34 protein-coding genes and 2 pseudogenes are annotated in these 56329 nt (G+C 73.4%); 10 read left to right on the top strand and 26 right to left on the bottom strand.

Annotated features, from left to right (window positions below; all coding sequences use genetic code 11):
• Positions 1-135: 135 nt before the first annotated feature.
• Positions 136-966 carry a maleylpyruvate isomerase family mycothiol-dependent enzyme gene (locus ABTY15_RS31180; protein ID WP_350602515.1) on the top strand — a complete coding sequence of 277 codons (831 nt, stop codon included), beginning with the start codon at positions 136-138 and terminating at the stop codon, positions 964-966.
• 14 nt (positions 967-980) lie between these two features.
• On the opposite strand, the gene ABTY15_RS31175 is transcribed toward ABTY15_RS31180, so the two are convergent.
• Positions 981-1688, bottom strand: a complete 708-nt coding sequence (locus ABTY15_RS31175) for a hypothetical protein (RefSeq protein ID WP_350602512.1) — start codon at positions 1686-1688, stop codon at positions 981-983.
• A 72-nt stretch (positions 1689-1760) separates the two neighbouring features.
• Positions 1761-2534 (bottom strand): DUF3152 domain-containing protein, encoded by a 774-nt coding sequence (locus tag ABTY15_RS31170; protein WP_350602511.1) that lies wholly within the window; start codon positions 2532-2534, stop codon positions 1761-1763.
• Positions 2535-2764: 230 nt separating this feature from the next.
• Between ABTY15_RS31170 and ABTY15_RS31165 the strand changes: the two genes are divergently transcribed.
• The gene (locus ABTY15_RS31165) at positions 2765-3184 is read left to right on the top strand and encodes a DUF3151 domain-containing protein (protein WP_350602510.1); all 420 of its coding nucleotides are present in this window, start codon (positions 2765-2767) and stop codon (positions 3182-3184) included.
• 108 nt (positions 3185-3292) lie between these two features.
• Here ABTY15_RS31165 and fbaA read toward each other — a convergent pair whose 3' ends face one another.
• Complete coding sequence (gene fbaA, locus ABTY15_RS31160) at positions 3293-4315, bottom strand: class II fructose-bisphosphate aldolase (protein WP_350602507.1); 1023 nt, start codon at positions 4313-4315, stop codon at positions 3293-3295.
• Positions 4316-4671: 356 nt separating this feature from the next.
• Here fbaA and ABTY15_RS31155 point away from each other — a divergent pair, with 356 nt between their 5' ends.
• Positions 4672-5391: a DedA family protein gene (locus ABTY15_RS31155; protein WP_350602506.1), complete on the top strand. Its 720-nt coding sequence runs from the start codon at positions 4672-4674 to the stop codon at positions 5389-5391.
• Between the two features lie 85 nt (positions 5392-5476).
• On the opposite strand, the gene pyrE is transcribed toward ABTY15_RS31155, so the two are convergent.
• From pyrE to ABTY15_RS31130, 5 genes are all read right to left on the bottom strand, one after another.
• The gene (gene pyrE / locus ABTY15_RS31150; RefSeq protein WP_280673778.1) at positions 5477-6013 is read right to left on the bottom strand and encodes an orotate phosphoribosyltransferase; all 537 of its coding nucleotides are present in this window, start codon (positions 6011-6013) and stop codon (positions 5477-5479) included.
• 55 nt (positions 6014-6068) lie between these two features.
• On the bottom strand, positions 6069-7070 hold the full coding sequence (locus tag ABTY15_RS31145; protein WP_350602503.1) for an SRPBCC family protein: 1002 nt from the start codon (positions 7068-7070) through the stop codon (positions 6069-6071).
• 212 nt (positions 7071-7282) lie between these two features.
• A complete protein-coding gene (locus tag ABTY15_RS31140; RefSeq protein ID WP_502893633.1) occupies positions 7283-8917 on the bottom strand; it encodes a polyamine aminopropyltransferase in 1635 nt (544 codons plus the stop codon).
• A gap of 139 nt (positions 8918-9056) precedes the next feature.
• A complete protein-coding gene (locus tag ABTY15_RS31135; protein ID WP_350602501.1) occupies positions 9057-9587 on the bottom strand; it encodes a DUF2617 family protein in 531 nt (176 codons plus the stop codon).
• Positions 9588-10098: 511 nt separating this feature from the next.
• Positions 10099-11259 (bottom strand): pyridoxal phosphate-dependent aminotransferase, encoded by a 1161-nt coding sequence (locus ABTY15_RS31130; protein ID WP_350602500.1) that lies wholly within the window; start codon positions 11257-11259, stop codon positions 10099-10101.
• Positions 11260-11451: 192 nt separating this feature from the next.
• On the opposite strand from ABTY15_RS31130, the gene dpgD reads away from it, so the two are divergent.
• Positions 11452-12261 (top strand): enoyl-CoA-hydratase DpgD, encoded by an 810-nt coding sequence (gene dpgD / locus ABTY15_RS31125; RefSeq protein ID WP_350602497.1) that lies wholly within the window; start codon positions 11452-11454, stop codon positions 12259-12261.
• Positions 12262-12298: 37 nt separating this feature from the next.
• Here dpgD and ABTY15_RS31120 read toward each other — a convergent pair whose 3' ends face one another.
• The 9 genes and pseudogenes from ABTY15_RS31120 to ABTY15_RS31080 all read right to left on the bottom strand — a co-directional run bounded on the left by ABTY15_RS31120 (position 12299) and on the right by ABTY15_RS31080 (position 38583).
• Positions 12299-13618: an aminotransferase-like domain-containing protein gene (locus tag ABTY15_RS31120; RefSeq protein ID WP_350602496.1), complete on the bottom strand. Its 1320-nt coding sequence runs from the start codon at positions 13616-13618 to the stop codon at positions 12299-12301.
• Positions 13611-14984 (bottom strand): enoyl-CoA hydratase/isomerase family protein, encoded by a 1374-nt coding sequence (locus ABTY15_RS31115; RefSeq protein ID WP_350602494.1) that lies wholly within the window; start codon positions 14982-14984, stop codon positions 13611-13613. The genes ABTY15_RS31120 and ABTY15_RS31115 overlap by 8 nt, the downstream gene beginning before the upstream one ends.
• 31 nt (positions 14985-15015) lie before the next feature.
• Positions 15016-15696, bottom strand: a complete 681-nt coding sequence (dpgB, locus tag ABTY15_RS31110; protein WP_350602492.1) for an enoyl-CoA-hydratase DpgB — start codon at positions 15694-15696, stop codon at positions 15016-15018.
• A 38-nt stretch (positions 15697-15734) separates the two neighbouring features.
• A complete protein-coding gene (gene dpgA / locus ABTY15_RS31105; protein WP_350602491.1) occupies positions 15735-16805 on the bottom strand; it encodes a 3,5-dihydroxyphenylacetyl-CoA synthase DpgA in 1071 nt (356 codons plus the stop codon).
• Positions 16806-16854: 49 nt separating this feature from the next.
• Entirely contained in the window at positions 16855-17973 is a 1119-nt protein-coding gene (locus tag ABTY15_RS31100; protein ID WP_350602490.1) for a TauD/TfdA family dioxygenase, read from the bottom strand.
• A 40-nt stretch (positions 17974-18013) separates the two neighbouring features.
• Complete coding sequence (locus ABTY15_RS31095; RefSeq protein WP_350602489.1) at positions 18014-23545, bottom strand: non-ribosomal peptide synthetase/MFS transporter; 5532 nt, start codon at positions 23543-23545, stop codon at positions 18014-18016.
• Between the two features lie 141 nt (positions 23546-23686).
• Positions 23687-33136: pseudogene (locus ABTY15_RS31090) on the bottom strand (non-ribosomal peptide synthetase); the annotation flags it as partial.
• A gap of 74 nt (positions 33137-33210) precedes the next feature.
• Positions 33211-38271: pseudogene (locus ABTY15_RS31085) on the bottom strand (amino acid adenylation domain-containing protein); the annotation flags it as partial.
• A 99-nt stretch (positions 38272-38370) separates the two neighbouring features.
• Positions 38371-38583, bottom strand: coding sequence for an MbtH family protein (locus ABTY15_RS31080; protein WP_350602485.1), 213 nt, complete (start codon positions 38581-38583; stop codon positions 38371-38373).
• A gap of 308 nt (positions 38584-38891) precedes the next feature.
• On the opposite strand from ABTY15_RS31080, the gene ABTY15_RS31075 reads away from it, so the two are divergent.
• On the top strand, positions 38892-40853 hold the full coding sequence (locus ABTY15_RS31075) for an AfsR/SARP family transcriptional regulator (RefSeq protein WP_350602516.1): 1962 nt from the start codon (positions 38892-38894) through the stop codon (positions 40851-40853).
• A gap of 157 nt (positions 40854-41010) precedes the next feature.
• Here ABTY15_RS31075 and ABTY15_RS31070 read toward each other — a convergent pair whose 3' ends face one another.
• A complete protein-coding gene (locus ABTY15_RS31070; protein ID WP_350602484.1) occupies positions 41011-41583 on the bottom strand; it encodes a type III secretion system chaperone family protein in 573 nt (190 codons plus the stop codon).
• Between the two features lie 381 nt (positions 41584-41964).
• Here ABTY15_RS31070 and ABTY15_RS31065 point away from each other — a divergent pair, with 381 nt between their 5' ends.
• Together ABTY15_RS31065 and ABTY15_RS31060 are read left to right on the top strand one after the other, a co-directional pair.
• The gene (locus ABTY15_RS31065) at positions 41965-42249 is read left to right on the top strand and encodes a helix-turn-helix domain-containing protein (RefSeq protein WP_350602483.1); all 285 of its coding nucleotides are present in this window, start codon (positions 41965-41967) and stop codon (positions 42247-42249) included.
• Positions 42246-43154 carry a hypothetical protein gene (locus tag ABTY15_RS31060; protein ID WP_350602481.1) on the top strand — a complete coding sequence of 303 codons (909 nt, stop codon included), beginning with the start codon at positions 42246-42248 and terminating at the stop codon, positions 43152-43154. The genes ABTY15_RS31065 and ABTY15_RS31060 overlap by 4 nt, the downstream gene beginning before the upstream one ends.
• 96 nt (positions 43155-43250) lie before the next feature.
• Here ABTY15_RS31060 and clpB read toward each other — a convergent pair whose 3' ends face one another.
• Both clpB and ABTY15_RS31050 read right to left on the bottom strand, forming a co-directional pair.
• A complete protein-coding gene (clpB, locus tag ABTY15_RS31055) occupies positions 43251-45872 on the bottom strand; it encodes an ATP-dependent chaperone ClpB (RefSeq protein WP_350602479.1) in 2622 nt (873 codons plus the stop codon).
• 70 nt (positions 45873-45942) lie between these two features.
• The gene (locus tag ABTY15_RS31050; protein WP_350602478.1) at positions 45943-46920 is read right to left on the bottom strand and encodes a LysR family transcriptional regulator; all 978 of its coding nucleotides are present in this window, start codon (positions 46918-46920) and stop codon (positions 45943-45945) included.
• A 70-nt stretch (positions 46921-46990) separates the two neighbouring features.
• On the opposite strand from ABTY15_RS31050, the gene ABTY15_RS31045 reads away from it, so the two are divergent.
• The 3 genes from ABTY15_RS31045 to ABTY15_RS31035 all read left to right on the top strand — a co-directional run bounded on the left by ABTY15_RS31045 (position 46991) and on the right by ABTY15_RS31035 (position 50638).
• Positions 46991-48103, top strand: a complete 1113-nt coding sequence (locus ABTY15_RS31045; protein WP_350602476.1) for an SLAC1 family transporter — start codon at positions 46991-46993, stop codon at positions 48101-48103.
• 575 nt (positions 48104-48678) lie between these two features.
• A complete protein-coding gene (locus ABTY15_RS31040; RefSeq protein ID WP_350602475.1) occupies positions 48679-49674 on the top strand; it encodes a LuxR C-terminal-related transcriptional regulator in 996 nt (331 codons plus the stop codon).
• Positions 49664-50638 carry a helix-turn-helix transcriptional regulator gene (locus ABTY15_RS31035; RefSeq protein WP_350602474.1) on the top strand — a complete coding sequence of 325 codons (975 nt, stop codon included), beginning with the start codon at positions 49664-49666 and terminating at the stop codon, positions 50636-50638. Before ABTY15_RS31040 ends, ABTY15_RS31035 begins: the two co-directional genes overlap by 11 nt.
• A 289-nt stretch (positions 50639-50927) precedes the next feature.
• Here ABTY15_RS31035 and ABTY15_RS31030 read toward each other — a convergent pair whose 3' ends face one another.
• From ABTY15_RS31030 to ABTY15_RS31005, 6 genes are all read right to left on the bottom strand, one after another.
• Entirely contained in the window at positions 50928-51554 is a 627-nt protein-coding gene (locus tag ABTY15_RS31030; RefSeq protein ID WP_350602473.1) for a hypothetical protein, read from the bottom strand.
• Between the two features lie 568 nt (positions 51555-52122).
• Complete coding sequence (locus tag ABTY15_RS31025; RefSeq protein WP_350602472.1) at positions 52123-53112, bottom strand: helix-turn-helix domain-containing protein; 990 nt, start codon at positions 53110-53112, stop codon at positions 52123-52125.
• Positions 53113-53301: 189 nt separating this feature from the next.
• Positions 53302-53826, bottom strand: a complete 525-nt coding sequence (locus ABTY15_RS31020; RefSeq protein ID WP_502893634.1) for a heat shock protein transcriptional repressor HspR — start codon at positions 53824-53826, stop codon at positions 53302-53304.
• 25 nt (positions 53827-53851) lie between these two features.
• On the bottom strand, positions 53852-55006 hold the full coding sequence (gene dnaJ / locus ABTY15_RS31015; protein WP_350602469.1) for a molecular chaperone DnaJ: 1155 nt from the start codon (positions 55004-55006) through the stop codon (positions 53852-53854).
• A gap of 146 nt (positions 55007-55152) precedes the next feature.
• Entirely contained in the window at positions 55153-55785 is a 633-nt protein-coding gene (gene grpE, locus ABTY15_RS31010) for a nucleotide exchange factor GrpE (RefSeq protein WP_350602467.1), read from the bottom strand.
• On the bottom strand, positions 55782-56329 hold a 548-nt coding region (locus ABTY15_RS31005), incomplete at its 5' end, for an Hsp70 family protein (RefSeq protein WP_350602466.1). The genes ABTY15_RS31005 and grpE, both read right to left, overlap by 4 nt.

The following is a 56329-nucleotide window of genomic DNA, read 5'->3' as shown; positions in this document are numbered from 1 at the left end:
ACATTTTTCCCCACCCGCCCCCACTCCCTATCTCCCACCGGGGTTTCTCCTTCGTTCTCTGCCCCACACCCGCACGCGCGGGCGGGGGGGACGGGTTCGATCGAACCCGTCCGCCCCTCGGCGTATGTTGGGCCCATGCCTCCCAAGCCCCGTACCTACCAGCCGGCCAAGGTGCGCGCCGCGCTGGCGGCGCAGACCGGCGCGCTGCGCGAGACCGTCCGCCGGCTCTGCGAACGACCCGACGCCGAGCAGCAGTTGGCCCGGCCGACCCGGCTGGGGGAGTGGACGGTCCGCGAGCTGGTCGCCCACCTCGCCGTCCAGCTGGAGTGGGTCCCGGCGCACCTCGACGACCCGCTGGAGGGCCGCCCGCCGCTGGACCTGCCCGGCTGGGTGGCCGCGGTCGGGACGGTCGCGCCGCTGCTCGACGAGCAGGCGCGGGAGCGGGCCGCCTCGGTCGGGTTCGCCGGTGATCCGGCCGCCGTGGCGGAGGCCTTCGACCGGTCCGCCCAGGCGCTGCTCGCCCTCCTCGACCGGCCCGAAGCCGCCGACCCCGCACGGCGGTTCGAGATCCGCCTGGGGTCGATGGCGCTCTCCGACCTGCTGGTGACCCGGCTGGTCGAGACCGTCGTGCACGCCGACGACCTGGCCGACGCGCTCGGCCTCGACGCCTTCCCGCACGACAAGCAGGCCGTCGCCGCCGTCACCCGGCTGCTCGCCGACGCCTTCGCCGACCGGGCCCCGGGCGGCGCGGTGGAGCTGCGGATCCCGCCGTACGCCGTCGTGCAGGCCGTCGAGGGCCCGAAGCACACCCGGGGCACCCCGCCGAACGTGGTCGAGACCGACCCGCTGACCTGGATCCGGCTGGCCACCGGGCGCACCGACTGGGCGGCCGCGGTGGACGCCGCCGCGGTGTCGGCCTCCGGCGAGCGCAGCGACCTGCGCGGGTACCTGCCGGTGCTCGGCTGATCCGTCCGGCGGGGCTACTTCAGCTGGGCGGCCAGGGCTTCCGCGGCCTTGCGCAGCGGTTCACCGGTGAGGGTGGGCCGCGGTGCGCCGCCGTCGGGCTCCTGGGAGAGCACCAGGACGATGTCGCCGGCGCCCCGGGGCGCGATCCGGGCGACGGCCGCGGTGCCCTTGCCGCCGGGCACGAGCTTGGTCCGGCCGGCCCCGGGCTGCTCGGCGGCGGCCTGTTGGATCTGGTCGCTCCCGATCCCCGCGACCCGCTGGATGCGCGGCAGCATCAGGTTGAACGCCGTCCCGTTCTGCGGCACCGCCAGCAGGTCGATGTCCACATGGGTGTCGTCGACCTTGTACCCGCAGCTGATCTCCGCGGTCGGCGGCGTGGCCGGGATCGACGGCATGGCCGGCGGGTGGCTCACGCTCGGCGGCCAGGGCTCGGGCGGCCGGCCCTCGCCGACGTCACCGGTGAGGGAGGTCCCATCCTTGGGGTCGGGGCCGACCGATCCGGGGATGCCGGCCGAGCGCAGCGCCTTGTCCAGGTCGAGTCCGAACGGGCAGGCGCCCGCCTTGCCCGTGCCGATCTCCTGGGCGGTCGACCGGACCTGGTCGTAGCTGAGCGAGCCGGCGCCCGGGAGGCTGCCGCCTGACGACGTGCAGGCGGCCGCGCCGAGCAGGATTCCGGCGGAGGCCAGAACCAGGGTGAACCTGGGAAGTCGGGCAGCTGTCATGACCGCAGGTTACGGCGGAGGCGTCGTGCCCGGTTGCCGATTGGATTCAACTCTGTTCCGAAATGGCCGGGTTCACGGCACCGACGGCCCGCGCAGGTACGTCCCGTCCGCCGAGTACGGCCAGGCGTTGGGCGCGCAGCCCTTGAGCCCGTAGATCTGCTGCATCATCGCGGGCGCCGGCTTGCCCGGGCCGGGGCAGGTCTCGTGCCCGTGGCCGATCCGGTGGCCGACCTCGTGGTTGACGATCAGCGCCCGGTACTCCTCGATCGGGCCGCTGAACTGCGGCGAACCGGTGTTCCAGCGCTTGGCGTTGACGAGCACCTGGCTGCCGACGTTGCAGTTCACCTCGCCGTGGGTGTCCAGGCCGGACGCGCCGCAGATCTTGTCCACGGTGGCCGGGGAGGCGATCTTCACGGTGAAGTCGTACGGCCCGCCGGCGACCAGCTGGAAGCCGTTCTTGTGGTCGTTGGTCCAGCCGCGCCGGTCGCCGAGGATGCCGTGGATCTGGGTGGCGGCGGCCGAGGCGTCGATCCCGATGCCGTCCTCGACCTCCACCCGGTAGCGGCGCACCGTGCCGCGGCCGACGGCCTGGGCGACGGCGGGGGCGACGGTGAAGGTGCCCGCGCCCTGGCTGGGGCCCGGGTCGGGCGCGGTGGGCGTCGGCGTCGGGGCGGGCGTCGGGGTGGCGGCCGGGGCCGTGGTGGTGGCGGGCGCGCGGGTCTCCTCGGCCGGCGGGGCGACCCGGGCCTGGGTGGTCGGCGCGGGGGCCGGCCGGTCCGCGGGGCTGATCAGCATGACCGCCGTTCCGCCCAGGACGGCCACCGCCGCGACGAGCGCGGTGAGCATGCCCGGCCCGAGCCCGCGGCGCGACCGACGGCGTCGGCGGCCGCCACGGGCACTCCGGCGCTGGGCTGATCGGGCTGCGGGCACGGTCGACACCTTGGCACGGCGAACGGGTGAGTGTCCACATACCGGGTATGCAGGAGCGGGCCCCGGCAGGTCGGGGAGCGCACCGCGGTCGACCCTCCCGCGCAAGCGGGGGTACCCCCGGCGGCTGCGGATGGCAGACTGCCTGCATGGCGATTCACAGGAATCTTCTCGACGGCCCCGAACCGACCCTCCTGCCGGAGGACGAGCAGCCGTACCGGATGCTGGCCGAGGAGTCGGCCTCCCCGACCCAGGTGGCCGCAGACTTCCCGGCGTTCTGCCTCGCCTGGGCCATGCTCGCCGACGACTCCTACGCGGCCGGCCGGTACGTCGAGTCGTACGCCTACGCCCGTACCGGCTACCACCGCGGCCTGGACGCGCTGCGCCGCGCCGGCTGGAAGGGGCACGGGCCGGTGCCGTGGGAGCACCGCGGCAACCGCGGCTTCCTGCGCTGCCTGGCGGCCCTGGCCCGGGCGGCCGGCGCGATCAAGGACACCGAGGAGGAGACCCGCTGCTGGCAGTTCCTGAAGGACAGCAGCGAAGAGGCGTACGCGGAGCTGAAGCAGTAGCCGCCAGCAGTAGTCCGTCCAGCAGCCGAGACGGGTGCGCCCCCGGTGGAAGTCCACCGGGGGCACACCCGCGTCCGGGCCGGGTGTCGGTCCACCCGGCCGCCGGGCTCACTTCAGGCGGTTGCCGGCCGAACGCAGCTGCTGTGCGGCCTCCAGCACGCGGGCGGCCATGCTCGCCTCGGCGAGCTTGCCCCAGGTGCGCGGGTCGTAGGTGTTCTTCTTGCCGACCTCGCCGTCGACCTTCAGCACGCCGTCGTAGTTGCGGAACATGTGGTCCGCGACCGGGCGGGTGAAGGCGTACTGGGTGTCGGTGTCCAAGTTCATCTTCACGACGCCGTTCTCCAGCGCGGTGGCGATCTCCTGGGCGGTCGAGCCCGAGCCGCCGTGGAAGACGAAGTCGAACGGGTCGGTCTTGCCGTACTGCTTGCCGATCGCGTCCTGGAGCTCGCGCAGCAGCTCCGGCTTCAGGACGACGTTGCCCGGCTTGTAGACGCCGTGCACGTTGCCGAACGAGGCGGCCAGCAGGTAGCGGCCCTTCTCGCCCAGGCCCAGCGCCTCGGCGGTGCGCACGGCGTCGTTGACGGTGGTGTACAGCTCGTCGTTGATCTCGTGCGTGACGCCGTCCTCCTCGCCACCGGTCGGGGTGATCTCGACCTCGAGGATGATCTTGGCGGCGGCGGCCTGGGCCAGCAGCTCCTGGGCGATCTCCAGGTTGTCGGCCAGGGTCTCGGCCGAGCCGTCCCACATGTGCGACTGGAACAGCGGGTTCTGGCCCTTGGCCACGCGCTCGGCGGAGACCGCCAGCAGCGGGCGGACGTAGCCGTCCAGCTTGTCCTTCGGGCAGTGGTCGGTGTGCAGGGCGACGGTGATGTCGTACTTGGCGGCGACGATGTGCGCGAACTCGGCCAGCGCCACGGCGCCGGTCACCATGTCCTTCTTGTGCTGGCCGCCCAGGAACTCCGCGCCACCGGTCGAGATCTGGATGATGCCGTCGCTCTCGGCCTCGGCGAAACCGCGCAGCGCGGCGTGCAGGGTCTGCGACGAGGTCACGTTGATGGCCGGGTAGGCGAACTTGCCCGCCTTGGCCCGGTCCAGCATCTCGTTGTAGACCTCGGGAGTTGCGATGGGCATGCGATCCGCTCCTGTCGGGTTGCGGCGTACGGACGGTGCTGTCCGACGCTGTGTACGCCTTCGTGACGACTCCGGGTGCCGGCCGCCGACGCGGCGCTGCGGTGGGGCTCCACCGGCACCAAGGTTCGAGGCGACCTCCGCGGCACGACAATGAGGGTGGTGTGCCACCGCGGGCCGGGCGCCGGTGTCATCTTCCCAGACTCGTGCCCGCAGGTCAGCAGGAGCCCGCCAGTCGAAACGGTCGTCCGGCGCGGGCGCCGGTGCCCGGCGGGCGGCCTCCGGTGCGACCAAGGAATGACATCCGCTCCACCCGGAGGGCGAAGCCGCCGTTCAGACGGGCCCGATATTCTGCGCCCGTGGACTACAACCAGCTGGCCGTCAACCTGCTCGACGCCAAATCCCTGATCTCGTCCCTCGGCGCCATCGGCCTGATCGCGATCATCTTCGCGGAAACCGGTCTGCTGGTGGGATTCTTCTTCCCGGGCGACTCGCTCCTGATCCTCGCCGGCGTCGCCGCCTCGAACGCCGCCTCCTCGGTGCTCGGCGAGGGCACCAAGCTGCCGATCGGGGTCCTGCTCGTCGGCACCCCGATCGCGGCGATCGCCGGCGCCCAGCTCGGGCACCTGATCGGGGTGAAGGTCGGCCCGAAGATGTTCGACAAGCCCGAGTCGAAGATCTTCCGCCGCGAGTACGTGGTGAAGGCGGAGGAGTACTTCAACAAGTTCGGGCCCGGCAAGGCGGTGGTGCTGGCCCGCTTCATGCCGATCGTCCGCACCTTCCTCAACCCGGTGGCGGGCACCCTGGAGATGCCCGCCCGGACGTTCTTCGTGTGGAACGTGGTCGGCGGTGTGCTGTGGACCGAGTCCATGCTGCTGATCGGCTACTTCTTCGGCGACGCGCTCGCCCCGGTGATCGACAAGTACCTGATCCCGGCCGTGTTCCTGATCGCCCTGCTGTCGGTCACGCCGATCCTGGCCGAGGTCCTGCGGGAGCGTAAGAAGAAGAAGGCCGGCGTCGTGGACGCCATCGGCGGCGAGTCCGTGCAGAGCGCCAGCGGGCGACACCGTCGGGGCTGAGCACAGCGGGACGAACGGGGAGGGGCCGGGCTCCTGTTTCACGTGAAACAGGAGCCCGGCCCCTTTCGGTGTCCGGGTGTCGGGCTCAGAGGCCCAGGTCGTCCAGGGTGTACGCGGTCACGTACGGCAGGCCCTGCGCCTCGACGGCGGCGGCGCCACCGCGCTCCACGATCACCGCGACGCCGACCACCTCGGCGCCCGCCTCGCGCAGCGCCTCGACGGCGGTCAGCACCGAGCCGCCGGTGGTGGAGGTGTCCTCGACGGCCAGCACCCGGCGGCCCTTGACCTCCGGGCCCTCGATCCGGCGCTGAAGGCCGTGCGCCTTGCCGGCCTTGCGGACCACGAACGCGTCCAGCTCACGCCCGCGCGCGGCGGCGGCGTGCAGCATCGCGGCCGCCACCGGGTCGGCGCCCAGGGTCAGACCGCCGACGGCGTCGTACTCCAGGTGGGAGGTCGCGTCCAGCATCACCCGGCCGACCAGCGGGGCGGCCTGGCCGTCCAGCGTGATCCGGCGCAGGTCGACGTAGTAGTCGGCCTCCTTGCCGGAGGAAAGGGTGACCTTGCCGTGCACGACGGCCTTGTCCTTGATCTGTGCCAGCAGGGCGTCGCGGTCGTTGCTCATGAGCGTCCAGTCTAGGGCCTGGCTGCGAACGCCCGCCTGCCGGGCGTGCCGGGCCCTAGCGGCGGCGCAGGGCCCTGACCAGGACGACGGCGCCGCCCAGCAGGGCCACCCCGCCGCCGATCACCCACGGCATCGTGCTGCGGCCACCGGTACCCGGCACCACGATCCCGCCGACCTCGCCGCCCCAGCGGGACGCCGCCCGGGCCCGGGCGCTGCGGGCCGGCAGCGCCGGGGCGTAGCGGCCGCGCGGCGGGGCGTGGTCCACCTCCTCGGCCGACCGGCCGACGATGCTGCGGCGGACCGGGCCGCTGAGCACCGGCTCGTCCTCGTACTCGAAGAGCGGCTCGGCGGGCAGCTCCTCGGCGACGCCCTCCGGGTGGTCGTCCTCGTCGGCGGAGCCGGTCGGCAGGCCGAAGCGCTCGGCGTCGGCGTCGGAGAAGGCGATCAGGTCGGAGAGGTCGTCGTCGAGGTCGTCGCCGGGCTGGTCCTGGTGCTCCTCGATGAAGAGCACGTTGGGCTCGGGGGCGGTGCTGCTCTCCGCCTCCGCCTCCGCGTCGGTGTCGGACTCCGTGTCGGCGTCCGTGTCGGCCTCGGCGTCGGTGTCCGGCTCGGCGTCCGGGGAGACCAGGGCGAGCGCGAAGCGGTCCAGCAGGCGGCGGCCGGTGGAGCCGAGGGTGTCCTCGTCGAACTCGGTGAGGCGGCCGGTGGCGCTCAGGTCGCCGGTGAAGCGGATCACCGCGGTGTCGCCCTCGGCCCCGTCCGTGACGCTGACCCGGACGGTGGCCGTCGCCTCGCCGCTGCCGCGGGCCTCCTGGCCCTCGGCGAGCACGGTCAGCACGCCCTCGCGTCCCTCGATCAGGGACAGCACGCCCCGGTAGGTGATGGTGGAGCCGCCGATCCGCAGCTTCAGCCGTCCGCCGATCTCCTCGGCCGGCCCGCCACCGACCGCGGCCGGCTCGGTGCTCAGCCCCGGCACGCTCCGGGCCAGCAGAGCCGGATCCTGCAAGGCCTGCCGCACGAGCTCGGCGGACATCGGGACGACAACCTCATGCTCCATGCCACGGAGCCTACCGACCCAACCCCGCCCGGTCCCTACCCACCACCACCCGACTTCCGCCACCCCACCCGGACGCCGACCGTCGCCCGCCACCGGGGGTGGCCGGGGGGTGGCGGGGAGTGGGGTTCGGGGGTTCGGCCGGGGGTGGTTGGCAGGGGTGGCCGGGTTCCGCCGGGCGCGGGTCCGGGGGGCCCGCTGTGGCGGGGCCGGGGTCAGCGGGGGCTGAGGAGGGTGAGGGCGGCCGGGGGGTGGGTGGGGCGGAGGGTGGTGAGGCGGGTGGTGGAGGTGCGGAGCGCGTCGGGGGTGAGGGCGCGGGGTGGTGGGGCGTCGGGGGCGAGGGTGAGCGGGGGCTGGGCGGCGGCGGCGAGGAGGAAGTTCTGGGCGGCGTCGGGCGGGGTGGGGCGGCAGCCGGCGGCGGCGCCGCCCGGGACGGCGTACGGGACGGTCTGGAGGCCGGCCGCCCGCAGGCCGGACTCGATCCGCCAGACGCCGTCCGGGTCGCCGCCGGCCCGGACGGCGATCCGGCCGCCGGGGGAGAGCAGCCGGGTGGCGAGGCCGTAGAACTCCTGGGTGTGGAAGGTGGCCGGTCCGCCCTCGGCGGGGGCGGGCAGGTCGGCGAGGACGACGTCGTAGGTCCGGTCGGCGGGGGCGCCGCGCAGCCAGGCCATCGGGTTGGCGGCGGTGGTGCGGACCCGGGGGTCGTCGAGGGAGTGGCCGGCGAGGGCGGCGAGGCCGGGGTCGGTGCGGGCGAGCCGGGTGACGGCGGGGTCGGTGTCGACGAGCTGGACGGAGCGGACCCCGCGGTGCCGGAGGACCTCCCGCAGGGCGAGGCCGTCGCCGCCGCCGAGGAGCAGGATCCGGGCGTCCGGTCCGGCCGCCATGGCGGGGTGCACCAGGGCCTCGTTGCCGCGGTACTCGTCGGGGCCGCAGACCGCGAGCCGTCCGTCGAGGTAGAGCCGGAGCGGGCCCTCGGCGGGGCCGGTGAGCACGATCTCCTGGTGGCGGCTGCGGGTGGCGTAGCGGACCTGGGCGCCGTAGAGGGCGTGCCGGGCGGCGCGTTCGACGGCGTCGGAGCCGGCGGCGGCCGCGCCGAGCACGGCGAGGACGAGGGTGCAGCCGCCCCAGAGCAGCAGTCGTATCCGGGGGGCGGGTTCCTCGCGGAAGAGCCAGAGCACGACGGCGGCTCCGGCGACGGCGTTGACGGCGCCGGTGACCAGGGCGCCGGTGCCGGGCCCGAGGCCGGGGAGGATGAGGAAGGGGAAGGCGAGGCCGCCGATGAGCGCGCCCACGTAGTCGGCGGCGAAGAGGTCGGCGGCGGCGCGGCCGGCGTCCTCGCGGCGGATCCGCTGGATGAGGGTCATCAGCAGCGGGATCTCGGCGCCGATGAGGATGCCGATGAGGCAGGTGAGGCCGACCATGGCGGCCTGGTAGCGGCCGATCCAGGCCCAGCAGGAGTAGAGCGCGAGGACGGAGAGGCCGCCGGTGAGCGCGAGGGCGCACTCGACCAGGGCGAAGGCGGTGGCTGGTCGGCGGGTGAGGCGTTTGGCGAGCAGCGAGCCGAGGCCCATCGCGAACACCATGACGGAGAGCACCACGGAGGTCTGGGTGACCGAGTCCCCGAGCAGGTAGTCGCCCAGTGCCACGAGTTCGAGCTCGTAGACGAGCCCGCAGGCCGCGCAGACGAACGCGGCCAGCAGGACGACCAGCCGGGCCAGCCGGGGGTGGGAGCGCAGCCGGGATCGACGGCGGGCGGGCAGCGTGCTGAGGCCGCGCGCGAGCCGGGGTGGGGTGCCGTCGCCGAGGTCCGCTCGCGGGTGCGCGGGCGGACGGGCCGGATGGTTGATCACGAACAAACGCTAGGCGACGTTCGGGACGGATAGCTGCGCCCATTCGACGGACAGTGCGAGACGTCGGGTTGACGAATCGTTCCTGCGTACGATTCAGCGGCTGTGGGTGGAGGGGTGCACCCGTTCGGGTCGGTGGCGCTCATGCCCCCGACACCACCAGCGAGGAGCGCGTACAGACCAGCTGGCCCTCCTGCGGGTAGGCGTGCCAGGTGCGCCAGAGCAGCCGGTCCACGCCGCCCTGGGTGACCAGCGCGGTGAAGGCGCTCGGGTCGCCCGGGAAGATTCCGGCCAGGCCGCGCGGGTGCCCCTCGACCAGGGCCAGCAACTCCTGGGCGCGGGCCGCGAAGTCGTGCGGGGGCAGCGCCTCGATCCGGGCCGCGAACTCGTACTCCCAGCCGCCGACCTGCTTGGCCACCCGGGCCGGCAGCGGGGTGCGGCGGCCGGGCAGGCAGGCGACGGTCTCCAGGCACTCGCCCGGGCCGGCCGCGATCAGCACCTGGTGCGACGCGCCCAGCAGCCGCAGCTGGAGGGTGCCGGACGCTCCGGGGCGGCCGCCCCCGTGGAGTCTCAGGTCGCGTACCGCGAGAGCGGGCAGCGGTTCGCCGCCCAGGCACCAGGCCAGGTCACCGGCCCGGGAGTCCGTGTAGGAGGTCTGCAGTGTGGTGAGCATGCTCGGCTCCGCGTTTCAGCTCCGTGCGCGCCCGCCGAGCAGCAGCGAGTAGGCCTAGGCGATGGCGAGGCTGTTCGTGGCTGTGCGGCCCTGGGCGCGGCCGACCGTGGAAGGAAGGATTCCGGCTGGAGATTCAGCAGCAGAGAAGCATGAATACGCCGGGTCCGCCGGTGATTTACCCAACTTTGTCAAGCATTCACCGTTTCGGGCATACCTGCTTCCCGGCTCTGATCGACCCGGTGTGCGACTCTGCACAGCGCGCGCCCGTCCCACCGGTTCGCGCGCCGTGCGCGCCGGTTGTGCGCCGTCTGCGCGCCTCGCGCGCCGCCACCCCTCACGCGCCGGGCGTGAGAGGCGGCGGGATTCGCCAGGGAGGTCGGTGGAATTGCCTCGGTGGCAGCAGAAAAGCGCCGCGGGAAAGGGAGTTGACGGAGGGTCAGCCAAATCCGCGGGCCATCATTGGTCCCCTCCCGGACGGGCGCGCTCAGGGCGCCCGGCGCGCTCGGGCGGCTCAGAGGCGTTGCAGGCGGGCGACCGCCTCGGTCAGCACCTCGTCCTTCTTGCAGAAGGTGAACCGGACCAGCGGGCGGCCGGCGTCGGCGTCGTCGTAGAAGACGGCGTTGGGGATGGCGACCACGCCGCAGCGCTCGGGGAGGGCGCGGCAGAACTCGACGCCGTCCTTCTCGCCGAGCGGGGTGATGTCGGTGGTGACGAAGTAGGTGCCCTCGGGGGTGAAGACCCGGAACCCGGCCGAGGTCAGGCCGTCGACCAGCAGGTCGCGCTTGCGCAGCAGGTCGGCGCGGAAGCCCGCGAAGTACTCGTCGGGCAGCCGCAGCGCCTCGGCGACCGCGTACTGGAAGGGGCCGGCGCTGACGTAGGTGAGGTACTGCTTGGCGGTGCGCACCGCCGAGACCAGGGCCGGGCTCGCGGTGACCCAGCCGACCTTCCAGCCGGTGAAGGAGAAGGTCTTGCCGGCCGAGGAGATCGAGACGGTGCGCTCGCGCATGCCGGGCAGGGCGGCGATCGGGTGGTGGGTGACGCCGAAGACCAGGTGCTCGTAGACCTCGTCGGTGACCACCAGCAGGTCGTGCTCGACCGCGAGGGCGGCGATGGCGGCCAGCTCCTCGGCGGTCAGCACGGTGCCGGTGGGGTTGTGCGGGGTGTTGATCAGCAGCAGCCGGGTGCGCGGGGTGATCAGCGCGCGCAGCTCGTCCAGGTCGGGGCGGAAGTCCGGGGCGCGCAGGGTGAGCGGGCGGCGGACGGCGCCGGCCATCGCGATGCAGGCGGCGTAGGAGTCGTAGAAGGGTTCGAGGGCGATCACCTCGTCGCCGGGCTCCAGCAGGGCGAGCAGGGCGGCGGCGATCGCCTCGGTGGCGCCGGCGGTGACCAGCACCTCGGTGTCCGGGTCGTACTCCAGGCCGTGGAAGTGCTGCTGGTGCTCGGCGATGGCGGTGCGCAGTTCGGGGATGCCGGGGCCGGGCGGGTACTGGTTGCCGCGCCCCTCGCGCAGGGCCCGGACGGCCGCCTCGCGGACCTCCTCGGGCCCGTCGGTGTCGGGGAAGCCCTGGCCGAGGTTGATCGAACCGGTGGCCGTGGCCAGGGCCGACATCTCGGCGAAGATCGTCGTCCCCATGCCCGCCAGCCGGCGGTTCAGAAACGGCCTCGTACCCATCAACGGCTCCTCACGGCTCGTAGTCAGGGCCATCCTCCGGGTCGGGGCGGGCCGCGACAAGCCCGTCCCGGCGCGCGTCGTCCGGCGGGCGGCGGGACGGCGTCGACAGTCCGTGGGCGCCGGGGCTAACGTGTCCGCCCGGAAGATCGTCTTCGGTGGAACGCCCGCCCGGCGGGCGGGTTCGGGGGTTTCGTGAACGGTCGGGACGTCGAGTCGGTGGTGCGCTACGAGAAGCGCGGCCGGGTCGCCTGGATCACCCTGGACCGGCCGGCCGTGCTGAACGCCATGAACCTGCGGATGCACGAGCAACTGGCCGAGGTCTGGGACGACTTCGAACAGGACGACGACATCTGGGTCGGCGTGCTGACCGGGGCCGGGGAGCGCTCGTTCTCGGTCGGGCAGGACCTGAAGGAGCTGGCGGAGCGCAACCGGCACGGCATCCGGCCGTCGACCTTCGGCAGCCGCGGGGCGCCGGGCTGGCCGCGGCTGACCGAGCGGTTCTCGATGGCGAAGCCGCTGCTGGCCCGGGTGAACGGCTACGCGCTCGGCGGCGGCTTCGAACTGGCGCTGGCCTGCGACATCGTGGTGGCCGCCGAGCACGCCGTGTTCGCGCTGCCCGAGGTGCGCCGGGGCCTGGTGGCGGGTGCCGGGGGCGTGTTCCGGCTGAGCTCCCAACTGCCGTTCAAGGCCGCCCTCGGGTACCTGCTGACCGGCCGGGAGATCTCCGCGCAGCGCGGGTACGAACTCGGGCTGGTGAGCGAGGTCGCCCCGGCCGGGGAGCTGGACGCCTGCGTGGACCGCTGGGTGGCGGACCTGGTCGCGGCCGCCCCGCTGGCGGTGCGGGCCACCAAGGAGGCCGCGATGCGGTCCGCGAGCCTGCCGGTCGAGCAGGCCTTCGCCACCCGGTACCGGTGGGAGGAGCAGCGGATGCACAGCGAGGACGCCCTGGAGGGCCCGCGGGCCTTCGCCGAGAAGCGGGAGCCGCGCTGGCAGGGCCGCTGAGCGCGGCTCCCCCTCCCGTCGAAGGCCCGACGGTCCGTCAGAGGAGGCTCTCGACCAGCCGGGCCAGCCGCTCGACCCCCTCGTCGATCTGCTCGGGCACCAGGTAGCTGCACGAGAGCCGCAGCTGCCGGGTGCCCCCGCCGCCGAGGTGGAAGTGGCGCATCGGCGTCCAGATCACCCCGAACTCCCGGGCCGAGCGCTCCAGCAGCGCCTCGTCGGCCTCGAACGGCAGGGTCATCACCAGGAAGAAGCCGCCCTCGGGACGGTTCCAGGACAGGCCGTGGCGTTCGCGCAGCTCCACCGGGAAGCGCCGCTCCAGGGCGGCCAGCAGGTGGTCCAGGTTGCGCCGGTAGAACTCCGCCTTCTCCTTGGCGACGGCGCCGAGGGTGCCGCCGTGCTCCAGGATCATCCCGCCGACGACGGCCTGGCTGATCGGCGAGGTGTTCACCGTGATCATGCTCTTGATGGCCGTCAGATGGGCGGCCAGGTAGCGGAGTTCGCCGTCCGGCTCGCGGACCGGCTGGTCGGCGACGACGAAGCCGACCCGCGCGCCGGGCACGTGCACCTTGGCGAAGGTCCCCAGGTAGACCACCCGGCGCCGCTCGTCCATCGACTTGAGCGTGGGCAGGGCGGTGCCGGGCTCGGCGGTGAAGCCGTACGGGTTGTCCTCCAGGACCAGCAGGTCCTCCTGCTCGGCCAGGTCGAGCAGTTCGCGCCGGGCCTGCGGGCCGAGCCGTTCGCCGGTCGGGTTGGCGAAGTCCGGCACCACGTAGAAGGCCCGGGGGTTCAGGCCCTCGGCGCGGGCGGCCCGGCAGGCCCGGCGCAGGTCGTCGAGGTCGAAGCCGCCCGGGGCGTGCTCCACGGCGCGGATCCGGATGCCCAGCAGCCGGGCCGCGCCGACGATGCCCGCGTAGCAGGGGTCGACGACCAGCAGGACGTCCTCGGGGCGGGCGCAGACGGCGCGCAGGGTGATGAACATCGCCTCCTGGCAGCCCACGGTGATCACCAGGGCCTCGGGCGGCACGTCGATGCCCTCGTCGGTGCGCAGGGCGTCCGCGACCAGGCCGTTGATGTGGCCCGCGGTCGCCCCGTACTGGAGCAGCAGGCGCTGGGCCTGCTGTTCGGTCAGCCCGCGGTCCTCGCGCAGGTGCCGGACGTAGCGGTCGAGGCAGCGGGCGACGTCCACCTCCTCGAAGAACCCGGCGAAGGGCGCGCCGGGGGCGAAGGAGACGGCCTGCGGGAAGCGGCTCATCACCTCGTTGAGGAAGTTCATCGAGCCCAGGACGGGGTCGCCGACGGAGGCGTGCAGGCGGGAGCGGTCCAGGACGGCCGCCGCGCCGGTGGTCGGCTCAGCCACGGCCGCCCCGCTTGATCCAGGTGCGCTCCAGGATCTCCATCACGTCCTCGGCGTACAGGCGTTCGGACTGCTCCAGGGCGAACCGGGCCAGGTATTCGCGGAACTGCCCCAGGGGCTCGTCGACCAGGTTGAGCATCCGGCGGTTGCTGACCACCGACGGGGCCTGGAGCCAGTCGGCGGCGGCGTCGACGGCGGCGTCGATCCGCTCGGTCTCGACCACCTCGTCGCAGAGCAGCCGGGCCTCCGGGTCGGTGGCGTGGATCTTCCGGCCGCCGAGGATGACCTGCCGGGCCAGCCGGGGCCCCAGGATCCGGCTCAGCCGGAAGTTGGCGGCGCCCGGGATGATGCCCTCCTGGACGGCGGGCAGGCTGAAGTAGGCCGCCGGGTCGGCCACGACGTGGTCGAAGGCGAGGGCCAGCTGCATGCCGCCGCCGATGGCGAAGGTGTCGACGGCGGCGATCCACGGCTTCTCCCGGACCTCCGGGACGGCCGGGTCGGGGCCCTCGGCGGGGTCGGTGACGTCCAGGCCGTGGATGATCTTGCTGATGTACCCGAGCTCCCGGCGCAGCAGGAAGTCCACCAGGGAGATCCGTCCGTGGTACAGGTCGGTCAGGTTGATGCCGGCGTTGAACACCCGGCGGTCCAGGTAGCGCGGGTGCGTCATCGGCGCGCCGCGGACCACGCCGACCTTGAGGTCGTCGTCGAGGAGCACCAGGTCGACCGCGGTCTCCAGGTCCTCGGCCAGGGTGTTGTCCTCGGCGTTCAGGCAGGACAGGTTCCGGACGGTGATGTGGCCGGCGGTGCCCCGGCGGTCGAGCGTGACCACGCCGAGGTCGGCCGTGCCCGAGCGGCGGAAGCCGGGCAGCAGCCGCTGCGCCCGGCTGGTCGGGCGCAGCATCGCGCGCTGGATCCGGCCGCCCGAGCGGGCCGAGCGCAGCAGGCCCCAGAACAGCACGCCCTGGTCGGCCTCCCAGCCCTCCTTGGCGGGCTGGCTGTGGGTCAGCTCGGCCGCGACGGTCTCCCGGCCGGGGGTCAGGCCGGGCACCAGTTCGGCGGCGCCGTAGGCCAGTTCCGGGAGCCGGGCGAGGGCCCGGCCGCCGTCGGTGAGTTCGTCGTGCAGCCGGTCGCCGTGCCGGTGGACGAAGCCCCGGCGCAGCCGCCGGCCGGCGGTGTGGACGGCCCGGGCGAGCGCCTGCTGCTCGGGCGTGCGCTCCGGCCGGTCGGGGAGGTCCGCGAGCAGCTCGGTGCCGCGCCCCCAGTACGCCGTGGCCGCGGTGGAGTCGGCCGTGAAGTCGCCGCCGAGCTCCGGGGCCGTCGCGGCCCAGCGCTCGACGGTGGCGACGGCGGTCGCCAGTTGTGCCGGCATGACACCCTTCCTGTGCTGTGCGGGGTTCGGATCAGGCGTGGAGCGCGCGGCGCTGGGCGCGGTCGGCGGCGGCCAGGTGGGAGCCCAGCGCGTCGTCGAAGCCGGTGGCGGCGGCGTCCATCAGCAGCCGGCGGCGGACGGCCAGGTCGCCGTGGCGGGCGCCGGCGAACAGGGTGCGCCGGGCCGCCAGGGCCTCGGCCGGGTCGGCCGCGACCTCGTCGACCAGACCGGCGCGCAGCGCGGTCGGAGCGTCGACCTCGGCGCCGAACAGGGCGAGCCGACGGGCGCCGGCGACGCCGAGCTGGGTGGCGAGGCGGTACAGCGCCATGCCCGGCCAGGTGGCGCCGCCGGCGCTGGGCAGCCGCAGCCGCAGGCCCTCGCCGGCGATCCGGTAGTCGGTGGCCAGCAGCAGCTCGGCGGCGGCGCCGGTGCAGACCCCGTCGGCGAGCACGACGGTGGCGACGGGCAGCCGCTCGACCCGGCGCAGGGCGCGCTCCCACTTGTTGATCAGGTGGACGCCCTCGGCGTGGGTCTCGGCCTCGCCGTCGGCGGCGCCCGCGGCCCCGGCGGTGAGGTGCAGCACCAGCAGGTCGCCGTCCGCGGCGTCCTCGACCCGGTCGCAGACGGCGTTGAGCTCGCCGATCAGGGCGGCCGAGACCGGGGCGGTGCCGGCGGCGGTGAGCGTGAAGTCGGTCTCAAGCAGGGTGTTCATGGCTGTTCCTGTCGTGTGTGCGGTGGGCGGCCGGCTCGTCACGGCCAGCGCAGCAGGGCGGTCTCGATCTGCGAGCCGGGGCCCATGGTCATGAGGACGGCGTGGTCGCCGGGGCGGACCGACTCCTCGCGCAGCAGCCGCTGGTAGGAGAAGAGGAAGGACCCGCTGGAGAGGTTCCCGTAGTCGCGGAGCACCGAGACGGTGTGCCGCAGGTCGTGCCCCTCCAGGCCGAGGTTGACCTTTACCGCGTCGATGACCTTCTTGCCGCCGGAGTGCACGATCCAGTGGGCGATGTCGCTGCGGCGCAGGCCGGTGCCGTCGAGCAGGGTGTTGACGGCCTCCTCGGCGTGCGCCCCGACCACGTACGGGACGTCGCGGTCGATGAAGAAGCTGAACTTGCCCTGGGCGTCGTCCCAGTCGTAGCGCATCGCCTCGACGGCCTCCGGAATGATCCGGCTGGCGAACTTCAACACCCGCGGCCCGGCGGTCTGTTCGGCACCGGCCAGTACCCCGACGGCGGCCGCGCCGTCACCGAACAGGCCGTTGACCACGGCGGTGCGCATCGAGCCGTCGAAGACGTACGCGGCCGAGCACACCTCGACGCAGATCATCACGGCGAGCTTGCCGGGGTGCGCCGCGGCCCACGAGGCGGTCGCGGTCAGGCCGTTGAGGCCCGCGTTGCACCCCATGCCGACGACGTCGAGCCGGCCGCAGTCGACCCGCAGGCCCAGCTCCTTGACCAGCCGGGCGCTGAACCCGGGGGTCATCGCGCCGGTGGAGGTGACGCAGCACAGGTAGCGCACGTCGCTGAGGTCGGCGCCGGACTCCTTGAGGAAGGAGGTCAGCGCGCGGGAGGCGAGTTCGATGCCGTCGGTCCGGTGCTTGGCCAGCAGTTCGCCCTGGCTCTCCATCACCGGGACGCCGTCCGGGCCCGGTTCGGGGATGTGCAGGTACCGCTGGTCGATGTGGCCGTTGAGGAAGAGCGAGCGGATCCGCTCGTCCTCGATCCGGTACAGGTCCAGGACGTCCTGCTGGGTGTAGGCGGTCGGGGGGTTCGCCGTGGCGACCCCCACGAGCCCCGGTGCCGTCGCCGGCGCCAGAGTGGTCATGCTGTTCCTTTCAGCCTGGGGTGAGCGGGGGAGAGGCTCTGCCGCCCGACTACGGCCTGCGCTTGAGGCGCGAGATCCAGGAGCCCTTCGCCTTCGGCTCCGACGGGGTGGACGCCGACGCGGTGGCGTCCGGCGCCGCGGGGGCCTTCGGCCCGAAGCCGGCCAGCGGCGGGGTGCTCGGGGCGCAGTCCGCCAGCTCGACCGGGTCGCCCATGGCCACCAGGATCTTGCGGTCGCCGCGGAAGGAGTCCCGGGCGTGCGCCATCAGCAGGTTGTCGACGATCATGACGTCGCCCGGTTGCCAGGTCTCCCGGAGGGTCGCCTCGCGGTAGGCGCGGTCGATCATCTCGACGTCCTCGCGGGCGACCGGGTCGCCGTTGCCGAAGGCGGTCCGGAACGGCAGGTTCTCCACGCCGAGGTCGCCGACCAGCACCTCGCGGGTGTCCTCGTCCAGCGACCACTCGTTCCAGAACACCATGTGGTTGAACCAGACCTCGTCGCCGGTGCGCGGGTGCCGGATGGTCGCCGGGCGGCGCTGCACGGTGCGCAGGTTGCCGTTGTCCAGCCACTCGTGGGCGATCAGGTTCTCCCGGCAGTACCGCTCGACCTCGGCCCGGTCCTCGGTGTTGAAGGCGGTCCGCCAGCCGAGGCTGATGTGCTCGCCGTAGTTGCGCACCAGGCCCCAGCCCTGCGCGCGGAAGCGGTCGGCGAGCGGGGCCGGGACGTCCCGCAGCACCTTGCGCACGTCGGTGACCGGTGTGGCGCCGCCCTGGTGCGGGGCGATCAGGCAGCCGAACAGCAGCAGGCCCGGGAACTCGAGCGCGTAGCTGTTCTCGTTGTGCGGGCGGATCGACTGCTGCGGCGGCAGGTCGGTCGAGGAGTAGACGTCGTTCCCGAAGTGGCTGCGCGGGGTGGCCTTCTCCCGGTAGCCGGCGCGCTCCACGATCAGCGCGTCCCGGACCAGGCCGAAGTCCTCGGTGCTGCGGACCGGCAGGCCGCGCAGGAACACCGCGCCGTGCTCGTCGAGCCCGGCGCGCAGTGCCTGCCGGTGCTCCCGGAGCCAGGCGCAGGCGTCCGCGAGGTCCAGCTCCGGCACGGTGGTGCGGGCGGGGCGGCCGGGCTCCACGACCCAGTCGATCGAGTCGGTGGCGGCGGTCGTCGTTTCCATCAGCTGTGGTTCCCTTCTGCGTGCAACGACTGTGGGCGGGTCAGGACTTGCGCTGGACCTCGGCGAGGCCGACGACGTCGTCGGGCAGTGCGTCCTGGACCTCGGTGTCGAACTTCGCGACCGGCCGGACCAGGCTCACGGCGGCGACCAGCGCCACCACCGCCAGGCCGCACACCAGGTACAGCAGGCCGATGCCGCGCCCCGGGCCCGTCCCGATCAGCGCGCCGACACTGCCGGCCAGCGCGCCGTCCGGGGCGACCAGCGGCGCCAGCAGCTGCGTCCCGTACGGGGCGAGCAGGCCGAAGCCGATCGGCACGGTGGCGCCGGCGATCATGGTGTTGATGGCGAAGACCCGGCCCTGGTAGCGCTGGGGCACCTTGACCTGGACGATCGTGCTGATGACGGCGTTCACCAGGGAGACGCCGAAGATCATTCCGAAGGCGCCGACGCCCACCAGCCAGACGTTCGGCCGCAGACCGGCGATCAGCACCGAAACGCCCAGCACCAGCGCGGCGACCCGGACACCGTCCATCCGGCGTCGCGCCGGACCGCCCCACAGGCTCATCAGCAGACCGCCGCAGATCGCGCCGGCCCCGGCCGCCACGGACACCCCGGCGACCGAGGAGAGCGTCGAGAAGGACAGCACCAGCGGGGCGAGCATCACGAACAGCGGCGAGATGAACAGGTTGAGCGCCGCGAAGAACACCAGCATGCTGCGGAAGTTGCGGTTGCCCAGCGAGAACCGGAAGCCGTTCGCGATCTCCGAGGCCATCGACTCCCGGCGGGTGAAGGCCAGCGCCGCCGGGAAGCGGACCAGCAGGACCACCGCCGCCGCGAAGGCGTAGCTCAGCACGTCGAACACCAGGATCCCGCGCAGCCCGATCCCCGCGAGCACCGCCACCGCCACCAGCGGCACCAGGAACTGGGCCACACCGGTGGCCAGTTGGACCACGCCGGCGGCGTGCCCGAGGTAGCGCTTGGGCGCCAGCTGGGGCACCGCGGAGGCGTAGGCCAGCCGTTGGAACACCACCGCCACCGACAGCAGCGCGACCAGGACGTAGATGTGCCAGACCTGGAGCGCGTCGGCCAGGACGAGCGCGAGCATCACCGCCTGGATGCCGCCGGACACCAGGTCGCCGGCGATCATCACCCGGCGCCGGTCGCAGCGGTCGACCACCGCGCCGGCCAGCGGCGCCACGAACACGCCGGGCGCCACCGCGAGCAGGGCCATCAGGCCGAACCGGGCGAGCGAGCCGGTGTTCAGGAAGATCCAGACCGGGAGCGCGAACTCGGTCAGCGCGGAGCCGGCCATCGAGACCAGCTGGCCCGCGGCGACCGTCAGGAACCGGCCCATGCTGGGCTCCGGCGCGGCCTTGGGCGCGGCCGGGGCCGCGGCCTCCTCCGCCGGGGCGGCGCTGCGCTCCCGGTGTGCCTGGAGCCACCAGGTGGCGCCGTCCGGCCGGTTGGCGGGCGTCAGCTCCGCCGTCCGGCCGTCCAGCACGGACCGGTGGACGGTCGTCACGATCTCGGCCAGCTCCGCCGGACGGTACTTCGGGAAGAAGTGCCCGGCCTCGGTCAGCACCACCAGCGAGGTCCGGTCGCTGAGGAAGCCCCACTCGGTGTAGCGCTCCTGCGAGAACTCGGTGGTCGGGTCCTGCTCGCCGATCACCGAGATCACCGGCGCGTCGAGCTTCAGCGCCCCGCCCGCCAGCACCTCGGTGAAGTAGTCCTCGGCCATCCGGCCGTCGTTGCGCATCGCCTGGACCATGAAGCGCACCTGCTCCTCGTCCAGGCCGGCGACGTCCGCGCCCAGGCCCTGAAGCGCGGTCGCGTGCACCCGGTCGCTGCGCAGCCGGTCCAGCGCGGCGAACCGGCTGAGCGGCCCGAGGATCCGGCCGGTGGGCCGGGCGAACGGGAAGACCCCGCCCAGGTACAGCGCCTCGATGTCCCGGCCGGCGGCCTTCAGCCGCTGCGAGACGGCCACCGCCAGCGCGCTGCCCGGGCCGCAGTGCCCGTACAGCACCAGCGGTCCCTTGACCCGCGCCAGGATCTCCGCCACGCAGAGGTCGGCGGTCTCATCCAGCGGCAGCAGCTCCTCGATCACCCCGACCTCGTGGCCGGGCACGGCCACCGAGTAGAGCGAGTAGCCCTCCGGCAGGGCGTCGGCCAGCGGCTGGTAGACCACCGCGTCCGCGCCGCCCTGCGGCATGCAGACGTAGCTGGCGATCCGGCGGTCGTCGGCGACCGGCGGGGTCAGCTCCTGGAGCAGCTGGCGGGCCTGCGGCTCGGTCGCCGCGCTGCGCTCGGCCAGCAGGTCGGCCAGCTTGGCGACGGTCGGGTGCTGGAAGAGGTCCACCACCCGGATCTGGTAGTCGGAGCCGGCCAGCGCCCGGCGGGTGCGCGCGACCACCTGGGTGGCGAGCAGCGAGTGGCCGCCGAGGCTGAAGAAGTCGTCGTGGATGCCGACCCGGTCCAGGTCCAGCACCTCCGCCCAGATGCCCGCGAGGGTGCGGTGCATCTCGGTGACGGGCTCCTGGTAGCCGGTCGTCTGCTCCGGCCGCTCGGCGTCCGGGTCGGGCAGCGCCTTGCGGTCCACCTTGCCGTGCGCCTGGAGCGGGAAGCGGTCGTACCAGGCGAACCGGGCCGGGACCATGTACTCCGGCAGCCGGTCCAGCAGGTGGGTGCGCAGCTCGGCGGCGGACGCCTCGTGGGCGCCGTCGGTCTTCTCCAGGTACGCCACCAGGCGTTCCTGGCCGTCCGAGCCGCGCAGGTCCACCAGGGCCTGGCCGACGCCGGGGAAGTCGGTCAGCGCCGCCTCGATCTCGGCCAGCTCGACCCGGTAGCCGCGGATCTTCACCTGGTGGTCGCGGCGGCCGCGGAACTCCAGGGTGCCGTCCGGCAGCCAGCGCACCAGGTCACCGGTGCGGTAGAGCCGACCGCCGGTGCCGAACGGGTCGGCGACGAAGCGCTCGGCGGTCAGGCCGGGCTTGCCCAGGTAGCCGCGGGCGTGGGTGCGCCCGCCGACGTACAGCTCGCCGACCGCGCCCGGGGCCACCGGCCGCAGCCGGTCGTCCAGCACGTACAGCCGGACGTTGGGCAGCGGACGGCCGATCGGGGCGCTCGCACCGGTGGCCGGGTCGTCCGCGTGGATCCGGTGCACGGTCACGGCGGCCACCGTCTCGGTGGGGCCGTAGCTGTTGACCACGGCGCAGCGGCCCAGCGCGGCCAGCTCGCGGGCCCAGGCCGCCGGGGAGGCCTCGCCGGCGAGGACCAGCGCGCGGCGCGGCAGCAGGCTGCCGAGCTCCACCTCGGCGGCCAGCGAGGCCAGGTGGGAGGGCGTCATCTTCAGGTAGTCGAGGCCGATCCGCTCCACCGCCTCGGCGAGTTCGAGGCCCGAGCTGCGGCGCGGCAGCAGGTGCAGGCAGCCGCCGGTGGCCAGCGGCAGGTAGAGCATCAGCATGCTGAAGTCGAACGACAGCGACTGCAACAGGCCGTAGTGGGCGCCCGGTTCGGCGCCCAGCACGGTGCCGATCGACTCCAGGTAGTCGACGATCTCGCGGTGCTCGACGCCGACGCCCTTGGGGCGGCCGGTGGTGCCCGAGGTGTAGATGACGTAGGCCAGCGCCCGCGGCTCGGTGGAGGTGTGGGCGGCGTCGTCCTCGGCGGCGATGCTCGCGCGCTCGGTGTCCAGCTCGACCACGATCCCGTCGAAGCCGGGCATCTTCGCCCGGTGCGCGGCATCGGTGACCAGCAGGGCGGCGCCCGAGTCGGCCAGCACGTACTCCAGGCGGTCGCGCGGCTGCTCGGGGTCGACCGGCAGGTACGCCCCGCCGGCCTTCAGCACGCCCAGCACGACGGTCGCCAGCTCCAGCGACTGCTCCAGGCAGATCGCGACCCGGGTGTCCGGGCCGACGCCGAGGCGGCGCAGCCGGTTGGCGACCTGGTTGGCCCGGCGGTCGAGCTCCCGGTGGGTCAGCGTCTCGCCGCCGAAGGCCAGCGCGGGCGCGTCCGGGGTGCGGGCCGCCTGCGCGGCGACCAGCCCGTCCAGGGTGGCGTGCTCGGGCTCCCGGCTCTCCGTGCCCGCCCAGGCGCCGAGCAGCCGCTCGCGCTCGCCGGGGAAGAGCACCGGCAGGTCGGCCAGCCGGACGTCCGGGTCCTCGGCCGCCGCCTTCAGCATCAGCTCCATCCCGGCGGCCAGCCGCTCGACGGTGGCCGGGAGGAAGAGGTCGGTGCGGTAGGTGAAGCAGCCGGCCAGCCCGTCCGGCGTCTCGCTCATGTAGAGCGCCAGGTCGAACTGGGTGTACGTGACCTCGGAGGCGAACGGCTCGATCCGCAGCCCGCCCGCCGACAGCACGCCGTCGCCGTCCGTCGCCGCCGGATCGGCCAGGTTGTTCAGCGCGAAGGTGGCCTGGAACAGCGCGGAGCGGCTCGGGTCGCGCTCGACCTTCAGCTCCTTGACCAGCTGGTCGAACGGGGCCTCCTGGTGCGCGAAGGCGTCCAGGGCGGTCTCCCTGGTCCGGGCCAGGAACCCGCCGAAGGTCAGCTCGTCGTCGAGCCGGGCCCGCAGGGTCAGCATGTTGACGAAGGAGCCGACCAGCCCCTCCAGCTCCTTGTGCGGGCGGCCCGCGACCGGTGAGCCGACCGCGAAGTCCTGCTGGCCGCAGGAACGGCCCAGCAGCGCCTGGAAGCCCGCCAGCAGGGTCATGTAGAGGGTGGTGCCGTGGCGGCGGGACAGCGCGTTGACCGCCGAGGCCGTCTCGCGGTCCCAGCTGAACAGGTGCATCGCGCCGTCGAAGCGCTGCTCCACCGGGCGGGGGTGGTCCGAGGGCAGTTCGAGGTGCGGCAGGTCCGCCAGCTGCTCCCGCCAGTAGTCCAGGTCCGGGCGCAGCGCCGGGCCGGCCAGCCGCGTGCGCTCCCAGAGCGCGAAGTCGCCGTACTGGACGGGCAGTTCCGCGAGCTTCGGGGCGGTCCCGGCGTGCCGGGCGGCGTACAGCGCGAACAGCTCGCGCTCCAGGATGCCGATCGACTGGCCGTCGCTGATGATGTGGTGCATCGCGAACAGCAGGACGTGGTCGTCCGCGCCCAGGCGCACCAGCAGCGGACGGAACAGGCGCTCGGCCCCCAGGTCGAAGCCGCGGGCGACCTCGGTGGTCACCAGCGCGGCGGCGCGCTCCTCCCGGTCGTCCGCCGCGGTGTCGCTCAGGTCGACGACCGGCAGCTCCACCGGGGCTGGCGCGTCGATCAGCAGCTCCGGCTGCCCGTCCGGGCTGGTCGGGAAGCGCATCCGCAGGCTCTCGTGCCGCTCCGCCAGCGCGGCCAGCGACTCCGCCAGCAGCGCCACGTCGAGGGCGCCGTGCAGGCGCCGGACGAAGGTCACGGCGTAGGCGGCCGTCCCGGGGGCGAACTGCTCCATGAACCAGAGCCGTTCCTGCCCGCTGGACAGCGGGACGACGGCGTCCGCCGCCCGCACCGGCACCGTGCTCGCGGCCTTCGCGCGGCCGCGCAGCCGCTGCGCCAGCACGGCGCGCTTGTCCTCGGACAGCGCCGCTGCCCGCTCCGACACGTCAGTCATTCGTGCACACCTCCCACGGTGCCGCCTGCTTGGGTTGTTGGGCCTGCTGGGCCGGTCGGTCCATGTCTTCTCTCGTCAGGTGGGGTGGCCGCCCGTCCCGGGGGCGGCGGGGAGTGCCGGGGGCGGGGGTGCCGGGGGCCGTCACGCGGGCCCGTCGCCGAGCAGGTCGCGCGCCTCGTCGTCGGACAGCTCCTCCAGGTCGGCGATCAGCAAGGCCTCGACGGCGTCGGCCAGTCGGGCCAGCACGGGGTGGGTGAACAGGGTGCGGACCGGGACCTCCAGGTCGATCGCGTCGCGCAGCCGGGAGACCACCTTCATGGCCAGCAGCGAGTTCCCGCCGATCGCGAAGAAGTCGTCGTGCGCGCCGACCCGTTCGAGCCCCAGCACCTCGCACCACACCTCGGCGACCAGCACCTCGGCGTCGGAACGTGGCTCGACGTACCCGGCCTCGTCGCCGGGCTGGGTCTCCGGGGCGGGCAGGGCCTTGCGGTCCACCTTCCCGTTGACGTTCAGCGGCAGCGCGTCCAGGAGGACGAAGGCCGAGGGGACCATGTAGTCCGGCAGGGTGGCGGCCAGGTCGGTGCGCAGCCGCCGGGGGTCCGGGGTGGTTCCGGCGGCCGGCACCAGGTAGCCGACGAGTCGTTTGTCCCCGGGGCGGTCCTCGCGGGCGATGACGGCGGCCTGGGCGATCTCCGGGAGGGCGGTGAGGGCGGCGGCGATCTCGCCCGGTTCGATCCGGAAGCCGCGGATCTTGACCTGTTCGTCGGCGCGTCCGACGAACTCGATGGCGCCGTCCTCGCGCCACCGGACGACGTCGCCGGTGCGGTACATCCGGCTGCCCGCCGGGCCGTACGGGTCGGCGACGAAACGTTCCGCCGTACGGGCCGGCTGGTTGACGTAGCCGCGGGCCAGGCCCACCCCGGCCAGGTACAGCTCACCGGGCACGCCCGGCGGGACCAGGCCCAGGCGTTCGTCCAGGACGTACGCCCGCAGGTTGTCCATCGGCGCGCCGATCGGGACGGTGCGGCGGTCCAGGTCGGCGGGCTCGACGCGGTGGCGCAGGGCGAAGGTGGTGGTCTCGGTTGGCCCGTAGACGTGGATCACGGTGGTGTCGGGCGCCTGACCGAGGACGCCGCGCATCGCGGGCGTGGAGACCGCCTCGCCGCCGGTCCAGACCTCGCGCACGGCGGCGAGCGCGTCCGGCGCCTCCTCGGCCAGCAGGTTGAACAGGGCGGTGGTGAGGAAGGTCGCGGTGACCCGGTGGCGGGTGATGGCGTCGCGGAAGGCGCGCGGGTCGAGGTCGCCGGGCGGGGCGACGACGATGCTGCCGCCGGAGAGCAGCGGCGTCCACAGCTCGTAGGTGGAGGCGTCGAAGCTGTGGGCGGCGTGCATCAGGACGCGCCCGTGGGCGTCCCGCCAGCTGCGGTCGAGGGCGAGGGCGGCGACGTCGGTGTGGGTGATGCCGATGCCCTTGGGGGTGCCGGTGGAGCCGGAGGTGTACATCACGTAGGCGAGTTGCTCCGGGTGGACGGCCACCTGGGGGTCGCTGTTGTCCGGGCCGGTCAGTTCGGCGACGGTCGCCGTGGGGACGCCCGCCGGGGCGGGGTGGGTGTGGTCGGTGACCAGGAGGGCGGGCCTGGTGTCGTCGAGGATCGCCTGGATCCGGGCCTGGGGGGCGCGGACGTCGAGGGGGACGTAGACGCCGCCGGTCTTGGTGATGGCGAGCAGGGCGACGACGAGGTCCAGCGAGCGCTCGTGCAGGACCGCGACGGGGGTCTCGGCCGTCACGCCACGGCTGAGCAACTGGTGGGCGAGGCGGTTGGCCCGGCCGTTCAGTTCGGCGTAGCTGAGCTGCTGGTCGCCGAAGACGACGGCGACGGCCTCGGGCGTCTTGGCCGCCTGGACGGCGAACAGCTCGGGCAGCGACCTGGTGGGGAGCTCGTGGGCGGTGTCGTTCCACTCGGACAGCACCGTGACCCGCTCGTCGGCGCTCAGGACGTCCACCGCGCCGATGGCCGTGTCCGGGTCGGCGGCCAGTGCGCGCAGGACCAAGTGGAGCCGCTGGACGATGAGTTCGGCGGTGGTTGGGTCGAACAGGTCGAGTGCGTACTCCAGTTGGGCGGCGATGCCGGCCGGGGCGCCGCCCGGGCCGAACTCCTCGCGCAGCGTGAAGGAGAGGTCGAACTTGGCGGTGTCGGTGCGGACTTCGCCTGCGGCGGCGTGCAGACCGGGCAGCTCGAACGCGCCCTCGTCGGTGTTCTGGAAGGCGACGGCGGTCTGGAACAGCGGGTGCCGGGCCGCCGACCGGACCGGGTTGACCGCCTCGACCAGCTGGTCGAAGGGCAGGTCCTGATGGGCGTAGCCGTCCAGGTCGACGGCGCGGATCCGGTCGATCAGTTCGCGGAAGGTGGGGTTGCCGCTGGTGTCGGCGCGCAGCACGAGGGTGTTGACGAAGAACCCGGCCATGGCGTCGAGGGCTTCGTCGGTGCGGCCGGCGACCACGGCGCCCAGTGGGATGTCGGTGCCGGCGCCGAGGCGGGTGAGCAGGGTGGCGATCGCCGCCTGGACAACCATGAACGGGGTGGACCGGGTGTCGCGGGCGGTGGCGAGCAGGGCGGCGTGCAGCTCGGCGTCCACGGTCAGCGGGACGCTGCCGCCCCGGTGGGTCGGGGCGGCCGGGCGGGGGCGGTCGGTCGGTAGGTCGAGCTCCTCGGGGAGGCCGGTCAAGGCCTGCTGCCAGTAGGCGAGTTGCTGAGCTGCCCGGCTGGTGGGGTCGGTGGGGTCGCCGAGCAGGTCGTGCTGCCAGAGGGTGTAGTCGGCGTACTGGACCGGCAACGGCTCCCAGTCGGGGGCGCGGCCGTCGAGGCGGGCGGCATAGGCAGTGCCGAGGTCGTGGCTGAGCGGGGCCATGGACCAGCCGTCGCCGGCGATGTGGTGGATCAGCAGCAGCAGCGTGTGGGCATCCTCGGCGGTGCTGAACAGTGCGGCCCGGATGGGGAGTTCGCTGGTCAGCGCGAAGGCGTGCGCGGCGGCCCGGCTCAGCGCGGCGTCGAGCTCGGCGGCCGGCACCGAGGTGGCCGTGAACGGCACCTCGACCTCGGCCGGGTCCAGCACGTGCTGGTAGGGCTGCCCGTCGGCCTCGGGGAAGACGGTCCGCAGCGCCTCGTGGCGGGCGACGACGTCGGTGACGGCGGCGCGCAGCGCGTCCTGGTCGAGGGCGCCGGTGAGGCGCAGCACGAGGGGCATGTTGTAGGTGGCGGAGGGGCCTTCCATCCGGCCGAGGAACCAGAGGCGGCTCTGGGCAGCGGAGAGCGGGAGGCGGTCCGGTCGGGGGCCGGCGGCGGTGAGCTGCGGGCGGGCGCTGCCCGCGTCCTCGATGCAGGCCACCAGCGCGGCGACCGTCGGGTGGGTGAAGAGCTCGCGGATGCCGATCTCGGCGCCGAGCAGGGTGCGGGTGCGGCTGATCAGGCGGGTGGCGAGCAGCGAGTGGCCGCCGAGGTCGAAGAAGTTGTCGTCGATCGAGACCTGGTCGGCTCCCAGCACCTCGGCGAACAGGCCGCAGAGGATCTCCTCGCGCGGGGTGCGCGGTGCCCGGCCCTCGCCGCTGCCGCTCTCGGGCGCGGGCAGGGCCTTGCGGTCCAGCTTCCCGTTCGCGGTCACCGGGAGCGTGTCCAGGAGGACGAAGGCCGAGGGGACCATGTAGTCCGGCAGGGTGGCGGCGAGCGCGGCGCGCAGTCGGCCCGCGTCGAGGGCGGCGCCGGCGGCCGGCACCACGTAGGCGACCAGCCGCTTGTCCCCGGGCCGGTCCTCGCGGGCGATCACGGCGACCTGGGCGATGCCGGCCAGCGCCGCCAACGCCGCCTCGACCTCGCCGAGTTCGATCCGGAAGCCGCGGATCTTCACCTGCTCGTCCACCCGCCCGACGAAGTCGAGCAGCCCGGACGCCGCCCACCGGACCACGTCGCCGGTGCGGTACATCCGGCTGCCCGCCGGGCCGTACGGGTCGGCGACGAAACGTTCCGCCGTCAGGGCCGGCTGGTTGACGTAGCCGCGCGCGAGCCCGGTGCCGGCCAGGTACAGATCACCCGGCACACCCGGCGGGACCAGGCCCAGCCGCTCGTCCAGGACGTACGCCCGCATGTTCTCCATCGGCGCGCCCATCGGGACGGTGCGGCCGACCTGGTGCGGCGGGAAGAGGACGTGCTCGGTGGCGAACAGGGTGGTCTCGGTCGGGCCGTAGGTGGGCCGGACGGCGGTGTCGGGGCAGGTGTTGAGGACCCTCTGGACGCCGGTGACGGAGATGACGTCGCCACCGGTCAGGACCTCGCGCAGGTGGGCGAAGGTCTCCGGCTTCTCCTCGGCGATGACCCGGAACAGCCCGGCGGTGAGCAGCACGCTGGTGAGGTCGTTCTCCTCGATCAGGCGCTGGAGCACGTGGGTGTCGAGGTCGCCGGGCGGGGCGACGACGATCCGGCCGCCGGAGAGCAGCGGGGCCCACAGCTCGTACGTCGACGCGTCGAAGGCGACCGGCGCGTGCAGCAGGATCCGGTGGGGCTGCTCGAAGCTGTGCAGGCTGCGGTCGAGGGCGAGGGCGGCGACGTCGGCGTGGGTGATGCCGATGCCCTTGGGGGTGCCGGTGGAGCCGGAGGTGTACATCACGTAGGCGAGCTGGTCCGGGTGGATGACCACCTGGGGGTCGCTGCTGTCGTTGTCGCCGTCTTCGGCCTCGGTGACGTCCATCGTGCGGATGCCCGCCGGGGCGGGGTGGCTGCCGTCCGTGAGCAGCAGGGCGGGCTCGGTGTCGTCGAGGATCGCCCGGATCCGGGCTTCGGGGGCGCGGACGTCGAGGGGGACGTAGACGCCGCCGGTCTTGGTGATGGCGAGCAGGGCGACGACGAGGTCGAGCGAGCGCTCCTGGAGCACGGCGACGGGGGTTTCGGTGCCGACCCCGTGGCGCAGCAGCCGGTGGGCGAGGCGGTTGGCGCGCCGGTTGAGTTCGGCGTAGCCGAGCTGCTGCGCGCCGAACGCGACGGCGACGGCCTCGGGGGTCCGGGCGGCCTGGGCGCTGAACAGCTCGGGCAGACTGCCGCCGGGGAGTTCGCGGGCGGTGTCGTTCCACTCGACGAGCAGGCGGTGGCGTTCCTCGGCGGAGACGATGTCCACCGCGCCGATGGCCGAGTCGGGGTCGGCGGCCATCGCGTGCAGGATCACCTGGAGCCGCTGGACGATGAGTTCGGCGGTGGCGGGGTCGAACAGGTCGAGGGCGTACTCCAGTTCGCCGCCGATCCCGGCTGCCGCGCCCTCGGCGGTGTGCTCCTCGCGCAGGGTGAAGGAGAGGTCGAACTTGGCGGTGTCGGTGCGGACTTCACCCGGGGTGAGGTGCAGGCCGGGGAGGTCGAACGCGCCCTCGGTGGTGTTCTGGAAGGCGACGGCGGTCTGGAAGAGCGGGTGCCGGGCGGCGGTGCGGGCCGGGTTGAGCGCCTCGACGAGCTGGTCGAAGGGGAGGTCCTGGTGGGCGTAGGCGTCCAGGTCGACGGCGCGGATGCGGTCGATGAGCTGGCGGAAGGTGGGGTTGCCTGAGGTGTCGGCGCGCAGCACGAGGGTGTTGACGAAGAAGCCGGCCATGGCGTCGAGGGCTTCGTCGGTGCGGCCGGCGACCACGGCGCCGAGCGGGATGTCGGTGCCGGCGCCGAGGCGGGTGAGCAGGGTGGCGATCGCCGCCTGGACGACCATGAAGGTCGTGGCGCCGGTGCTCTGCGCGAGCCGCCCCAGCTGTCCCTGGAGCTCCGGGTCGATCCGGAACGCGGCGTTTGCGCCCCGGTGGGTCGGGGCGGCCGGGCGGGGGCGGTCGGTGGGGAGGTCGAGTTCCTCGGGGATGCCGGTCAAGGCCTGCTGCCAGTAGGCGAGTTGCTGAGCGGCTCGGCTGGTGGGGTCGGCGGGGTCGCCGAGCAGGTCGTGCTGCCAGAGGGTGTAGTCGGCGTACTGGACGGGCAGCGGCTCCCAGGCGGGGGCGTGACCCCCGAGCCGGGCGGCGTAGGCGGTGCCGAGGTCGTGGCTGAGCGGGGCCATGGACCAGCCGTCGCCGGCGATGTGGTGGATCAGCAGCAGCAGCGTGTGGGTGTCCTCGGCGGCGGTGCTGAACAGCGTGGCCCGCAGCGGGAGTTCGGTGGTGAGGTCGAAGGCGTGCGCGGCGGCCTGGGCCAGCCGCTCGTCCAGCTCGGCGGCGCTCACCGCGACGGCGTCGAACGGCACCGTGACCTCGTCAACGGCGAGGATCCGCTGGTAGGGCTGCTCGTCGAGCTCGGGGAAGACCGTCCGCAGCGCCTCGTGCCGCCCGACCACGTCGGTGACGGCGGCGCGCAGCGCGTCCTGGTCGAGCGTGCCGGTCAGCCGCAGCACGAGCGGCATGTTGTAGGTGGCGGAGGGGCCTTCCATCCGGCCGAGGAACCAGAGGCGGCTCTGGGCAGCGGAGAGCGGGAGGCGGTCCGGTCGGGGGGTGACGGCGGTGAGCTGCGGGCGGGCGCTGCCCGCGTCCTCGATGCAGGCCACCAGCGCGGCGACCGTCGGGTGGGTGAAGAGTTCGCGGATGCCGATCTCGGCGCCGAGCAGCGCCCGGATGCGGCTGATCAGCCGGGTGGCGAGCAGCGAGTGGCCGCCGAGGTCGAAGAAGCTGTCGTCGATCGATATCTGCTCGACGCCGAGCACCTCGGCGAACAGCCCGCAGAGGATCTCCTCGCGCGGGTTGCGCGGCGCCCGGCCCCCGCCGCTGCCGCCCTCAGGGGCGGGCAGCGCGGCCCGGTCCAGCTTCCCGTTGGCGTTCAGCGGCAGTGCGTCGAGGACGACGAAGGCCGTCGGCACCAGGTAGTCCGGCAGGGTGGTCGCGAGCGCGGCGCGCAGCCGACCGGTGTCCAGGGCGGCGCCGGCGGCCGGCACCACGTACGCGACGAGCCGCTTGTCCCCGGGCCGGTCCTCGCGGGCGATGACGGCGGCCTGGGCGATCTCCGGCAGCGCGGTGAGGGCGGCGGCGACCTCGCCCGGTTCGATCCGGAAGCCGCGGATCTTCACCTGCTCGTCGGCGCGTCCGACGAACTCGACCGCGCCGTCCTCGCGCCGGCGGACCACGTCGCCGGTGCGGTACATCCGGCTGCCCGCCGGGCCGTAGGGGTCCGCGACGAAACGTTCCGCCGTGAGCCCGGGCCGGTTCAGGTACCCGCGGGCCAGACCCACCCCGGCCACGTACAGCTCACCGGGCACGCCCGGCGGGACCAGGCCCAGCCGCTCGTCCAGGACGTACGCCCGCATGGTGTCCAGCGGCGCGCCGATGGGCACGGTGTGCCGGTCCAGGTCGGCCGGACCGACGCGGTGGGTCAGCGCGAAGGTGGTGGTCTCGGTGGGGCCGTAGCCGTTCACGACCGAGGTTCCCGAGGCCTTGGCCAGCACGGCGCGGATGGCGGGGGCGGACGCCGCCTCGCCGCCGGTCCAGACCTCGCGCATCGCGGCGAGCGCGTCCGGCGCGTCCTCGGCCAGCAGGCTGAACAGCGTCGCGGTGAAGAACGCGCCGGTGACCTGGTAGCGGGTGATGGTGTCGCGGTACGCGCGGGTGTCGAGGTCGCCGGGCGGGGCGACGACGATGCTGCCGCCGGAGAGCAGCGGCGTCCACAGCTCGTACGTCGCCGCGTCGAAGCTGTGGGCGGCGTGCATCAGGACGCGCCCGTGGGCGTCGCCCCAGCAGCCGTCGAGGGCGAGGGCGGCGACGTCGGTGTGGGTGATGCCGATGCCCTTGGGGGTGCCGGTGGAGCCGGAGGTGTACATCACGTAGGCGAGCTGCTCCGGGTGGATGACCACCTGGGGGTCGCTGTTGTCGTTGTCGCCGTTGTCGTTGGCGCCGTCTTCGAGCTCGGTGACGTCCATCGTGGGGACGCCCGCCGGGGCGGGGTGGCTGCCGTCCGTGAGCAGCAGCGCGGGCTCGGTGTCGTCGAGGATCGCCCGGATCCGGGCCTCGGGGGAGCGGACGTCCAACGGGACGTACACCCCACCGGTCTTGGTGATCGCCAGCAGGCTGACCACGAGGTCGAGCGAGCGCTCCTGGAGGACGGCGACGGGGGTCTCGGCCGTCACGCCACGGCTGAGCAGCTGGTGGGCGAGGCGGTTGGCGCGCCGGTTGAGTTCGGCGTAGCCGAGCTGCTGCTCGCCGAAGACGACGGCGACGGCCTCGGGCGTCCGGGCGGCCTGGGCGGCGAACAGCTCGGGCAGCGAGCCGGTGGGGGCCTCGCCGGTGGCGCCGTTCCACTCGACGAGCAGGCGGTGGCGTTCCTCGGCGGAGACGATGTCCACCGCGCCGATCGCGGTGTCCGGGTCGGCGGCCATCGCGTGCAGGAGCACCTGGAGTCGCTGGAGGATGAGTTCGGCGGTGGCGGGGTCGAACAGGTCGAGCGCGTACTCCAGTTCGCCACCGATCCCGGCCGCCGCGCCCTCGGCGGTGAACTCCTCGCGCAGGGTGAAGGACAGGTCGAACTTGGCCGTCCCCCGGCTGACCTCGTCCACCGCGACGTCGAGGCCGCGCAGCTCGAAGAGGTCGTCGCCGGTGTTCTGGAACACCAGGGCGGTCTGGAACAGCGGCTGCCGGCCCGCCGCGCGGGCCGGGTTGAGGGCTTCGACGAGGTGGTCGAAGGGCAGGTCCTGGTGGGCGTAGGCGTCCAGGTCCACGGTGCGGACGCGGTCGATGAGCTCGCGGAAGGTGGGGTCGCCGGAGGTGTCGGCGCGCAGCACGACGGTGTTGACGAAGAAGCCGACCAGGTCCTCCAGCGCCTCGTCCATGCGCCCGGCCAGGAAGGAGCCGAGCGGGATGTCGGTGCCGGCGCCGAGGCGGGTCAGCAGGGTGGCGATGGCGGCCTGGGCGACCATGAAGGTGGTGGCGCCGGAGGAGCGCGCGAGTCGGCCCAGCCCCTCCTGCACGGCCGCGTCGACGCGGAACGCCGCGTGCCCGCCCCGGTGGGTGGGGGCGGCCGGGCGCGGACGGTCGACGGGGAGGTCGAGCTCCTCGGGGAGGCCCGCCAACGCCTCGCGCCAGTAGGTGAGTTGCCGGCCGGCGCGGCTGCCCGGGTCGTCGGCCCGGCCGAGCAGATCCTGCTGCCAGAAGGTGTAGTCGGCGTACTGGACGGGCAGCGGCTCCCAGCTGGGGGCGTGGCCGTCGAGCCGGGCGGCGTAGGCGGTGCCGAGGTCGCGTCCCAGCGGGGCCATGGACCAGCCGTCACCGGCGATGTGGTGGATCAGCAGCAGCAGCGCATGGGTGTCCTCGGCCGCGCTGAACAGCGTGGCCCGCAGCGGGAGTTCGGCCGTCAGGTCGAAGGCGTATCCGGCGGCCAGCTCCAGTCGCTGGTCCAGCTCGGCGGCGCTCACCGCGACGGCGTCGAACGGCACCTGGACCTCGGCCGGGTCCAGGATCCGCTGGTAGGGCTCGCCGTCGGCCGCGGGGAAGACCGTCCGCAGCGCCTCGTGCCGCCCGACCACGTCGGTGATCGCGGCGTGCAGCGCGGCCACGTCCAGCGCGCCGGTCAGCCGCAGCACCAGCGGCATGTTGTAGGTCGCGGAGGGCCCTTCCGCCTGGCCCAGGAACCACAGGCGGCGCTGAGCGTACGAAAGCGGAATCATGATGTCTCCCCTTGCCTGGACCTCGGCCGAAGGGCCGGCCTGGCCGGTTCCGAACGGTCGAGCCATTCCGACTGACCGGCGACGGTCGGGGCCCGGAAGAGGCCCCCGATCTCAAGTTCCACGCCCAGGACCGTGCGGACCCGGCTGATCAGCCGGGTGGCCAGCAGTGAGTGCCCGCCGAGGTCGAAGAAGCTGTCGTCGATCGATACCTGCTCGACGCCGAGCACCTCGGCGAACAGCCCGCAGAGGATCTCCTCGCGCGGGGTGCGCGGCGCCCGGCCCCCGCCGGTGCCGGCCTCCGGTGCCGGTAGGGCGGCCCGGTCGAGCTTCCCGTTGGCGGTCAGCGGCAGTGCGTCGAGGAGGACGAACGCCGCCGGGACCATGTAGTCGGGCAGCAGGCCGCCGAGGTGGCCGCGCAGCGCGGCGCCGTCCGGCGCGGGCCTGCCCGCGGCCGGGACGAGGTAGGCCACCAGCCGCTTGTCGCCGGGGGTGTCCTCGCGGACCACGACGGCGACCTGGGCGACGGTCGGGAGGGCCGCGACGGCGGCCTCGATCTCGCCGAGTTCGATCCGGAAGCCGCGGATCTTCACCTGGTGGTCGGTGCGACCGAGGTATTCGAGGGTGCCGTCCCGGTGCCGCCGGGCGAGGTCGCCGGTGCGGTACATCCGGCTGCCGGGCGGGCCGTAGGGGTCGGCGACGAAACGTTCCGCCGTGAGCCCGGGCCGGTTCAGGTACCCGCGGGCCAGGCCGGCGCCGGACACGTACAGCTCGCCGGACACGCCGGTCGGCGCCGGGCGCAGGTACCGGTCGAGGACGTGGATCCGCAGGTCGGGGATGGCCTCGCCGATGACGCTGCCCCGCCCGGCGGCCGCCGTGGGACGGTCCAGCGCGATGTGGCTGACGTGCACCGTGGTCTCGGTGATGCCGTACATGTTGACCAGCACCGGGCGGTCGTCGCGGTGCCGCGCGTACCAGTCCTCCAGCCGCCACAGGTCGAGCGCCTCGCCGCCGAACACCACCGTCCGCAGGCTGAGCCGGTCCCCGACCGCCGGGTGCTCCCGGTCGGCCTGCATGAGCTGGTAGAACGCCGAGGGCGTCTGGTTGAGCACGGTGACCCGCTCGTCCGCGAGCAGTCGGAGGAACCGCTCGGGCGAGCGGCTCACCGCGTGCGGGACGACGACGAGGCGCCCGCCGTGCAGCAGCGGGCCCCAGATCTCCCACACCGAGAAGTCGAAGGCGTAGGAGTGGAACAGCGTCCACACGTCGTCGGCGGCGAAGCCGAACCACGGCGCGGTCGCGGAGAAGAGCCGGACCACGTTCCGGTGCGGCACCACGACGCCCTTGGGCCGCCCGGTCGAGCCGGAGGTGTAGATGACGTAGGCCGGGGCGTCCGGGGACAGCGCGGCGGGCCGGTCGGCGTCGGTCGGGTCGGTGTCCGGCTGGGCGCTCAGCTGGTCGACGGCCTCGGGCGCGTCGATCACCAGCCGGGGCGTGTCCGCCAGCGGCCCGGACAGCAGCGGGGCGGCCAGCTGCCGGACGGCCTCGGCGCTGGTCAGCAGCAGGGCGGGGCGGGCGTCCTCGACCGTGTAGGCCAGCCGGTCGGCCGGGTAGGCCGGGTCCAGCGGGACGTACGCCGCCCCCGCCTTCAGGACGGCCAGCAGCGCGACCACCATCTCCGGCGACCTCGGCAGTGCCAGCGCGACGAACCGCTCCGGACCGGCGCCCTCGGCGAGCAGCAGCCGGGCGAGGCGGTTGGCCGCGCGGTTCAGCTCGGCGTAGCTGAGCCGGCGGTCGCCGAGCACGACGGCGGTGGCGTCGGGGGTGCGGGCCGCCTGCGCCTCGAACAGCTCCGGCAGGGTCGCCACACCGGCCTCCGGGGCCGCGGCGGCGGGCCGGGCCGACCGGTGGCGGGCCCGCTCCGCGGCGTGCTCCTCGGGAGTGAGGACGTCCACCGCGCCGATCGCCGTGTCGGGGTCGGCGGCCAGGGCACGGAGGACCAACGGCAGGCGCCGGGCGATGAGTTCGGCGGTGGCGGGGTCGAACAGGTCGAGGGCGTACTCCAGTCGCCCGACGATGCCCGCCGGGGTGCCGTCCGCGTCGAAGACCTCCTCCAGGGCGAACCAGAGGTCGAACTTGGCCGTGCCGCCGCCGAGTTCGTCCACCGTGACGTCGAGGCCGGGCAACTCGTAGACGTCGGCCGCGGTGTTCTGGAACACCAGGGCGGTCTGGAAGAGCGGCTGCCGACCGGCGGCGCGGGTGGGGTTTATCGCCTCGACGAGCTGGTCGAAGGGGAGGTCCTGGTGGGCGTAGGCGTCCAGGTCGACGGCGCGGATGCGGTCGATGAGCTGGCGGAAGGTGGGGTTGCCGCTGGTGTCGGCGCGCAGCACGACGGTGTTGACGAAGAAGCCGACCAGCTCGTCCAGGGCCTCGTCGGTGCGGCCGGCCAGGAAGGAGCCGAGCGGGATGTCGGTGCCGGCGCCGAGGCGGGTGAGCAGGGTGGCGACGGCAGCCTGGACGACCATGAACGGGGTGGACCGGGTGTCGCGGGCGGTGGCGAGCAGGGCGGCGTGCAGCTCGGCGTCCACGGTCAGCGGGACGCTGCCGCCCCGGTGGGTCGGGGCGGCCGGGCGGGGGCGGTCGGTGGGGAGGTCGAGCTCCTCGGGGATGCCCGCCAAGGCCTGCTGCCAGTAGGCGAGTTGCTGAGCTGAGCGGCTGGTGGGGTCGGTCGGGTCGCCGAGGAGGTGGTGCTGCCAGAGGGTGTAGTCGGCGTACTGGACGGGCAGCGGCTCCCAGCCGGGGATACGGCCGTCGAGCCGTGCGGCGTAGGCGGCACCGAGGTCGCGACCCAGGGGCGCCATGGACCAGCCGTCGCCGGCGATGTGGTGGACCAGCAGCAGCAGCAGCGTGTGGGTGTCCTCGGCGGCGGTGCTGAACAGCGTGGCCCGCAGCGGGAGTTCGGCCGTAAGGTCGAAGGCGTACCCAGCGGCCTGCGCCAGCCGCTGGTCCAGCTCGGCGGCGCTCACCGCGACGGCGTCGAACGGCACCCGGGCGTCGGCCGCGTCCAGGATCCGCTGGTAGGGCTGCCCGCCGGCCGCGGGGAAGACCGTCCGCAGCGCCTCGTGCCGCTCGACCACGTCGGTGACGGCGGCGCGCAGCGCGGCCACGTCCACCGCGCCGGTCAGCCGCAGCACCAGCGGCAGGTTGTAGGTCGCCGAGGGCCCCTCCACCTGACCGAGGAACCAGAGCCGCCGCTGGGCGGGGGACAGCGGCAGGCGGTCTTGCCGTACGGAGACGGTGAGTCGGGGCCGGAGCTCGCCGGTGGGCTCGATCCGGGTGGCGAGCGCGGCGACCGTCGGGTGGGCGAACAGCTCGCGGATGCCGATCTCGGCGCCGAGCAGGGCGCGGATGCGGCTGATCAGCTTGGTGGCGAGCAGTGAGTGCCCGCCGAGGTCGAAGAAGCCGTCGTCGATCGAGACCCGGTCCGCTCCGAGCACCTCGGCGAACAGCCCGCACAGCACCTCCTCGCGCGGGGTGCGCGGCGGGCGTCCGTCGCCCTCGCCGGTACCGGCCGTCGGGGCGGGCAGGGCGGCCCGGTTCAGCTTTCCGTTGGCGGTCAGCGGCAGCGCGTCGAGGAGGACGAAGGCCGAGGGGATCAGATGGGCCGGCAGGGTGGTCGCGAGCGCGGTGCGCAGCTGCCGGGCCTCGATCCCGCTGCCGGGCGCGGCGACGAGGTAGGCGACGAGCCGCCGGTCGCCGGGCCGGTCCTCGCGGGCGATGACGGCGGCCTGGGCGACCTCCGGGAGGGCGGTGAGGGCGGCCTCGACCTCGCCCGGTTCGATCCGGAAGCCGCGGATCTTCACCTGCTCGTCGGCGCGTCCGACGAACTCGATGGCGCCGTCCTCGCGCCACCGGACGACGTCGCCGGTGCGGTACATCCGGCTGCCCGCCGGGCCGTACGGGTCCGCGACGAAACGTTCCGCCGTGAGCCCGGGCCGGTTCAGGTACCCGCGGGCCAGCCCCACCCCGGCCACGTACAGCTCACCGGGCACGCCCGGATCCACCGGCCGGAGCCGGTCGTCGAGCACGTACGCCCGCATCCGGGAGATGGCCCGGCCGATGGGCGGCACCACCGCGCCGGACAGCGGCTCGCTCATGGTGGCGCAGACCGTGGTCTCCGTCGGCCCGTACGCGTTGATCATGCGGCGCCCGGGGGACCAGGCGCCGACCAGGTGGGCCGGGCAGGCCTCGCCGGCGACCACCAGGGTGGCCCCGGGCGGCAGTCCCGCGTCGGGGCTCATGACCCCCAGGACGGCGGGCGGCAGGGTGACGTGGGTGATCCGCTCCTCGACGAGCAGGGCGGACAGCTCGGGGCCCGGCAGCAGGCGGTCGGCCGGGGCCAGGACCAGGGTCGCCCCGGACAGCAGGGCCATGCAGAGCTCGGACACCGCCGCGTCGAAGCTGGGGGAGGCGAACTGCAGCACCCGCGAAGCGGAACTGACGGCGAATCGGTCGATCTGGGCGCCGGCGAGGTTGGCGATCCCGGCGTGCGTGACGATCACGCCCTTGGGCGTTCCGGTCGATCCGGAGGTGTAGATCAGGTACGCCGGATTTTCGATCCGCGACAGCGGGGTGCCGTCCGCCGCCCGGGGGTTGTCGTCGGGGCTCGCGGCGATAGCGCGGCCGAGCTGCGGATCGTCGAGGAGCAGTGCGGGCCGCCCCAGGGCGCGCAGAACAGCGTCGCACGTCGACGAACTGATCACGCGTGCGGGAGCGGCGTCGGCGAGCATGAATGCGATGCGCTCGGCGGGGTACTCGGGATCGATCGGAAGAAACGCCGCTCCGGCCTTGAGCACGGCCAGCTGGGCGACCACCAGATCGACCGAGCGGGGCAGCAGCAGGGCGACGATCTGTTCCGGGCCGACGCCCGCGGCCCGGAGCCGGTGGGCCAGTCGGTTGGCCCGGCGGTTGAGATCGGCGTAGTCGACCGCCTGCCCCTCGAACACCACGGCGATTTCCGGGCCGGAGCGTTCGGCCTGGGCCTGGAAGAGCTCGGGGAGGGTTGCCTGCGGCAGTTCGGTGCCGTTCCGTGAATTCACGATGTCCCCCCGTACCAGGATTGTCGCACCGGTTTCGGCGCGACCGTTCGCGACCCGCTCGAAGATTTCAGCGGCCGGTCAGTTGCCGTTCATCGCGGAAATGAGGCCGGCCGGTCGAAGATCGGTCCAGTTTTCCTCGATGTAGCGAATGCAGTCGGCCCGGTCGGATTCCCCGTGGACGATGTTCCAGCCTGCCGGAACGTCGACGATCGTCGGCCAGAGCGAGTGCTGCCCCTCGTCGTTGACCAGCACCACGAATCGGCCGTCCTGATTTTCGAATGGGTTCGCCATCGCTTGACCTTTCTATTGCTCCCGGTTGCCGCCGGTGCGGCTTTGATTCGCGGCCGGAGGCATGGAATTCCGCGAGGGTCGAAGTCGCGGGCATGGGCGAAGGGCGGTGGCGGCTGAAGCCGCGCATCCACTGTGCCGTGCCATTAATGATTTCACGACGACGTGTCAGGGGGCTATCATCTGCGCATCGCCGCACGTGATCGCGATGAGATCCGCGCTACCCGCGTGCGGCGGAGTTCGCGTGCTCTGGGGGAATTTTGCATTTCGGACTTCTTGGACATCTCATTGTCGAAATCAACGGCGTGAACATGCCAATACAGGCGGGCCGACAGCGCTCCCTCCTGGCGGCACTCCTGATGAGGCCCAACCAACTGGTCTCGATGGACAGCTTGATCGGCGCGGTCTGGGACGACACGGCCCCGCCCGCGGACGGGCCGGCGGCCCTGCGCAACTACGTCGCCCGGCTGCGCCGCGCGCTCGGCCCCGAGGTCGGCGCCCGCATCGTCACCCGCTCACCGGGCTACCTGATCGAGGTCGGCGACGAGGAACTGGACGTCCTGCGGTTCGCCGAACTCCACCGCCGCGCCAGGGCCACCAGCGCCGCGGACCGGCCGACCCAGGTCGCCCGGGAGCTGACGGAGGCTCTGTCCCTCTGGCGGGGCACCCCGTTGGCCGACATCCCCGCCCGCGGGTACCACCAGAACGCGGTCCGCAGACTGCACGAGATGCGCCTGGAGGCCCTGGAGCGGCGCATCGACGCGGACCTCCTGCTCGGCGCGCACCGGGAGGTGATCGGCGAGCTGCGGGCGCTGACCGCCGCCCACCGCACCCGCGAACCGTTCCACCGGCAGCTGATGCTGGCCCTCTACCGCTCCGACTGCCAGGCCGAGGCGCTGGACGTCTTCCAGGGGGTCCGGCAGAACCTGGTCGAGGAGCTCGGGATCGAGCCGGGGGACGCCCTGCGGGACCTGCACCGCCGGATCCTCGCGGGCGACCGCACCCTGGACCCGCCGCCCGTCGCGCCGGACCGGGCCGCCGGGCGGCACCCGTCAACGGCCCCGCCGGCCGCCCGGGTACCGGCCGAAGTCCCCGCCGGGCCACGCGACTTCACCGGCCGCGAGCGGCAGGTCGAGGACCTGGTCGCCCGGCTGGGTGCACCGCGCGGCGGCGCGGCCGGGCTGTCCGAGGTGGTCACCGTCGCCGGACCGGCCGGCGTCGGCAAGAGCGCCCTCGCCCGGCACGTCGCCCACCTCGTCCGCGGCGAGTTCCCCGACGGCCAGCTGTACGCCAACCTCCGCGGCTCGACCGGCGATCCGGTCCCGCCGGCCGAGGTGCTCACCCGGTTCCTGCGCAGCCTGGGCACCGAGGCCTCGGCCGTCCCGACCGACCCGGACGAACTCGCCAGCCTCTTCCGGACGGCGATGGCGGACCGCCGGGCCCTGGTCGTCCTCGACGACGCCGCCGACGCCGGCCAGGTCCACCCACTGCTGCCCGGCTCCGGGGCGACCGCCGTCCTGATCACCAGCCGGAGCCACCTGGCCGACCTGGAGGGCGCCTCCCGGGTCCACCTCAGGGGCATGGACGCGCTGGAGGCGACCGGGCTGTTCGGCCGGATCGCCGGTCCGGACACCCTGACCCGCGACGCGGCGGCCGTGGCCGCCGTCCTGGACGTGTGCGCGGGGCTCCCGGTGGCCATCCGGATCGCCGCCTCCCGGCTGGACGCCGGCACCGGTCTCACCGTCGCGGACCTGGCCGAACAGCTGGCCGATCCGGCCACCCGGCTGGACGCCCTGCGGGTCGGCGACCTGGCCGTCCGCCCGGTCATCACCTCCGCCTGCACCCAGCTGACCGCGCTGCCCACCGCGGAGTACGGCGACCCCGACCCGGCGTACGTGTTCCGGGCACTGCGGGTGTTCGCCGAGAGCCCGTTCATCGCCGCCACCGTCGCGCAGCTGCTGGGCCGGCCGACCGGCGCCGTCCAGCAGGCGCTGGACCACCTGGTCAACGCCGGCACGGTGGTGGCGCTGCCCGCGGGCCTCTACCGGCTGCACCCGCTGCTCGCCGCCTACGTGGCGGAGCGGGCCGGGGCGGACCCGGCCGCGCGCGGCTGCGCCGACCCGGTCGGGCGGCCCGCCCGGCACCCCGCCGAGGGCGGCCTGGAAGGGGCCGAGGGCGCCGGGGACGCCGAAGCCCGGCCCTTCGGCCTGCCCCGCAGCCGGGTGCCCGCCCTGGCGCCCGCCCGCGAGCTCCGGCTGACGCCGCTCGGCTGAGCGTGTGCGGCTGGGCGCATTTGGCTGAGCGCGTGCGGCTGGGCGCGTTCGGCTGACCGTGTTGATGGCGTCCGGCCGCCGGGCCGGGAACGCGAACGGCCCGACCGCCGGGTGTGCCGGTGGTCGGGCCGTCGCCGTACCGCGGGTGGGGGCGGGATCAGGCCTCGTCGGTGCCCTCGGGGGCCTCGCCGTCGCCCTCCTCGCCCTCGATGTCCTTCTGCAGGCCGAGGCGCTCGACGATCCACTGCTCGAAGCCGACCGCGGCCTGGGTCCAGTTGGCCGTGGTGGTGACGAAGTAGTCCAGGTTGACGCCGGTGCCGACGATCATCTGGGCCTCGCCGATCAGGCGGACCACGCCGTCCTCGTGGGTGTGGGTGTAGACCTTGGGCCAGAGGGTCTCGCGGTTCCACTCGTCGATCAGGTCGAGGATCTCGCCCTTCTGCTCCAGCGGGTACGAGCGGTCGTAGAAGGCGCGCACCGCGAAGAGCTCCTTCTGCTCGCCGCGGAACATGTAGTAGACGCGGAAGCCCTCCCAGGGGGCGGTGAGGTCGCCCTCCTCGTCCACGACGTGCTTGAGCTGCATCTGGTCCAGCAGCTGGGCCACCAGGTTCTGGTCCGGAACGATGATCGGCGGCGGGCCGGCCGGACGCCCCTGGCCGCCGGGCTGACCACCGGGCTGGCCGCCCTGGGGCACGCCGAACGACGGGATGGACGACGGGTCGATGCTCATGGGGGTCCTCTTCCTCAGTGCACGTGGTGGCCGGCAATGAGAGGCCGCCCTTTCCACCTCCCATCCTGCCTCATTCGGGCCGCCGCTCACAGGGGCACCCGGCCGTGCGTCGATCTTCGATTCGCCCCTTTTCGGGGCCCCTCGCGCTCCCGCTCACGCTCCCGCTCACGCCGCCCGGAGGAACGGTGGTCACGGAGGGTGTCCGGGTCGCCGCGCGGTCCGTCGGGCCGCCCGGCGGTGCGTGAGCCACGTCACGCTCCCGGCCTGCGGGTTCGGCTGCCGTGCGGGCCGGATGCGGTTAGCGTGCGACGGAACTCGCCTCGGGCAAATCCTGTTTCACGAGGGCGAGTTGAGGTTCTGTTGAGCGAAGAGGGGGCTGAGGTGGACAGGCCTGTCACGGGGGAGGGCGCGTCGCTCGGGGCGCTGCTGCGGAGCATCCGGCTGGACCGGGGGATGACGCAGGAGGCGTTGGGCGAGGCGTCGGGGCTGAGCGTGCGGTCGATCCGCGACCTGGAGCAGGGCGTGTCCTGCCCACGGGTCTCCACGCTCCGGCTGCTCACCCAGACCTGGAACCTGCCGGAGGCCCAGGGGGCCGAGCTGCACCGGCTGGCGCGCACCTGGCGGGACCGGGCGCGTCGGCTGCGTCGGAGGGGAGCGATCGAGTGAGGTTTCAACTGCGGTACACCACAGTGGCGTTGCTGTGCGCCGGGGTGCTGGCCGGACTGGCCGGGCTGACCGGCTGCGACTCCGGGAGCGGATCCGGGTCCGGCGCTGCGCCGGCGGTGAAGCTGACCCCACCGCCGCTGGAGGGCGCCACCGCGCCGCCGACCGGCCGGGACGGGATGCTCGGGCTCCCGCTCTCCGCCCTCGGGTCGGGCGGGTCCGGCGGCCAGGCCGGGGACGTCCGGGAGGGGGCGACGCGGGTCCTGGTCGCCAAGTGCATGCACACCGCCGGGTACGCGGCGTTCACCCAGGAGGAGGCGGTCGGTTCGCGCGGCCCGGTGGACAACACCACCGCGATGCCGGCCGGGGCGTTCGGGTACCTGCCGGAGAGCGTGGCGGCGGTCCGCGGCTTCCACGGGCCGAAGCCGGTCGCGGTCCCGCCGCCGCGCCGGGTGGTCACCGGGGCGGAGGAGTCCGCCCTCCAGGAGTGCGTGCGGAGCACCGCGGCCCGGCTCGCGCCGCCCGACCAGGGCGGGTCCGAGCTGGTCGGCCGACTGTTCGGGGAGGCGCAGGCCGCCCTGGACAAGGACACCCGGGTGCGTGACGCCGGGCAGGCGTGGACCGGCTGCATGGCCGGGGCCGGATTCCCGGACGTCACGCCGTCCGGGCTGGTGGACCGCTACCGGGCCACGGCCGGGACGACGCCCGACCCCGGCCCCGAGGAGCTGGCGGCGGCCAGGGCGGACGCCGCCTGCACCACCAGCACCAACCTGGCGGGCATCTGGTTCACCGCGCTGGCCGGGTACCAGAAGCAGCTGGTCGCGGCGAACGAGCAGGGCCTCGCGGAGTACCGCAAGCGCTACCAGGAGTACCAGGCGCAGCTGGCCCGGATCGTCGCCGAGGCCTGAGCGCCGCAGCCTGAGCGCCGCAGCCTGAACGCCGCGGCCTGAGCGCCGCGGCGCCGTCCGGCCCCCGGGAGGAGGCCGGACGGCGCCGCACCGGCGTCACTTCTCCAGCGGCCCGCGCGAGCGGATCGCGAGGCGGTCGCCCTCCTCGTCCCGGTCGACCAGGACGGTGTCCCCGTCGTGCACCTGGCCGGACAGGATCGCCCGGGCCAGCTGGTCCCCGATCGCGGACTGCACCAGCCGCCGCAGCGGACGGGCGCCGTACGCCGGGTCGTAGCCGGTGAGGGCCAGCCAGTCGCGCGCGGCCTCGGAGACGTCCAGGGTGAGCCGCCGCTCGCGCAGCCGCTCGCCGAGACGGGCCACCTGGAGGTCGACGATCCGGCTCAGCTCGCCGGTGCCCAGCGGCTCGAAGACCACGATGTCGTCCAGCCGGTTGAGGAACTCCGGCTTGAACGCGGCCCGGACGGACTCCAGGACGAGGTCCTTCTTCCGCTCCTCCGGGGTGGTCGGGTCCACCAGGAACTGGCTGCCCAGGTTGGAGGTGAGGATCAGGATCGCGTTGCGGAAGTCCACCGTGCGGCCCTGCCCGTCGGTGAGCCGGCCGTCGTCCAGCACCTGGAGCAGCACGTCGAAGACCTCTGGGTGGGCCTTCTCCACCTCGTCCAGCAGCACCACGCTGTACGGGCGGCGGCGGACCGCCTCGGTGAGCTGGCCGCCCTCCTCGTAGCCGACGTACCCGGGCGGGGCACCGACCAGGCGGGAGACGGAGTGCTTCTCGCCGTACTCGCTCATGTCGATCCGGACCATCGCCCGCTCGTCGTCGAACAGGAAGTCGGCCAGCGCCTTGGCGAGTTCGGTCTTGCCGACGCCGGTCGGGCCGAGGAAGAGGAACGAGCCGGTCGGCCGGTCCGGGTCGGCGATGCCGGAGCGGGTGCGCCGCACCGCGTCCGAGACCGCCCGCACGGCCTCCGCCTGGCCGATCAGGCGCTTGCCCAACTCCTCCTCCATGCGCAGGAGTTTGGCGCTCTCGCCCTCCATCAGCCGGCCGGCCGGGATGCCCGTCCAGGAGGCGACCACGTCGGCCACGTCGTCCGGGCCGACCTCCTCCTTGACCATCGGGGCGGAGGCGGACCCAGACTCGGTGTCCGCAGTCGCCGCGCGCTCCTGGGCCTCGGTGAGCTCCTTCTCGGCGGCCGGGATCTCGGCGTACATCAGCTTGGACGCGCGCTCGAAGTCCCCGTCGCGCTGGGCCCGTTCGAGGGCGCCGTGCAGGTCGTCCAGCCGCTCCTTGAGCTCGCCGACCCGGTTGAGGCTCTTCTTCTCCTGCTCCCAGCGCGCGGTCAGCACGCTCAACTGCTCGTTCTTGTCGGCGAGATCGCGCCGCAGCCGGGCCAGCCGGTCGATCGAGGCCGGGTCCGACTCCTTCTCCAGGGCCAGCTCCTCCATCCGCAACCGGTCGACGGAGCGCTGGAGTTCGTCGATCTCGACCGGGGAGGAGTCGATCTCCATCCGCAGCCGGGAGGCCGCCTCGTCGACCAGGTCGATCGCCTTGTCGGGCAGGTAGCGGGAGGTGATGTAGCGGTTGGACAGGGTGGCGGCGGCGACCAGCGCGGCGTCCGAGATCTGCACCTTGTGGTGCGCCTCGTACCGGCCCTTGAGCCCGCGCAGGATCGCGATCGAGTCCTCCACGCTGGGCTCGCCGACCAGCACCTGCTGGAAGCGGCGCTCCAGCGCCGGGTCCTTCTCGATCCGCTCGCGGTACTCGTCCAGCGTGGTGGCGCCGACCATCCGCAGCTCGCCGCGGGCCAGCATCGGCTTGAGCATGTTGCCGGCGTCCATCGCGGAGTCCCCGCCGGCGCCCGCGCCGACCATGGTGTGCAGCTCGTCGATGAAGGTGACGACCTGGCCGTCGCTCTGCTTGATGTCGTTCAGGACGGCCTTCAGCCGCTCCTCGAACTCGCCGCGGTACTTGGCGCCGGCGACCATCGCGCCGAGGTCCAGCGCGACCAGCCGCTTGCCGCGCAGCGACTCCGGGACGTCACCGGCCACGATGCGCTGCGCCAGGCCCTCGACCACGGCGGTCTTGCCGACACCGGGCTCGCCGATCAGCACCGGGTTGTTCTTGGTCCGGCGGGACAGCACCTGGACCACCCGGCGGATCTCCTGGTCCCGGCCGATCACCGGGTCGAGCTTGCCGTCCCGGGCGGCCTGGGTCAGGTCGGTGCCGTACTTCTCCAGCGCCTTGTAGGTGCCCTCCGGATCCGGCGAGGTGACCCGGCCGCTGCCCCGCACGTCCTTGAACGCGGCGAGCAGCGCCTTCGGCGTGGCGCCCTGCTGCACCAGCAGCTCGGCGACCGCGCCGCCCTCGGCGGCCAGGCCGACCATCAGGTGCTCGGTGGAGACGTACTGGTCGTCCAGGTCGTCGGCGCGGCGGCCGGCCTCGGTGAGCACCGCGAGGGTGTCCCGGGCGAGCTGCGGCGCGGCGACCGTCGAGCCCATGGCGCTGGGCAGCGCGGCCTGCTGGCGGCGGGCCTCGGAGTCGATCCGCGACACGTCCGCGCCGACCGCCTCCAGGAGGGGCCGGGCGATGCCCTCGGGCTGCTCCAGCAGGGCCGTCAGGATGTGCACCGGCTTGACGTCCGGGTTTCCGGCCGCGCCCGCCTGCCGGATCGCGGCGGACAGGGCGTCCTGCGTCTTGGTGGTGAACTTGCTGGCGTCCACTGCTGGGGGCCTCCCTCGTCGTCCTTCAGTACTGCTACCTACAGCATGCACTAAGTTGAGTCTATTCCGCTCAACTTTCGGTTTTTGGCCGGACCGGCCCGGACGACCGTGCCGACGCCCGGGGTGTCCGGGCCGCCGGCCGGGACGTCCGGCGGGTCAGCACCAGCAGCTCCCGGGCCGGCCCGCCCGGTCGGTGCCCGGCCGGCCACACCGCGCGCATCGGCCGCCGCAGGTCCAACTCCTCCACCAGCGGCACCGCGACCAGCCGCCGGGTCGACAGCTCCTCCGTCACCGCCAGCTCGCTCAGGCAGACCGGCCCGGCGCCTGTCATCGCCGCCGCCTTCAGCGCGGTGGACGAGGCCAGCTCCATCCGCGGCCGGGCCGGGCCCCCGTACGGCGCCAGCGCCGCCTCCAGCACCTCCCGGGTGCCCGAGCCGGGCTCGCGCAGCACCAGCGGGGTGGCCGCCAGCTCGGGCCCGGTCAGCGGGGCGCGGCGGCGGGCCCACGGGTGGCCGGGCGCCACCACGACCACCAGCCGGTCGGTCGCCACCACCGCCCCGGCCAGTCCGGACGGGGTGGACGGGCCCTCGACGAAGCCGAGGTCGGCGTCCCCCGCCAGCACGTGCCCGGCGACGTCGGCCGAGTTCGCCGTCCGCAGCGTCACCGCCGTCCCCGGGCTGGCCTCGGCCAGCGCCAGCAGCCAGCCCGGCATCAGGTACTCGGCGACGGTCAGACTGGCGATCACCGTCAGCTTGGCGTCCCGCCGCTCGCGCAGCGCCTCGATCCCGGCGTCCAGCGCCTGCGCCGCCTCCAGCACGTGCCGGGCCCACTCGACCACCATCCGCCCCGCCTCGGTCGGCCGCGAACCGCGCGGCGAACGCTCCAGCAGCGGGACGCCGATCTGCCGCTCCATGCCCTTGATCCGGGCGCTGGCCGTCGGCTGGCTGACGCCCAACTCGGCCGCGGCCCGTCCGACGCTGCCCAGCCGGGCCACCGCGAGCAGCAGTTCCAGGGCGCCGAGTTCGGGGACGCGTGGGGAGAGGGTCATAGGTTCAGGCTATGTCCTCATAGAATCCGCGGCGCTACCGGCGGCCGGCCCGGGGCACGACGGTGGAACCATGTCCACCTTGGCCGATGTCCGCCCGCTCGCCCGTCCCTCGTCGCTGCCCACCCGCCTCGACCTGTCCCAGCTCGGCCCCAACTGGTACGCCGTCGTGATGGGCACCGCGATCCTGGGCAACGGCGCGGCCGTCCTGCCGGTCCGCCCGCCGGGGCTGACCGCGTTCGGCGAGGTGATGTGGGCGCTCACGCTGGCCGCCCTGCTCGTCCTCGGCGCGGCTCGGGTGCGCCACCTCACCCGGCACCGGGACGCCGCCCGCGCCCACCTGCTGGACGACCCGGCCACCGCGGTCTTCTACGGCTGTCCGCCGATGGCGCTGCTCTCCGTCTCGCTCGGCACCCTGCTGCTCGGCTCCCGGCTGCTCGGCGACGGCCCGGCGGTGGTCCTGGCCGCCGTGCTGTGGGGCGCCGGCACCCTGTACGCGCTGGCCGTGGCCGCCGGCATCCCGTACCTGATGATCACCCGGCACCCGGTGTCCGCCCTGGAGGCCAACCCGACCTGGCTGCTGCCGGTGGTCGCCCCGCTGGTGGCCTCCGCCACCGGCCCCGCCCTCGTCCCGCACCTGCCGGCCGGCGCGGCCCAGCAGGCCATGCTGTACGGCTGCTGGGCGCTGCTGGGAGTCGGTCTGCTGGCCACCCTGGTGGTGCTGCCGGTGGTGTTCACCGGGCTGTTCCACACCCGGCTGCGGGCCCTGGCGCTCACCCCGACCCTGTTCCTGGTGCTCGGCCCGCTCGGCACGTCCGTCACCGCCCTGCACCAGCTCGCCGACGCCGCCCGCCCGGTCCTGCCCGGTCTGGCCCACGCGATGCTCTCCCTCGCCGAGCTGTACGGCGTGGCCGTGATCGGCGTCGCGCTGCTCTGGCTGGCCGTCGCCCTCGCCGCCAACCTGCGCGCCCGCCGGGCCGGCATGCCGTTCGCGATGACCTGGTGGGCGTACACCTTCCCGATCGGCACCTGCGTCACCGGCGCCTCCGCGCTCGCCCGGCACACCGGGTTCGGCGGCTTCACCGCCCTGGCCACCGGGCTCTACCTGCTGCTGGCCCTCGCCTGGGTGCTGGCCGCCGGCGGCACCGCGGCCGGGCTGGCCCGCGGCCGGCTGCTCGCCCGCTGAGGGGGGCCCGCCGGGGCGGCGCGGTTGCAGGAACCCGCAGACCCCGCCTGATCGTGTACCGCCAACCACTCGTATGATCCACCACCCCCCGCCCACCCCGCTGGCCTCGTCCTTTACCGGAATCCGGGCCGCCGCCCGGTTCGCCACGCCCGCCACGCGGTGCAGATAACTGCAATTGCGCGAACATGCACTCGGGTGGCACTTGTTCACCGGCCGTCACACTGTGAGGGTGGAATCACGCCAGGCCGTCCGGGCAACCGCAGCCCGATGATGGCGACTTGCTCTTCGGAACTGGCCGCAGGTGCAACGTCCCGCACCTGCGGAACGGGGGGGAAGAGCGCCGGCCGGGGCGCCATGTGTGGTGATGGCCCCCGGGACCGGATCCGGCGAGGCGTTGCTGCTCCGCCTCGCCGGAAGCGCCCGACACTGGCGTGGCGACGGCGGCCCCCGGACCTCCCGGAGTGCGACGGCACCCGGCCCCGGGGGCCCGCCGGCCGCCCGGTAGCGTGGCCGCCAGGCCCCATGATCACCGGGCCGGGAACATCGGAGAGGCGTCCGGCAGGGAGAGTTTCGACGTGACGGCGGAACCGGCGGTCGCGCCGCACCAGGCACAGCCCGCGGGCGAGGAACCCGACGAGTCGGCCCGGCAGCTGTACCTCGACATCCTGGCCGGCGGCGGCCGCATCCCGTTCACCGACCTGCACGCGATCGACCAGGGCGCGCTCCAGCAGCTCATCGACATCGGCCTGCTGATGGCCAACCCGATGGACCACTGCTACACCGCCGTCAGCCCGCGCTCCGTCAGCGACCGCCTCGGCGCCGAACTCCGCAGCGAGGCCACCCGGTTGCTGGTCCGCGCGGAGAGCCTCCCGGGCGCCCTCGACGGCCTCACCCGCGCCTACGACGCCATGCCCCGCCCCTCCGGCGGCCCCGGCGGCGCCGTCTACGTCGAGGGCCAGGTCCACATCCGGCTGCGGATCTCCCAGCTCGTCTCCGACTGCCGCACCGAGGTTCTCACCGCCCAACCCGGCCACCGCCCCGCCGACGCCCTCCAGATGGCCCTGCCCCAGGACATCCAACTCCTCCAGCGCGGCTGCTCCCTGCGCACCATCTACCAGCCCGTCGCCCTCGCCGACGCCCCCGCCCTCGCCTACGCCGCGGAGGTCACCCGGTACGGCTCCCACATCCGCGTCCTCGACGAACCGTTCCAGCGGCTCATCGTCTTCGACCGCAGCGTCGCCGTGATCTCCGCCAACGACGACAACAGCACCGCCGCCTTCATCACCGACCCCGCCGCCATCACCTACCTGGTCGCCGCCTTCGAACGCGACTGGGCCCGCGCCGACACCACCGAAGCCGCCGCCGCCCTCGGCGCCGGCCCCACCCGCAGCGCCCCCGACCGGGTCGGCCGCCTGCTCGCCCGCGGCCTCACCCAACGCGCCGTCGCCACCCGCCTCGGCCTCAGCGAACGCACCGTCGCCGCCCACATCGCCCGCCTGCGCGACCGCTACGGCGCCCAGACCCTCTTCCAGCTCGGCTGGCTGATGCGAGGCGCCCGCGATGACCGATGAACCCGGCCCCACCACTCCCCTCCCCGACCCCGCCGCCCGCGAGCTCTACCGGGCGATCCTGCGCGAGGGGGGCCGCATCCGCACGGCGGAGATCCCGGCCGAGGACGCGGAGGCGGTCCAGTCTTTGCTCGACCTCGGTCTGCTGAAGCCCTACCTGTCGGAAGGCTTCCTGAGCGCGGTCAACCCGCGCTCGGTCACCGCCCGCATCGGCGCCGACCTGCGGTCGGCCGGCACCCGGCTGCTGATGCAGGCCGAGGCGCTGCCCGACCTCCTCGGTGACCTCACCGCCGCCTACGACACCGCCCCCCGGCGCCACGACCGCACCGGCACCACCAGCATCGTCGAGGGCAAGCAGAACATCCGGCACCGGATCTCCCAACTTACCGAGGAGTTCCACCAGGAGGCCCTGACCGCCCAGCCGGGCGGCGCCCGCCCGGCCGCCGCCGTCGACGACATCTTCGAGCACGCCCGCCGCTTCACGGCCAACGGCGGAGTGATGCGCACGCTCTACGAGGCGTCCGCCAAGCTCGACGGCCCCACGGTCGAGCTCGCGGCCAGGATGACAGCCGTCGGCTGTGCCATCCGCGTCCTGCCGTTCCCGTTCTCCCACATGATGATCTTCGACCGTACGATCGCGGTCATCCCGGCGGCAGCGGACTCCAGCAGCGCCGCCTTCGTCGAGGACTCGGCCACGGTCGCCTTCCTGACCGAGGTCTTCCAGCGCTACTGGGAACTCGCCGAAGGCGTGAACTGGGTGGAGCTCGGCGCCCGTTCCACTGAGCAGACCATCCACGACCAGATCGGACGCCTCCTGGCGAAAGGCCTCACCCAACGAACGATCGCCACCCGCCTGGGCCTGAGCGAACGCACCGTGGCCGCCCACATCGCCCGCCTGCGGGAGCGGTACGACGCCGAAACCCTCTTCCAACTCGGCTGGCAGATGCGAGGAGCCCGCGATGCCTGAGCCCCGCACCACCCCGTCCGACCTGCTGGCCGTCGCCCTCCCGGACGCCGCCGCCCGCGAGCTCCACCTCGCCGTGATCCGGCAGCAGATCGGGGTGTTCGAGCAGCAGTGGCAGCAGGCCGAGGGCGTGAACTGGGCGGCCCTGGCGGCCGGCTCCACCGACCCGGCCGTCCACGACCACGTCGGACGCCTGCTGGCGCAAGGGCTCACGCAGCGGGCGATCGCCACTCGCGTGGGCCGGCCGGTGCGGGCGCCGGGACGGGGGAATCCGGTGACGACTGACCGCTGCTCAGCCGGTGGCGGCACCGGTCGGCCAGAACCCGGCGCGGCCGGCGACGGGGGGCTGCTGTCGGGGGACGTTGAACTGCTCACCGGGGGCGGTCCAGAAACCCTCGCGCAGCGACAGCGCCATGCCGGCCCAGTCGAGTGCGGTCTCCACGGTGTGGTTGAGGGCCTCCTGCGACCAGGTGTCGTCGAAGACCAGCGGCAGGACGGGGGCGACCTGCTCGATGGTGGCGATCAGCGGGTTGTGCGTGATGGCCTCGTCGACGAGCAGGACGATCGGCTTCCGCAGCGCCGACGCCCACCCCAACTCCAGGCTCACCCCGGCCGACAGCGGCGCCCCGACGTAGGCGAACACCAGGTCGGCGGACTGCAACGCCCGGAAGTCGGACGGAACCCGCGGCTCCGGCGCCCGCCCGGCGACGGTCCAGGCATCGCTGTGGTGCGCGCTGTACACGGCGGCACCGCTGCGCAGCAGCGTGGTGCGAAGCGTCGTCAGCCGCGTCCGGCTGGCGAGCGTCACCACACTGTCCGCCGGCCCGGTCAGCCGCATCAACGGCGCGGCCAGAAACACACGTGCACGCCGGCCCTCGGGGGCCTGGCTGTCATGGTGACGCAGGTAGGGCTCGGTCATGTCGACTCCGGGGGAAGGCCGACCGGGGGAGTGAGCGTCGGCGATGCGTTGGTTGTTGGCTGCTCTAAGAAGGGATGTTGCTGACGAACCGGCTTAACATTTGACGGTACATTGGCAGGTGTGGTGCCCTGTCGGACCATCGGGAGCGAACTGATCGTCCATCGCGGGGTGGCGTCGCGTCCAGGGTTGGCCTGTGTCATCTGGATGACTGGCAGGGAGATGACGCACATCCCACACACCGGGTCAGGTGACAGCCTCCCTCTCGTGCGGCACTATGTGTCCCGTTATCCTGCTTGACACTTCTAGTGGCGATTCCCGAGGGAGGGAGTGGAGGCATGCCTAACATGCGTCGATTTGTCCGCAAGGTTGTGCTCTCGTTGGCCGTCGCGGCTGCTGTTCTTGGTGGCGGCTCTCTCGCAAATGCCGCCGACTCTCACGTGACAGCTGCCCCCGCGGCTGCCAAGACCCTTGCGGATGACCTTGCCTGGACCTGAACCCGGTCGTATGAGTCTGGCCGTATGCCGGGCGATCCGTAGCATGAGCCGGCCCGCCGGTAGCGGGCCGTGACTCAGTCGGCGGGCTCCTGAGCCTTTCGGCCGAGAACGTATCCGAGCTGGAAGAGCGAGTCGACCTTGTAGTCGTCTCGCATTTCAGCTATATGCCGCGCCAATGTTCGCTCGCTGATTCCCAGGCGTCGTGCGATGACCCGGTGGTTGGTGCCTTCGAGCATCTGGTCAATAATCGTTTGGCGCAGGCGGGACACCACCTGCTGCGGCACTATGCGATCGCCTTCGAATTCCAGCGCGCGACCCCAGCACCGCTCGAACACCTCCTCGACGAGGTAGCCGATGATTGCGGGATCGTAGATGAAGGCCGCGAGGCTCATGTCGTCGACGATCGGGATCACGGCCACGCGTCGGTCCATCACTATGAGCCGCGTGTAAGGCTCGTCGAGGGTCCGGTACTGGCCTCCGGCCTGGGCAAGTCTGGCCACATAATCCCGCGTCGGCTGGTGGTAGCGGGTGCTGGCGTGGTAGATCGTCCGCATCCTTGTGCCGCTGCGGAGCGTGTTCAGATCCTGCTCGATCATTACGGCGAGGACGTCCGGTGGCCGCGGGCCACCGGGTTGCAATGCCAGGGCCTCCTCCATGCCTGACGACCGGCACTGCTGTACCCGCTGATGAATAAGAGCCTTTCCTCGCACATACTCGATCGACCCTCCCTCCTGTTTCGGAGCGTGGAATTCCTGCGCGAGCTCCTGCAGTTCGGAAGGGAGGGATACCGCGCGCGACAGAAGCTCCAGCGCCTGACGCTGCCAGGAATGGCTGAGGCTGGCCGAGAGTTGAGTGGGATCGGCGGCTATGAAAACGTCGGGATCGTCGGTGTCGGGTATGAGAAGGCCAATCCTCACCAACTCGTCCCGTGCAGAATCGGTCTGATCGAGATCGGAGCCCAGCGGCAGGTGACCGTCCCGTCGGATGACGGCCAGATAGAGCGCTCGCGCTTCGGCCGAGAGGACGGTCAAGCCGGCGGCAATGGGCTGCTCTCGTTCACTCACCTGCGGCTCCTTGCCGTTACCGTGATGCCTGCGTCCCAGCAGTGCCGACGCTGAATCACGGTTCAGCATGCCAGACCTGGTGAGTCGCTGGACGAGGACATGTGGCTGAACTCTCTCACCCGGAACGGAGCCGCCGGCACCCCCCGAACAGGAGGAGCCGGCGGCCGTGGTGATTGTGCAATGGACAAGTCAGCGCTTGGGGCGCCAGACCACCAGGGCGCTGGATTGGGGGGTGGGGGGCTGGTAGGGAACGAGGTCGCGGCGGTAGGAGGCGTGCACGGCGGCTTCGCGTTGCTGGAGGGCGGTGGCGGCGCCTTCGAGGGAGTCGACCAGTTCGGTGATCCGGGACTGGAGGGCGGCGACCTGGTTCTCCAGTTCGATGATCCGCTTGATGCCGGCCAGGTTGATGCCCTCGTCCTGGGAGAGCCGCTGGACCTCGCGCAACTGCTGGATGTCGCGGGCGGAGTAGCGGCGGCCTCGGCCGGCGGTGCGGTCGGGGCTGACCAGGCCGAGGCGGTCGTACTGGCGCAGGGTCTGCGGGTGCAGGCCGGAGAGCTCGGCGGCGACGGAGATGACGTACACCGGGGTGTCCTCGGTGAGGACGTACTGCGGCGGGGCCGAGGGGCGCCGGGGGCGGCGGCCGTCGCCGGGCAGGCCCTCGCCGATGCCGGGGCCGATCGGGCCGCCGACGCCGCCGGAGCCGTCCGGGTTCATCGGATTCATCGGGGACATCTGGTCGTCACGCTCCCTTCGCCGCCCGGAAGAGGGCGGCTCGCGGGTCGTCGGAGGCGGTGGCCTCGCGGTACTGCTCCAGGGCGTTCAGCGCGTCGCCGGTGACGTGCTGGGGCACCACGACCTCGACGGTGACGAGGAGGTCGCCGCGGGTGCCGTCCTTGCGGGTGGCGCCCTTGCCGCGGGCGCGCATGGTGAGGCCGTTGGCGCTGCCCGGGGGCAGCTTGAGCTTGACGGCGGGGCCGTTGAGCGTGGGCACCTCGATGGTGCCGCCGAGGGCCGCTTCGGGGAAGGTGACCGGGACGGTGACGGTGAGGTTGTCGCCCTTGCGCCCGAAGACGGGGTGCGGGTCGACGTGCACGGTGACGTAGAGGTCGCCGGGCTGGCCGCCGCGTTCGCCCTGGGCGCCCTTGCCCTTGAGCCGGATGCGCTGGGCGTCCTGGACGCCGGCCGGGATGCGGACCTGCATGGTGCGGGCGGAGCTGGCCCGGCCGCTGCCGTGGCAGTCGGTGCAGGGGTCGTCGACGATCATGCCGCGGCCGCGACAGTCCTTGCAGGGCTCGGAGAGCGCGAACGCGCCCTGGCCGCGGCTGACGGTGCCGGCGCCGACGCAGGTCGGGCAGACCCGCGGGGTGGTGCCGGACTTGGCGCCGGTGCCGTTGCAGCTGCGGCAGGGGGCCTGGCTGGTCATCCGCAGCGGGACGGTCGCGCCGTCGACGGCCTCCTCGAAGGAGAGCGTCACCTCGGTCTCGACGTCGGCGCCGCGCCGGGGCTGGGCCTGCCGGGTGCCGGTGCGGTTGAAGAGGCCGCCGAAGACGTCGCCGAGGCCGCCGCCCCCGCCGCCGCCCTGGCTGCCGCTGAACAGGTCACCGAAGTCGAAGCTGTAGTTGCCGGCGCCGGGGCCACCGGCCCGGAAGCCGCCGTTGGCGAAGAGGCTGCGGGCCTCGTCGTACTCCTTGCGGCGCTTCTCGTCGGAGAGGACGTCGTACGCCTCGGAGATGTCCTTGAAGCGTTCCTCGGCCTTGGCGTCGCCCTTGTTCGCGTCGGGGTGGAACTCGCGCGCGAGCTTGCGGTACGTCTTCTTGATCTCGGTGGCAGTGGCGTCCTTGGGCACGCCGAGGACCTTGTAGTAGTCCTTTTCCACGTAGTCCTTGCCACTCACGGCTCCCGCCACCTCCCGATGTCCATCGTCACTGCGCTGTCAACAGCCCGGCCGGAAGGGGCTGCTGACAGCGCGCTGCGGAGCCGGCCGGTGTTGTTGCCGGCGTACGACTCCGCAGCGCACTGGTTGTCAGCTGTCACGGGTGGTCAGCTGTCCGAGCCACCGTCGGTCTTGTCCGCGTCGCCGGACTTGGCCTGGTCGGCGGTGTCCGGGGAGCCCGCGGTCTGGGTGCCCGGCTGGGGCTCCGCGACGGCGACCATCGCCGGGCGGATGATCCGCTCGCCGATCCGGTAGCCGGGCTGGAGGATCTGCACACAGGTGTCCTCGGTGACGTCCGAGGAGTAGCTGTGCATCAGCGCCTCGTGCATGGTCGGGTCGAAGGGCTCGCCCTCCTTGCCGAACTGCTGGAGGCCCAGCTTGGCGACGACCGTCTCCAGGGACTCGGCGACGGACTTGAAGCCGCCGGTGACCTCGCCGTGCTCGCGGGCGCGGCCGATGTCGTCCAGCACCGGGATCAGGGACTCCAGGATGTTGGAGACCGCGATCTCGCGGACGGTCAGCCGGTCGCGCTCGACCCGCTTGCGGTAGTTCTGGTACTCGGCCTGCAGGCGCTGGAGGTCGGCGGTGCGCTCGGCGGCCTCGCGCTTGGCCGCGGCCAGCTCCTCGGAGGACGAGGCCGCGTCGGCACCACCGGCGGCGGCCTCCTCGGCCGCCTTGATCACGGCCTCCTCGGCGGCGGAGTCGTCGCCGGGCTTGCCGCCCTGCGGCTTGTCCGTCATGCCGCACCGCCCTTGGGCTTCTCGTCGTCCACGATCTCGGCGTCGACGACGTCGTCGTCCTTGGCACCGGTGGCACCGGCGGCGTCACCGGCCGGGGCGGCACCGGCGGCGTCGGCGTTGGCGTAGAGCGCCTGGCCGAGCTTCTGGGCGGTGGTGGAGACCTTCTCCGAGGCCTCGCGGATCTTCGCGATGTCCTCGCCCTTCAGGGCCTCCTTGAGCTCGCCGATGGCGGTCTCGACCTCGGTCTTGACCTCGGCCGGCAGCTTCTCGGCGTTGTCCGCGATGAACTTCTCGGTCGAGTAGACGAGCTGCTCGGCGGAGTTGCGGGTCTCCACGGCCTCGCGGCGCTTGTGGTCGTCCTCGGCGTACTGCTCGGCCTCGCGCATCATGCGCTCGATGTCGTCCTTCGGCAGCGCGGAGCCACCGGTGACGGTCATCCGCTGCTCCTTGCCGGTGCCGAGGTCCTTGGCGCCGACGTGCATGATGCCGTTGGCGTCGATGTCGAAGGTGACCTCGATCTGGGGCAGGCCGCGCGGCGCCGGCG

Origin of the sequence: Kitasatospora sp. NPDC097643 (assembly GCF_040302625.1) — a bacterium.
GTDB lineage: Bacteria > Actinomycetota > Actinomycetes > Streptomycetales > Streptomycetaceae > Kitasatospora.
This window is presented reverse-complemented; position numbering and strand designations above follow the sequence as displayed.

What these genes read in the sequence shown, in the direction of transcription:
- ABTY15_RS31180 (WP_350602515.1), top strand. Translation starts at nt 136, where the DNA reads ATGCCTCCCAAGCCCCGTACCTACCAGCCGGCCAAGGTGCGCGCCGCG.
- ABTY15_RS31175 (WP_350602512.1), bottom strand. Translation starts at nt 1,688, where the DNA reads ATGACAGCTGCCCGACTTCCCAGGTTCACCCTGGTTCTGGCCTCCGCC.
- ABTY15_RS31170 (WP_350602511.1), bottom strand. Translation starts at nt 2,534, where the DNA reads ATGCTCACCGCGCTCGTCGCGGCGGTGGCCGTCCTGGGCGGAACGGCG.
- ABTY15_RS31165 (WP_350602510.1), top strand. Translation starts at nt 2,765, where the DNA reads ATGGCGATTCACAGGAATCTTCTCGACGGCCCCGAACCGACCCTCCTG.
- fbaA (WP_350602507.1), bottom strand. Translation starts at nt 4,315, where the DNA reads ATGCCCATCGCAACTCCCGAGGTCTACAACGAGATGCTGGACCGGGCC.
- pyrE (WP_280673778.1), bottom strand. Translation starts at nt 6,013, where the DNA reads ATGAGCAACGACCGCGACGCCCTGCTGGCACAGATCAAGGACAAGGCC.
- ABTY15_RS31145 (WP_350602503.1), bottom strand. Translation starts at nt 7,070, where the DNA reads ATGGAGCATGAGGTTGTCGTCCCGATGTCCGCCGAGCTCGTGCGGCAG.
- ABTY15_RS31135 (WP_350602501.1), bottom strand. Translation starts at nt 9,587, where the DNA reads ATGCTCACCACACTGCAGACCTCCTACACGGACTCCCGGGCCGGTGAC.
- ABTY15_RS31130 (WP_350602500.1), bottom strand. Translation starts at nt 11,259, where the DNA reads ATGGGTACGAGGCCGTTTCTGAACCGCCGGCTGGCGGGCATGGGGACG.
- ABTY15_RS31115 (WP_350602494.1), bottom strand. Translation starts at nt 14,984, where the DNA reads ATGCCGGCACAACTGGCGACCGCCGTCGCCACCGTCGAGCGCTGGGCC.
- dpgB (WP_350602492.1), bottom strand. Translation starts at nt 15,696, where the DNA reads ATGAACACCCTGCTTGAGACCGACTTCACGCTCACCGCCGCCGGCACC.
- dpgA (WP_350602491.1), bottom strand. Translation starts at nt 16,805, where the DNA reads ATGACCACTCTGGCGCCGGCGACGGCACCGGGGCTCGTGGGGGTCGCC.
- ABTY15_RS31100 (WP_350602490.1), bottom strand. Translation starts at nt 17,973, where the DNA reads ATGGAAACGACGACCGCCGCCACCGACTCGATCGACTGGGTCGTGGAG.
- ABTY15_RS31095 (WP_350602489.1), bottom strand. Translation starts at nt 23,545, where the DNA reads ATGACTGACGTGTCGGAGCGGGCAGCGGCGCTGTCCGAGGACAAGCGC.
- ABTY15_RS31080 (WP_350602485.1), bottom strand. Translation starts at nt 38,583, where the DNA reads ATGGCGAACCCATTCGAAAATCAGGACGGCCGATTCGTGGTGCTGGTC.
- ABTY15_RS31075 (WP_350602516.1), top strand. Translation starts at nt 38,892, where the DNA reads ATGCCAATACAGGCGGGCCGACAGCGCTCCCTCCTGGCGGCACTCCTG.
- ABTY15_RS31070 (WP_350602484.1), bottom strand. Translation starts at nt 41,583, where the DNA reads ATGAGCATCGACCCGTCGTCCATCCCGTCGTTCGGCGTGCCCCAGGGC.
- ABTY15_RS31050 (WP_350602478.1), bottom strand. Translation starts at nt 46,920, where the DNA reads ATGACCCTCTCCCCACGCGTCCCCGAACTCGGCGCCCTGGAACTGCTG.
- ABTY15_RS31045 (WP_350602476.1), top strand. Translation starts at nt 46,991, where the DNA reads ATGTCCACCTTGGCCGATGTCCGCCCGCTCGCCCGTCCCTCGTCGCTG.
- ABTY15_RS31035 (WP_350602474.1), top strand. Translation starts at nt 49,664, where the DNA reads ATGACCGATGAACCCGGCCCCACCACTCCCCTCCCCGACCCCGCCGCC.
- ABTY15_RS31030 (WP_350602473.1), bottom strand. Translation starts at nt 51,554, where the DNA reads ATGACCGAGCCCTACCTGCGTCACCATGACAGCCAGGCCCCCGAGGGC.
- ABTY15_RS31020 (WP_502893634.1), bottom strand. Translation starts at nt 53,826, where the DNA reads ATGAACCCGGACGGCTCCGGCGGCGTCGGCGGCCCGATCGGCCCCGGC.
- grpE (WP_350602467.1), bottom strand. Translation starts at nt 55,785, where the DNA reads ATGACGGACAAGCCGCAGGGCGGCAAGCCCGGCGACGACTCCGCCGCC.